Origin of the sequence: Intrasporangium sp. DVR, assembly GCF_040365325.1 — a bacterium.
In the GTDB taxonomy this organism is placed as follows: domain Bacteria; phylum Actinomycetota; class Actinomycetes; order Actinomycetales; family Dermatophilaceae; genus Intrasporangium.
Window position 1 is genome coordinate 1 of the sequence record NZ_BAABZW010000004.1, and the last position, 55753, is coordinate 55753.

Sequence of the window (55753 nt, forward strand, 5' to 3'; positions counted from 1 at the left end):
CCGGTGACGCCCTGGATCGCTGCCGGCGCCGGGTCCAGCCGGACATCCACGGTCACCGCGGCCGTTCGGGCGACCCGCTCTACACGGCACGCAGGACCTTGCACACCGGCGCCGACCTGCTCACCGACAAGCAGACCAGCCGCCTGCAGAACCTGTTCGACCGCGAGGAGCACGTCGAGGTCGAGGCGACCTAGGGCATCTACCAGCGGATGATCGCCGCCTACCGCGAACCCGACCGGACCCGCGGGCGCGAGCTGATGGCCGCGGTCATCGAGTCGGTCAGTTCCGGTGTCCCCGCCGCGTTGACCGAGCTGATCACCCTTGGACGCACCTTGAAGAAGAGGGCCGCCGACGTGCTGGCCTACTGATCTCGACGGTGACCACGCGCGGTGGACGGGCCACGGTGGCTGGGTTCTGGCTCAGGTGGTGGCGCCGCACCGCCTCGCCCAGCGCTGAGCGAAGCACCCGGTGGACGGCGTGGACCACGTGGGGTGAACGACCTTCCTTCAAGAGCTGTCCGTAAAGGAGCTCGAGCGCCTCCGGTCGGACGTCCGCGAGCCGCGCTGCACCCATCTTCGGGATGACGTGCACCTTCATCAGGCTCTGGTAGGTCGAGAGGGTCTTCCATCGCACAGAAAGAGGCAAGATTGCGGTCACCCAGTGATCGAGCCACCCGCCAAGCGTCTGCTCGCCCTGAGGCCAGGTCCGTTTCCCGGTGTCCCGGTCCCGCTCCGGAGCGCGCACCGCCTCATCGAGCTCCCGCTTGGTCTTGCGCTGCAGATGGCGCCGATCGAGCTGGCCGTCGATCCGGCGGCCGACCGTGACCGTGCGTGCCACCGGCCATCCTTGCCGCGGTACTTGGTCGTGTGGGTCTCGGAGTCCTTCTGACGCCTACCGGCCATCAGAGTCCCGCGACGACGCAATGAAACGGTCCAGCTCCTCGCGCTCCACCCGCACGGCCCGCCCGATCCGGACAACCCGGAGTCGGCGCCGCTCGATCTGTCGTTCGACGCTTCGGCGGGTGCATCTGAGGTGGGTGGCGACCTCGTTGAGGTTCAGCAGAAGGGTCGGTGCCTGTGCAGTGGTCTCCGTGCTGAACCTAAGGAGCCCGACCGGCCGCACAGGGTCACGCGTGACAGGAAATGTCTGGAGCACACCGGAAGTGTCACTCACCCGACCGATCCTCGCCGCAGAGCATCTTAGGGCCCATCTCAGGGCCCAAGAACCGGCCGCGACGCTCCCGGGACCCGCACAAAGAAGCGGCCCGACCCGCGTTTCCGCTGGTCAGGCCGCCTTTTACTGTCTCAACACAGTGCGCACCCGAAGGGATTCGAACCCCTAACCTTCTGATCCGTAGGCTCGTCGTCGCACCCCGCCACGCTCAGGCAGGGCGGAAGCGACCGCCAAACATCGCGCTTGTACCGTCCGGTCCCGGCGAGGGTCGTTCGCGCGGGTTGCTGTCACGGTTGCTGTCACATCTCGAACCGAATGACACCCGGCTTAGGATCGGGTTTGGTCACAGAGTTGTGAAGTCACAGACGGCCCAGGATCTCGGCCTTCTTGGCAGCAAACTCCTCATCCGACAGGATGCCGGCGTCGCGCAGCTCTCCGAGCTGCTTCAGCTGCGAGAGATGGTCAGGGGCCGCCGGCGCCGGTGCCGAGGGTCGGTGGCGCGCGGCCATAGCCTCCTCCACCTGGCTGCGCAGCGTCTCAAACTCAGGCATCTGCTTCTTGACGAAGATGACGCTGTTCTCGTCCTTGACGGCATCAGAGGTCTGCGATCCGAAGCGGGACCTCGTCTCGTTGCCACCGCCCACCGTGAAGGAGATGAAGCCGTTCATCACCGGCCCCGCGGGCTTCCACTGGACTGCTGTGATGGAGCTCAAAGGGATGCGCTTCTCGCCCTTCCCGACGGACGCCCGCGCGAGGAAGCCCGTGCGTTTGATCGTCACGAAGTCACCGTCGAACTCCACAGTCCCGTTGTGACCCTTGACCTCCATGAAGCATCCCCACCTCTTGTCGCGTCATCGCATACTTCGTTGAGTATTGAACACCTTGTTGGGTGGGTTGTCAGTGTTTCGCCTAATCCGGGTCGGTATCGCGAGGCGGCCTTGGGCTCAGCCTGTGCCAGGGAGAGCCACCGAACCGATAGCGGAGCAGGACAGCGCGCCGGAGTCGCCGGGTCAAGGGTGGCCGTAGGCCATCGCGTCAGCGACGCCGAAGGCGCCCTTGACGCGGTCCGTAGGCGTGCGGACAGTGAAGCGTCGGGGCGGCGGCTCGGAGTCAACGTTGTCCGCTCAGAGGGTCTCGAAGAAGTCCTCGTCCAGGCGGAGCAGGGTCGTTACGTATCCGGGCTGCACCCCTACGCGGTGCTTGAGCATGAGTTCCGCGAGGCGGATCCCGTCGATCGGGATGATGCGAACTCCGACCCGGTCCGCGTAGGTCAGTGCGTCCCTGGTGAAGGCGCAAGTTGCGATGAACACCCCGCGGTCGGCCTGCTGGCCCTGGAGGGCTCCGACGAACGCCTGCATGGCCGGCCTACCGATGGTGCGGTCACGCGAGTAGCGCTTCGCCTGCACATAGATCCTGTCGAGCCCGAGTGGGTCTTGGCTGATGACGCCGTCGATGCCGGCGTCACCGGACTCCGCCGTCGACTCGATCTGGCCGGATGCGCCGTAGCCCATAGCGCCGAGCAGTCGGAGGACAAGCTGCTCGAAGGCAATGGGTGTGAGGTCCATGACTCGCTCGAGAAGCTCACCAGCCAGTGCCCCGTGCACGGTGGCGACCATTTGCGAGATAACTTCTTGGGGCGTATCGCCGTCAGTCCCCTCTTCATCGATGTCGTGCAGCGTGGCGGGGTCGTCACCTGGCGCTGGCTTGGGCTTGCGTCTGCTGCGCTGCCTGAAGTCGCGGAACTCCTCGAACTGCGCGAGGTCCGCGTTCGAGATCGGGCCCTGGACGGTGGCCAGGAGTTGACGTCCCCGTTCGGTGACCTCCGCGTACGCCCTCTTGGGTCGTTTGATCACCCCGGCCTGGACCAGGTAGGTAACCGCCCAGCCGACGCGGTTCACCACCACGGACTGACCGCTGTCGATCGTGGCGGCCATGTCGTCCTCGGTGATCTGCATGCGTTCGGCGACCAGGTCGACGAGGGAGCGAAAGGCGAGGGGGCCCATGTCGGCGAGCACCTCGAGCGTCGGGCGCATCATCTGTTCGTAGCTCGGGACGGCCACGGCCGAGGACCTCCTTGTCTGTCGGTGACTCTCGCGAGCCTATCGACGTACGTAGGTGCGCGGGGTGCGGTGGGGTGCGCGTAGGCGCGCTAGCGCCGGAGCGCGGGGTCCCCATCGCGGGGCCCCGCGCTGCTTTCGCGCCCGAGGCGCGCTTGAGCCAGTACAGAAACTCCTCACGGCTTCGCGCCCTGCAGAGCGGTCGGGCACGGTTACCGCTAGATTCGCGTTGTACGGTTGGACAGGTCGGCTTCGAGGGAGGTGCAAGGTCCATGGATGCGACACGCCGCGATTACATGGCGGAACTGGGCCTGACTGTCCCTGATCCGCAGCACTACAGCAACGCGCCCATCCAAGAAGCGATTCTCGAGATCCGAGTGGTCGGTGTGGATCCAGCCCTCGTAGATCAGCTCGAGAAAGTCGTGAGCTGCGAGGGGTATTCGAACGTTGCGAAAGAATACGACGTAAGCGGACAAATCGCGTTTGAAGGGGATCAATTCGTCAGTTCCGCCGAGCAGAGGCTGGTCGGGTACCGCGCGCTGCGGCATGATGGCAGGCGCGCGGTGCGGGCGCGGGTGGACTTGTTGTCCTTCTCGTGGCTTCGCCCCTATGACCGGTGGGAATCGTTCATTGCCGAAGCCCTTCAGCATCTGGAGCGCTATCAGAAGACTGTTTCCGCTGGCGCGGTGTCGCGGGTCGGGGTCCGGATGATCAACCGCATTGATATCGAAAAGCAGTCGGTCGAGATCAAGGACTACGTACGGACTGCTGTTGACATTTCACCGTACCTGCCGCAAATGATGACGGGCTACTTCTTTCAGGTGGATGTCCCTCTACTTGGACATGATGCGCAGGCTAGGATCATTTCTACGCTGGTTCAGCCTGAAAAGCCGGCGACTACGTCGCTGGTGCTCGATCTCGATGTCTGGCGGGACGTTGATTTCGGCCTGACTGGCGGTGATTCAGATTCGCAGTTGGCGCCGCATCTGGCGGACCTCCGGACTTTGAAGAACTATGTGTTTGAAGCATGCATAACTGACGCGACTAGGGGGTTGATTCGCTGATGCCAGTCATGATGCAGCGTGCCGAGGTGCGTCGTCCAGATTCCGACTTTGACGAACCACTTCTAGCAGTTTATGTGTCTTCTGAGTCGGTGCGGGGCGGCCTGCAGGGAAGCGAATTCTGGCGCGAAGAGATCCGGCTCGAGGTGGCGAAAGATGCGTTCCATCGAGGGACTGGTCTCGTTCCTTGGCGTCGGGTCGAATTCGACCTTCAGGATCGGGGGATTGAATATCTCGAGTTTCGCGAGCACGAAGAGTCTGACGACGATTTGTCATGGTGACAGGGGCCGCCAACCTGCCGCCGCTCCTCGTGCCTCCTGACGATTGGTTCGCTCAGGGCGACGTCTTCTACTCTGTGCCTCTGCCTGCTAATGGCGAATTTGAGGGTGACAATGAGTCGCCCGCGTTGCTCATCACCCACGGCTGCGCACTGGACAAGAAGTCTCGCCTGGGTCATCTCAGGATTGAGCGACTCAACTTTCTTCCGCTGCAAAACGTAGCGGCCCAGGAGCGCGAGAAGCAGTTGGCGCTGCGCTCGTATGCGCGAGACCTGAATCCATCCGAAGTCCTGTACTTGGGACATCTGCCCGAGCACGACTTCGAGGCGTTCGTCGTCCTTTCGCAGCCATTCACGCTGCCAGCAGCGATCTTTGATCCAACCCTGATAGATGTTAGGGACGAGTCCGGCAATGTGATTGATACTCGGCTATCAGGGAGAAGTTCGCATAGGAGGATTGCCAGACTTAGTGATTGTCATGTGGAACTCTTCAAGGATAAGATGAATGCGTTTTGGACTCGCAGAGCTCCGATGGCAAGGGAAAACGCTTAATCGGAACTCGCTGTCCACAAGGGCGCTTCGTCCATGGTTGTCCACTGATACATGTGCTGGTCTCGGTTCATGCGGATGAGCGAGACCTCGGCGAATCGCGTGGCGGCTTCCACGGGCCCCGCGTTAATCAGCGCTTGCTGCATGGCTGCTGCTTTCGCCCGCCCGTTGCTGTAGGCGACCGAGACGTGAGCACGGAAGCCCGTGGCGCTTTCGGGGCACCAGCCCCATGCGTCGGTGATGCCGGCGCGGATCTCGTTGCGGAGGGGTGTGTACGCGTCGGGGTTGCTGGGAGGCAGGGCGATGGCTTCGCGGAAGATGACGGCACGCTGGAAGGTCGACTCGATGGGGTCGAGCTTGGCGAGACGTTCTGCGACGGCTTGGACGGCGTCGTGGCGTTGTTGGTCGCTGACGTCCTTGACGTGGCCGAGGCCTTGCAGTGTGATGTGCCGCCACTCCTTGGGGATGGGGTCGAGCGTCGGGAATGGTCTCAGTGCCTCTTGGTATTGGTCGATCAGTTGGTGCAGCTCGTCCTGGCCGTCGAGGGTGATGTGCCAGGCGAAGAAGCGGGTGCCCACCTTCCACCCGGGCCGCCACCACCAGTGGTTGGCCATCTCGTCGTGGTCCGCGTACGGGTCCACTGGGGGCGTCGCGTCCTCGGTGGTCACAGGTCCGAGCCCGACTCACCGGTGGCCTGGGAGGGGATCGGGTAGCGGTCGACGAACACGACTTGGTCTGCGGGCCAGATCGACTCGGAAACCTCGAGCACGTCGCCGTCCTCGTCAGTGGCCGTGTGTACGAGGTGCAGGACGTATGCGCCGAGCGAGGACCCGAACGCGTCGGCTTCGGCATCCGTCGCGCGACGGGCGGTCACCTGGTCAAGCGCGTCAGCGTAGCGGCGTCCGGTCAGGTCCTCGACGCAGCGGAATAGCGCCTTCGGGACGACAGCCGGCTCTTGGAGGTAGGTGCCTTCGGCGACCGAGCGGGGGAGGTAGCTCGCGCCGATCTCGGCCAGTCGGCCCGCCTCGTCGTAGAGACGTCGGCGACGGACGACGACCTGGGTGCCGGGTTCCACGCTCATGCAGTCGGCGACGTAGTCAGGGGCTGGCTCGATGCCGGCGAAGGTGATGTCGTGGCGAAACGTATTGTTGAGCAGGCCCTCTCGGCCGCGGGCCTCGCCGTACCGGTTGCGGGAGCGGCGCTGCCTGCGGTGGGTGTCGCGGACGAAGGTGCCGATGCCGTGCCGTGACTCGACGAGCCCTTCGGCGCGAAGGACGCTCATCGCCTGGCGGACCGTGGGAACGCTGGTGCCGTGGGTCGTCGCGATAGCGGTCTCGGCGGGGAGCCGGTCGCCTGGCTTGAGGGACCCGGCGCGGATCTCGTCTCGGATCGCGTCTGCGATGCGGTGGTACTTGGGCAGTCGTGCCCCGGTGTCGCTCATGTGCGTCGTCCTCAGGTCGTTTCAATCTCAATCGAGATTAGTCCTTAAGAGGACTTGACATCAATCGGGCCGACTGTGATCTAATCGCGGAAGCGCTCCTAAAGAGGAGTGCATGACCTGAGGAGTTGGGCATGGCGATGCAGAAGCGGTTCAAGGTCGGGTTCGGGGACGTGTTCCCGAAAGGCGCCTACCTGAAGGCGGGGCAGAACGGTCCGGTCGAGCCGGTGCTCGACTTCAACGCGGACAAGCGCCCGGACGGGTCGCGTGCGCAGCAGGTGGACCCGGAGACGGGCCTGCTGGTGTGGCAGGTCGTGGTCCTGGACGCGGACGAGCTCGCGGGCAAGAAGGACACCGCGGTGACGGTAAAGCTGCTGGCGAAGCAGCAGCCGGTCCCGCCCGAGAACAAGACGCCGTTCCCGTGGACGCCGGTGGAGTTCGTCGGCCTGACCGCGCTGGCGTACGTCGAGGAGACCTCGACGGGTCGGGCCCGGGTGGCGTGGTCGTTCCGCGCGGAGTCGATGGTCGCCACCGGCACCGGCCAGGGTCAGGCGAAGGGTGCCGCGTGATGCGCCCCGAGTCTGTCACGGACCCGCCGCTCGACCTGGCCGAGGTCACCCGTGCAGTGCTGCTCCTCGAAGGGCTGCTCGGGCCGGTGCCGGTCCTGTCGCTGTCGGTGGAGCGCGACCTGGTCACCGTCCCACCCCCACGCGGCTCCTCGATGGCGCCAGAGCTGCAGCAGTGCGTCACGGTGCGTCTGCACTGCCAGGACGATCAGGTCGCCGCGGAGGTCGGCAACCGGCTCGGCCTCGGGGCAGGCCTGTCGCGGACCTTCCCGGCCCGGTACAACGCTTCGTTGTTTGTCGAGTCCCGGTGGACCGGCTGGCTCACCGAACCCGTCGCGGCCTCCCTCGAGGTGCCGGTGTCGCTGACGCTGCTCGGCTCACACCTCGAACCCGCCCCGCTCGACGAGGGTGAGGACGTGCTTGCTGAGGCGGTGGCCTGATGAGCACCGCGACGGCCACCGTCGGACCCGCCGCCCGGGCCGGCCTGCGCCACAGTCTCGTCTTCGTGTGGAGGGTGTGGCTCGGGGTGGCACGGTGGACGGACCGGCACCTGCGCTACGTCGTCGGGGTCACTGCGCTGGGCTTCCTCGTGCGGTTGCTCCCGGGCGGTCAGCCTGCTGCTGTCCGGGTGCTGCTCCTCGCCTGGCTCGTCCCGGCGCTCCTGTCGGCGGTGTGGTCCCACGTGTCGCCCGGCTCGTATCAGCGGGTGGTCACGGGACCGTCGTCCCGGCTCGGGTGGCTGCTGTGGGCCCGCAGGCGGTGGGCCTTCCTGGCGCGTGAGTGCGGACTGTCGGTCCAGCGCGAACAGCGCCGCACGATGACCGGCCGGGTTGTTGACACGTTCACGTCAAAGCCGGCCCCGGCGTTGCCGAAGGTGTGGGTCCACCCTCGGCTCTGCTCCACGACCGCGAAGGGCGTCACCCTGACCCTGACGGTGCGGGCGAGGACGGGGCAGACGGTCGAGGACCTGGAGAACGCCGCACCAGCCCTCGCCGCAGCGGCCCGGGCCCGGTCGTTCCGGTGCCGCGCCCTGTCGCCGTCGACGGTCGAGTACGTCCTGGTCATGGCCGATCGGCTCAAAGCCACCAGGGAAGCCGCCGCACCCGTCGACGTCACGGTCGAGGCCGTTCCGGTGGGAAGACGGCAGGACGGGACGCCGTGGGTGCTCCCGCTCGTGGGGCGGCACACCCTCGTGGTCGGCTGCTCCGGCTCGGGGAAGGGCTCGGTCTTCTGGGGAGTCTGCGGAGGCCTCGCCCCCGCTGTCCGCGCCAGGATGGTTCGCCTGTGGGGGGTCGACCTGAAACGCGGGGTAGAGGTCGGCATGGGCCGGCACCTGTTCACCGAGGTCGCGACCACCCCGGGGCAGGCGGTCGAGGTGCTGTCCCGACTGCTGGCGGTGATCGACGAACGCGGACGGTGGATGGCCGGACAGACCCGCCTCCACGAACCGACCCCCTCCGAGCCGTTGCACGTGCTGGCCATCGACGAGCTCGCGATCCTGACCGCCTACGCCGACCCGGAGGTGAGGAAGGAGGCGGGCCGGCTGCTCGCCGAGGTCCTGACCCAAGGCCGCGCCCTTGGCGTCGTTGTCCTGGCGTGCGTGCAGGACCCGCGCAAGGAGGTCATCGGGCTTCGGAACCTGTTCACCCAGACCATCGCGCTCCGGCTCCGGTCCGCCGAGGAGACGCGGATGGTTCTCGGCGACGGCGCCGCGACCACCGCGCCCGCGCACCGGATCTCGCCTTCGGCCCCGGGCACGGCGTGGGTGATCGAGGAGGACGGGTCCGCCGACAAGGTGCGGGCGGACTTCTGGCCGGATCAGCTGGTGCGCGACGTGGCCACCTGGCACCCCGCTCCGTTCGTCGAGGTGCCCGTGTCGCTCGTCGAGGCGGAGCCGGTCGAGGGGGCTCCGCTGCGGACCGTCCACGCGCCGTCGAGTGGGCCTTCGTCGACTGCGCGGCCGCGGAAGCCGCGCGCACCTCGGAAGCCGCGCCAACCCAAGACGGCTGACTCGTCCGGGTTTGGCGGTGAGGCAGCGTGAGCACCTACGACCGGTCGAATCGGCGCGGCTACGGCACCCCGCAGCGGTGGGTCGACCGCACCGGTGGCCCGACCCTGGCCGAACTCGACCCGACGCGCTGGCACGAGAAGGCTGCGTGCCGGGACCTTCCCTCCGCCTTGTGGCTCGACGACTACGCCCAGACGTCGACGAGCCGGGGTGCCGCGATCTGCCAGGTATGCCCGGTGCAGCGGACGTGCCTCGCCTCGGCGCTGGTGTTCGGCGACGAGTACGGCATCTACGGCGGCACGACCTCCACCGAACGCGCCTCGCTGGCTCGTCGGCTGCGGAGAGGTGACACCCTCGGTGCGGTCCTCGACGAGACCCTGGCTTCACGTCGTTCCTCGCGTCCGGTGGCTGGGGCCGCCTGATGGGCGTGAGGACGGACCGGCCCAGCCCGACAACCCTCGCTGAGCCTCGGGGCGCGTTCCCGGGGTTCGGGGAGGATGCCGGGCTGGACCTGCCTGCCCTCACCCCCGACCTCGAGCGGCAAGTCGTCGCCCGCCTCGTCTCCCGGGACTTCACCGCCTGGGCTGAGGCCGCCGCTGGTGTCGGCCACTGCGCCCGCCCGATCCGGTTGCGCGGCTCCTCGACCACCTTCGACACGACCACCGGGGCGGCGGTGTCCACGTTCGCCAGCGACGACCTGCCGCTCGGGGTGCTGCACGTGCGCTGCGGCAACCGCCGCGCCTCCGAATGCCCCTCCTGCTCCCGCGTCTACGCCGCCGATACCTTCCACCTCATCCGGGCCGGGGTCACCGGAGGCAAGGGCGTCCCCGCGCACGTCAGCGACAACCCGCTGGTGTTCGCGACGCTCACCGCGCCCTCGTTCGGGCTCGTGCACGGCACCCGCAACGGGCGGAAGTGCCGGCCCTACACCGCGAAGAGTCAGGACCGGTTGTGTGAGCACGCCAGACCGACCATGTGTCACGCGACGCACGCCGAGGGGGACGAGGTCCTCGGTCAACCGTTCTGCAGCGACTGCTACGACTACCGCGGGCACCTGGTCTGGCAGTGGTGGGCGCCTGAGCTGTGGCGCCGGTTCACCATCACCGTTAGGCGCATCCTCGCCAAGCACCTCGGCGTCCCCGCCTCCCGCCTCGGTGAGGTCGTCACACTGCAGTACGCGAAGGTCGCCGAGTACCAACAGCGCGGCCTCATCCACTTCCACGCCCTGATCCGCCTCGACGGGCCCAAGACCGATGACGGGTTTGCGCCCGCCCCCGACGCCGCGACTGCCGCCTTCCTCGCCAAGGTGGTCGAGCAGGCCGTCGAAGCCGTCCACTTCGACGCCCCACCCCTCTTTGAGGGGGACGTGACCAGGCGGCTGCGGTTCGGACGCCAAGTCGACGCCCGCCCCATCAAGACCAGGCACCGCACCGACGACCCCGACAATGAGCTCGCCCCCGAGCAGGTCGCCGGCTACCTCGCCAAGTACGCCACCAAAGCAGCCGGCGACACCGTCCACGCGGACAACCCGCATTGGCGACGCCTGCGCGTCACCCTCGACGAGGTCTGCGACCGCATCCTCCACGACGCCAACAGCGACGGCACCCCGCTACGGGACCAGCCGTACGGGCTCCTGGCGAAGTGGCGGCGCATGCTCGGCTTCCGCGGCCACTTCTCGACCAAGTCCCGCCGCTACAGCGTCACCCTCGGACGGCTCCGCCGAGCCCGCACCACCTTCCAACGCCGCCTCGCCGACGCCAACCGGAAAGGCGTCCCGCTCGACGTCCGCGACCTCGACGACCTCCTCACCGACCAGGACGAGGAGACCACCCTCGTGATCGGCCAATGGTCCTACGCCGGCTCCGGCTGGGACACCGACGGCGACGCCGAACTCGCCAAAGCCGCCGCCGCCCGCGCCCGCGAGTACGCCCAATGGCGCGCCGAGACCAGAGCCCACCAAACCAACTGAGAAGCACGGGGATTCGATGTGGAAGAGAAGCTGCTGTTGAGAGTCGAGGAGGCCGCGGACCTGCTCAACATCGGACGGTCCGCGGTCTACGACCTGGTTCGTCTGCGCGCGCTGCCGAGCGTCAAGATCGGTCGGTGTCGACGCATCCCGCTCGCTGCTTTGCGGGACTACGTCGAGCGGCTGACAGAGGCAGAGGGCGGTGATGCAGCGTGAGCCGTCGCGCCAACGGGGAGGGATCGATCTACCAGCGCCAGGACGGTCGCTGGACTGGGGCGGTCTACGTCTACAACCGGGACGGCGGTCGGCAGCGACGACAGGTGTACGGCAAGACGCGCGCGGAGGCCTCGGCGAAGGTCACCGAACTGCTGGGCCTGAACCAGAAGCACATCCCCGCTGCTCCTATCGCGGTGACGGTGCAGGATTTCGGCACCGGTTGGGTGTCCCGCCTGGGCACCTCGGGCCTCAAGCCGGCCACGGTCAGCAACTACGCGTGGGTGCTCAATCGCTACGTGTACCCGCGGCTAGGTCGCGTTCGCCTCGTCACGCTGTCTCCTCAGCATGTGCGCGACCTGCTGACTTCGGTGGCCGACATGGGCGTGTCCGCTCGCACCGTGCAGCTGACTCGGGCGGTCCTGCGGTCCATGCTGGCCGATGCCGAGCGGGATCAGCTCGTGCACCGCAATGTGGCTGCTCTGGTCAAGGGGCCTCGCGTCGAGCGGCAGGAGGTCGTGCCGTGGACACCGGAGGAGGCCCACCGGTTCCTGGCCTCGCTCGAGGACCATCGGCTGCACGCGCTCTTCGCGGTCGGGGTGGCACTGGGCCTGCGCAAGGGTGAGCTGCTGGCCCTGCGCTGGGAGGACGTCGATCTCGACGCACGCGCCCTTCGCGTGCGAGGCACGGTCCAGCGGCTGGGCAAGGGCATCGGCCTCGTCACCGGCTCGCCCAAGACGGGTCGGAGTCGTCGCACGCTGCCACTCCCCCGCGTGCTCGTCGCTACCCTCAAGGCCCACCGGGCAGCGCAAGCGGCGGAGCGCGAGGAGGCAGGGTCACGGTGGCAGGACCCGGGCATCGTCTTCGCCACCAGACGCGGGACGGTCATCGAGCCTCGCAACCTCAACCGGCTCCTCGATCAGTCCATAGAGCGCGCCGGCGTCCGGCGCATCCGCTTCCACGACCTGAGGCACACGTGCGCGTCGCTGCTGCTCGCGCAAGGGGTCTCGCCTCGGGTCGTCATGGAGCTGCTGGGTCACACGCAGTTGAGCATGACGACTGACCTCTACGGGCACGTCATGCCCTCTTCGCTACGGTCGGCCGCGGACGCCCTGGACGGGGTGTTCGGACCGTGATCCGGCATGCTTGTGCGGCCCGGTTGCTGTCAGCGTTGCTGTCAGTGGCCCCCCTCTTCCTGGACCGGAGGGCGCAAAGCACAAGGCCCCGACCGGCGTTTCCGCTGGTCAGGGCCTTGTTCTCTGTCTCAACACAGAGCGCACCCGAAGGGATTCGAACCCCTAACCTTCTGATCCGTAGTCAGATGCTCTATCCGTTGAGCTACGGGTGCAGTGCCCGCCACTCGGGCGGACGAAAAGTCACCTTAGCGCCTCGGTGGCGCAACCACGAAATCGAGCGAACCGACGCGGCCGTATGCCGCTGGGCTCGCTCACGCTCGGATCCCCCCCTCGGATCCGGCTGGGTTCGTCAAGCCGGATGCGTCGCGTCGAGGGGACGCATCGACCTCGAAGGCGCCCCACGGCCGCCGGCGCCACGGCAAACGATGCAAGAAATCGACAAAGGGCTGTCAATTTCCTTGCACTATCACGCAGTTGTGACTGGTCTCACCGTTTGGCCCCCAAACCGTGGTCAGTCCCGCTCGTCAGCGCTGGGTACCGTGATTCCATCACGTCATTTGTTCACCATGCGGACACTCGGCCCGTGCGCGAGCGCCGGGGTCGACGGACTGCAGGGTGGACGCCGCCGGCAGGACGCGGTGCTCCGGACACCGCGTGAAGGGATGGGCCAAGTTGACCACGACACCGAAGACTCGACAGACGACCCATGCGGGCCTCCAGGCCTGGGTGGACGAGGTCGCCGAGCTGACGCAGCCGCGCGACATCCAATGGATCACGGGCACTCCGCAGGAGTGGACCGAGCTGACCGACCAGCTCGTCGAGGCAGGCACCCTGGTGCGGCTCAACGAGGACAAGAAGCCGAACTCCTTCTGGTGCGCCTCCGACCCCTCTGACGTCGCACGCGTCGAGGACCGCACCTTCATCTGTTCCGTCGAGGAGCGCGACGCCGGCCCGACCAACAACTGGATGGCGCCGGACGCGATGAAGGCGATCATGACCGACCTGTACCGCGGGTCGATGCAGGGACGGACGATGTACGTCATCCCGTTCGTCATGGGCCATCTGGACGCCAAGATCCCGATGTTCGGCGTCGAGATCACCGACTCGGCATACGTTGCGGTGTCGATGCTCGTGATGGCCCGCTGCGGCGAGAAGGTGCTGCGCAAGCTCGAGGAGACCAACGCCGAGTTCGTGCCGGCGTTGCACTCCGTGGGCGCGCCGCTCGCGGAGGGCCAGCAGGACGTCACGTGGCCGTGCAGTGACACGAAGTACATCGTCCACTTCCCGGAGGAGCGCACCATCTGGAGCTATGGCTCCGGCTACGGCGGCAACGCCCTCCTCGGCAAGAAGTGCTACTCGCTCCGCATCGCCAGTGCGATGGCCCGCGACGAGGGCTGGATGGCCGAGCACATGCTCATCCTCAAGCTGACCAACCCGCAGGGGAAGGTCCACTACATCGCGGCAGCGTTCCCGAGCGCGTGTGGCAAGACGAACCTCGCCATGATCGACCCGACCATCCCCGGCTGGAAGGCGGAGATGGTCGGCGACGACATCGCGTGGATGCGGTTCGGCGAGGACGGCCGGCTCTACGCGGTCAACCCCGAGGCCGGCCTCTTCGGTGTCGCCCCGGGCACCGGCGAGTCGACCAACCCGAACGCCATGGCGACGATCGAGAAGGGCAACTCGGTCTTCACCAACGTCGCCCTGACTGACGACGGCGACGTCTGGTGGGAGGGGATGACCGACGAGACGCCGGCGCACCTCACGTCGTGGCTCGGCGAGTCCTGGACGCCTGAGGACGGCAAGAACGGCAAGCCGGCCGCCCACCCGAACAGCCGTTTCTGCACGCCGATCGCCCAGTGCCCGATCGCGGCCCCCGAGTACGACAACCCGGACGGTGTGCCGATCTCGGCCATCCTCTTCGGCGGTCGTCGCAAGACGACGGTCCCCCTCGTCTACGAGTCGCGCGACTGGACCCACGGGACCTTCGTCGGCGCCACGCTGTCCTCCGAGACGACCGCTGCGGCGACCGGTGCCGTCGGCGTCGTCCGCCGTGACCCGATGGCGATGCTGCCCTTCCTCGGCTACAACGCCACCGACTACTTCGGTCACTGGCTGGAGATCGGCAAGCAGGCCGACGCGTCCAAGCTGCCGCGGATCTACGGTGTCAACTGGTTCCGCCGCGACGAGGACGGTTCCTTCCTGTGGCCGGGCTACGGCGAGAACAGCCGCGTCCTCAAGTGGATCGTCGACCGGCTCGAGGGGCAGGCCGAGGCGGTGGAGACGCCGATCGGTCTCGTGCCGGCGCCCGGTGCCCTCGACATCGACGGCCTCGACGTGACGGAGGAGCACCTCGCCAAGGCGGGCGCCGTCCGTCCGGAGGAGTGGGCCGACGAGCTGCCGCTCATCGAGGAGTGGTTCACCAAGTTCGGCGACGAGCTCCCGGCGGAGCTCTGGGCCGAGTTCGACGGTCTCAAGGCGCGCCTCAACACCGCGCAGTGAGCCGTGGTCCGACCCGCCGGTGGGATCGGACGACGTGATGCGGGGCCCGGTGCCGTGAGGCGCCGGGCCCTCCACCGTTCCCAGGAGCCTGCGGCCGTGTCGCGCCCCTCCTGTGCCCGGCGAGATGCCCAGCCTGCGAGGATTCGGGGATGAACGAGCACGCTCAGTACGACCGCGAGGAGACCCGCGGCGAACGACTCGACCGTAACTTCGACGAGCAGCTGCAGGAGGCTCGCATCGCCCAGGCCGGCGTGCAGATCCTCTTCGGCTTCCTCCTCACCCTGCCCTTCCAGCAGCGGTTCGAGACGCTCACCGACGTGCAGCGGAAGATCTACCTGGGCACGCTCCTCGCGTCGGCGGTGGCGGTGGTGCTGTTCACGGCACCGGTGGCGGTCCACCGCGTGCTCTTCCGGCAGGGGCTCAAGGACTTCATCGTCGCGTACACGTCCAGGCTCGCCTCGGTGGGCCTCGTCGCCCTCGCCCTGTCCGTGGTCGGTGGGCTCGTGCTCGTGCTCGACGTGCTGATCGACCACACGCTCGCCATGTGGGTCGGCGGGGCGGTCGCGGCGCTCACCCTCGTCCTCTGGTACGTCGTGCCCGCCGCTCGCGAGCGGCGCGTCCCACCGCACGAGAGGGCCGAAGAGTAGGTCGTATGCCGCTGAGCTGGCTCCCGCTCGGACGCCACCCGACCCGACGCTCCCATCTCCAACGAAGAAGGACCCCGACGAGACGTGTCGGGGTCCTTCTTCGATCGGCGGAGGCGGCGGGATTTGAACCCGCGAGAGGTTTTATCCTCAACCCGCTTAGCAGGCGGGCGCACTAGGCCACTATGCGACGCCTCCACGCCTGCCGTCCCACAGGGACACGCAAGCCTGCACAGGCTACCGGGGGACCGTGCGCACACCAAAACCGGGTCCGGGAGGACAACCTTCTTCGGCTTCGGGGCGTCCTCACAGATGAACGGTGCAGAATGATCCCGCGCGCTCATCGCGCCCGCATGCCCGAAAGGACCCCATGAGCGACCAGCCGGAACGGCATCCCGCCACGAGCGGGGGCCGCAGGTCGCTGCGTCGTGAGCTGTCCGCGGGCTTCCGCCGGGCCATCGGGCTCACCGCTCTCGGGACGATCCTTCCGGGGGCCGGGCTGACGCGCACCCGCAGCCGCGCCTGGGGCTGGTTCCTGCTCCTGACGTTCCTCGGAAGCATCGCCACGGTCGTCCTGCTCGCCGCGACTCGAGGGGTGAGCAAGGTCGGGCTGGTCATCGCGAGCAACACCCGCTACCTGCTCATCCTGACGCTGGTGCTGGCGGTCGGCGGTTTCGTCTGGTGCGCGTCGATCATCGCGACCGCCGTCCAGGCCAGGCCCCGACGCCTCGACCGGGCCCGGACGAGGTCGCTCGCGGTCTTCACGACGCTGATGGTCGCACTGGTCGGTGGCACCGCCTACAAGGGCGCCGAGTTCGCCCTGATCGGCCGCGACACCGTGAACGTCATCTTCAAGGCCTCGGGGCTCAAGCCGGGCCAGGGCGCCAAGGTCGTCAACGAGCCGGACGTCGACCCGTGGCGCGACACGCCCCGCGTCAACATCCTGCTCCTCGGCTCGGACGCGGGCGTCGGCCGCACCGGCACGCGGACGGACTCGATGATCGTCGCCAGCACGGACACGAAGACCGGCCGCACCGTCCTCATCTCCCTGCCCCGCAACCTGCAGCAGGTGCCGCTGCCGGAGACGAGCAAGCTGCGCGCCTGGTGGCCGAGCGGCGTCTACGGCGTGCCCAACTGTCCGCGGCAGCAGAAGGACGCCACGGACGCGTGCATGCTCAACGCGATCTGGATGGAGGTCGACGCCTACCGGGCACAGAACCCCGGCGCCTACCCCGCCGATGACGAGGCACCGGGTCGCTCGGAGATCAGGGACGTCATCGGCGAGGTGCTCGGGCTCAAGATCGACCACACCGTCGTCGTCGACCTCGAGGGGTTCCGGCAGCTCATCAACGCCATGGGGGGCGTGACGATCAACGTCAAGCTCGGCGGCTACGACGGCAAGACCCCCATCCCGTACGGGCCCCTCACCGCCAACGGCACCTATGCCCACGCCTTCGACAAGCCCGGCCCGATGAAGATGAACGGCTACCAGGCGCTGTGGTACGCCAGGTCCCGAGCCGCCGACGACGACTACAACCGCATGTCTCGCCAGCGCTGCGTCGTGCAGGCCGTCGTGAACCAGGTGAGCCCCACGGCCATGCTGGGCCAGTACGCCGAGATCGCGCGGATCGCCCGGGAGAACATCTACACCGACATCCCCGCCGAGAACCTCCCGGCCTTCGTCGAGCTCGTCGAGCGCATCCAGAAGGCCGGCAAGTACGTCAGCGTCGGCATCGACCCCACGCACGGGATCAACACCGGCAACCCGGACTACGACGAGATCCGCAAGCTCGTGGAGAAGGCCATCACCCCACCCAAGCCCAAGCCGACGACCAGCAGCTCCAAGAGCCCCTCGACGTCCACGCCGGAGCCGACCAGCACGACCACCGCCCCGACGGCCGATCCGGCTGACGTGGACCCCTGCGCCTGACCCACCGACGGGTTCGCGCGACGGGTTGGCGGGACCCGCCTGGGGTCCCCCGGTGGACAGGGCACAATGTCGAGGGCACCATGTTGGGGCTGCCTCCACCAGCCATCTCGAGGGGAAACGTATGACCGTGCACCACGACGGGCGCATCACCGCGCCCGTGGGTCGGCGTTCCGCTCGTCACCAGCTCAGCTGCCGCTACCGCCGCTGCCTTCGGCTCGTCGCGCTCGGCGCCGCGGTTCCCGGCGCCGGCCTCATCCGGACCCCCGCCCGCAAGCTCGGATGGGCTGTGCTCGGCGGCTTCCTGCTCGCCCTGGTCCTCCTCGGGAGCCTCGTCGCGGCTCGGGGAGCGAAGCAGGTCGGGCTCTACGTCATCAGCCACCCGGACCTCCTGCAGGGCGGCGCCGTGCTGCTTGCCGTCGGCGGGCTCATCTGGTGCGCATCCATCGTCGCCACCGCCGTCGCCGCCCGGCCGGCCTGGCTCGACCGGTCCCGCACGCGGGCCCTCGCCGGCTTCACCACGTTTCTCGTGGCCCTGGTGGCGACGGGCACCTACAAGGGAGCCGAGGCGGCCCTCATCACGACCGACACGATCCGCGGGGTCTTCAGCTCCCAGGCACTCAAGCCCGGTGAGGGCGCCAAGGTCGTCAACGACGTCGACCCGTGGCGGGACACTCCCCGGGTCAACCTCCTGCTGATGGGCTCCGACGCCGGCATCGGACGCGCCGGCACCCGTCCGGACTCGATGATCGTCGCGAGCATCGACACGAGGACCGGCCGCACGGTCCTCATCTCGATTCCCCGCAACTTCGAGTGGGCTCCGCTCCCCGAGGACAGTCCCCTGCGGGAGCGGTGGCCGGGCGGTTTCTACGGGGGCACGCACGACGCGCCTGACTGTCCCCGCAAGGAGGTCAGCGCCGCGGACCCCTGTCAGATCAACGCGATCTGGAGGGAGGTCGACGAGTTCCGGACCACGCACCCCGAGGCCTACCCCGACGACCCGGTGCCGGGCCGCAGCGAGACGCGCGACGTCGTCGGTGAGGTGCTCGGGCTCAAGATCGACCACCTCGTCGTCATCGACCTCAAGGGTTTCAGCGAGCTCGTCAACGCCATGGGCGGCGTCGAGGTCAACGTCAAGCTCGGCGGCTTCGACGGCAGGACACCGCTGCCCTACGGCCAGAAGTACGCCAACGGCACCTACGCCCACTACTTCGCCAACGTCGGGCCGCAACGGCTCAACGGCTACCAGGCCCTCTGGTATGCCCGCACGCGCGCCGCCGACAGCGACGACCACCGGCAGCAACGGCAGCGGTGCGTCGTCCAGGCGGTTGTCAACGACGTGGACCCAGCCTTCATGCTGACCAAGTACGCGAGCATCGCCCGGATCCTCAAGGAGAACGTCTACACCGACATTCCCGGGCAGAACCTGCCGGCCTTCGCCGAGCTCGTCGAGCGGGTCCAGAACTCGACGATCACCAGTCTCGGGTTCTCGGACAAGAACGGTTTCCCGTACAGCAGCAACCCCGACTACGAGCTCGTCCGCAGGCTCGTCCAGAAGGCGATCGACCCGCCGAAGCGCAAGAGCACGCCGAAGCCCGCCGCGACCCCGCGGACGGAGACGACGAGGCCCACGCCGACGCCCTCCTCCACGGAGGAGGCGGAGGTCGACGAGTGCGCGTGACCCGGACACGAACAGAGCCCCCCGGCCAAGCCGGGGGGCTCTGTCACAAACGACCAAAAGGTGTCGCTCGTTGCGTGTGACCTCGGGTCAGAGCGGACGCACTGCGTCAGCCTGAGGGCCCTTCGGACCCTGCGTGACCTCGAACTCGACGCGCTGCGCCTCATCCAGCGAGCGGTAGCCGTTCGTCTGGATTGCCGAGTAGTGGACGAAAACGTCGGGGCCGCCGCCGTCCTGGGCGATGAAACCAAAGCCCTTCTCAGCGTTGAACCACTTGACGGTTCCCTGTGCCATACGGGTAACTCTTTCCTTCTTAGCCAGTGGGTCCACGCACCTCGCGAGGCCCCAGGCTGCCGCTTCTGCCACTCGGCGGGCGAACCCGTCGTCGTCGATACTGAAAACCCGCCACCTTGTGGGTGACGGGCACCTACTCGACTGCGCGGAACTGCAACTGCAACCACGTCGAACTTAGCACGCTACCGACGGGTCGTCCTGCTGGAATCCGCGCATTTTGCAGGGTTCACCCGGAGTTCGCCGGCGGCGACAGAGCTGCGCCGGTCAGGCTCCGCGCCGCGCGTGGACCGGGGGTCGATCGCCCCGGATCGTCGCCACCATGTCGACCACCCGTCGGGTCTCCCGGACGTCGTGGGCGCGGAACACCGTCGCCCCGAGCCAGGCGGCGACCGCGGTCGCCGCGAGCGACCCCTCGAGGCGCTCCTCGGGGGCGAGGTCGAGGCTCTCGCCGACGAAGTCCTTGCGCGACAGGGCCTGGAGCACCGGGTAGCCGAGGGCCGCGACGTCCGCCGTGTGCCGCAGCACCTCGAGGGAGTGCCGCGTCGTCTTCCCGAAGTCCAGCGTCGGGTCGATGAGGATCCGCTCCGGGGGTATGCCGCTCTGCTCGGCCGCGTGGGCACCCCGGGCCAGCGTGGTCACGACGTCCCGCACGACGTCGAGCGGGTCGTCGCCGTAGGTGACCGCCACGGGGTCGGTGCGCGGGGGCAGTCCTCCGGTGTGGGAGATGACGTAGCCCGCGCCCAGCTGCGCGGCGATGTGGACGAGGTCGGGGTCGGCGCCGGCCCACGTGTCGTTGACGACGTCCACGCCCGCGTCCGCCGCGGCGAGCGCGACACCGGACCGCCACGTGTCGAGGCTGAGGATGACGTCCGGGTGCGACTCGCGGGCCCACTCGAGGAAGGGCACGACACGACGGACCTCCTCCGCCTCGTCCACCGGCTCCCCCTCCTGCCCGGCGCGGACCCCGCCGACGTCGATGAGGTCGGCCCCGAGCTCGAGCGCCTGCTCGAGCGCGCGCTTGGCGGAGTCGAGCTGCGCGTGTCGGTTGCCTCCGAAGAACGAGTCGGGGGTCCGGTTGATGATCGCCATGACGGCCGGACGCCCCGCGTCGAAGGCACGCCCCCGCAGCACGAGCGGCGGGGTGGTGGGCAGGGTCAGCGGCGTCAGCCCCGCGAGCACGGATCCGAGCATGGACCCGAGCACGGATCCGGGCACGGCAGCGCGTGGGCTGTCGAGGTCCGTCGCGTCGCTCGGCTCTTCAGGGGTGGTCACAAGGTCGTACCCTACGGGGGCCAACCGGACGACGGTGCACGCCGCGACGTCCTCGACTGCGCACGTCGGGCCACGGCCTCGGTCGTCGAGTGCGCACGTCGTGCCGGGGATCGATTCGGGCCCAGCCATGTGCCTTGGCTAGACTCGGCGCACTTGGAGGGCTCGCATAGTGGCCTAGTGCGGCGGTCTTGAAAACCGCTATGGGTTCATCGCCCATCGTGGGTTCGAATCCCACGCCCTCCGCCAGTCCCTCGGCGCAGCCGCCCTCAGGTGGAGGGCCGGCGATTCGAGGAGGAGCGAGGAACGAGCGACGGAGTCCCACGCCCTCCGCCACCCGCGCGAAGCGCTCCGCCGTCGCATCGGCGGAGCGCTTCGTACGTGCATCGGGGGTGCATCAGACGATGTTGCCGCCGAGCCCGTTGATGATCCCGAGGATCTGGTTGAGGAGCCCTGCGATGGCGTCGAGAACGCCGATGTCGCCCACTCCGTCGAGTAGCCCGGCCACCGCGCAGAGCAGGTTGCCGAGAAGGTTGCCGGCACCACTCTCCGCCACGATGTCGAGCACGACCTGGTCGAGGTGGACGGTGAGGCCGAGGACGTTGAGGTCCAGCGGCCCGAGGTCCAGGTTGAGGATGTCACACGACGCGGCCAGGAGCTGCGTCGATGTGGCGGCCCCGCCGGTGTCCAGGCTCTGGATCTCGAGGTTCATCATCTTGCTGTGGGGCTGGGAGCCTCGGGCGCCATCAAGCGTGGTGGTGACGAGCGTGCGCATCATCAAGCTGTCGCCGCTCGTGAAGAACTCCTGTGGCTGCAGCTTCACGACGGCATGTCCACTTCGGCCCTGCTTGTCCTCCCAGGTCCCGTGGTAGGTCCACGCCGCCCCGTCGACGTGCCGTGACTGACTGACGTGTGCAGCCGCCGGTGCTGGCGCGGCGTTCGCGCTGAGGGCGGGGACAGCGGCCAACGTTCCCAATGCCACCAGCGCCCCAGCGAGGGTCTTCTTTGAGGCAGTGAACTTCATCGTTCCTCCAGGTGTGATCCGGTCGAGGACGCCAGGCCAACTACTCGAATGCTGCGCCTCGGCTCATCTCACGTCAGTACCCCTCGCTTCTCCGTGCCAAACGGTGACGGACGAGGGGGCGCCCGTGTGACGGCGGCCCGAGACTGCCTCCCGGCGCGCGCCGCGGCGCGGCAGGACCTGCGCCGTCGACGACGGGTCCGGGCAGAGGAGAGCCCCGCTGCGCCGGGGGGAGCGCAGCGGGGCCGCTCGGAGGCAGAACGCCTCGGTCAGGGTGTACCCACCCTCGGTCGGGATGAACCCGATCTCATCAACCTGATCAGATGAACATGGCCGGGTCGAGCCACTGGTTGGTCGCGTTGCGCTTGGGAAAGCGCAGCTCTGCGGGCACGCCCACGGCCACGGCCCCGGCGGGCACGTCCTTGACGACCACGGCGTTGGCGCCGATCTGGGTGTCGTCGCCGATGAGGACCGGTCCGAGCACCCGCGCCCCAGCACCGATGGTGACCCTGTTGCCGACCGTCGGGTGGCGCTTGACGTGCGCCATGGAGCGGCCACCGAGGGTCACGCCGTGGTAGAGCATGACGTCGTCGCCGACCTCGGCCGTCTCACCGATGACGACGCCCATGCCGTGGTCGATGAAGAACCGCCGGCCGATCCGCGCGGCAGGGTGGATCTCGACGCCGGTGACCGAGCGCGTCACGGTGCCCAGCACCCGGGCGGGCAGGCGCCCGCCGGGCAGCTTCCACAGCTCGTGGAGGCCGCGGTGGGCCCAGATCGCGTGCAGTCCCGGGGACGTGAGGACGACCTCGAGCCGCGAGCCCGCGGCGGGATCGCGCTCGATGGCGCCCTCGACGTCCTCGCGGAAGCGGGCGGCGGCCTTCCGGACGAGACCGAGCCCAGCGGCATACGACCTCTTCCGGGCCGTATGCCGCTGAGCCGGCTCGGCCGCGGACGTGCGGACCAGCTTCAGCGGGGTGGCGTGCGCGGGCGTCGGCGTGACGTCATCGCGCTTCGCGGCGGTGCTCATGGTGGCCCCTCGGCTCAGTCGACGAGACCCTCGAAGAGGATCGTGGAGAGGTAGCGCTCACCGAAGGACGGGATGATCACGACGATGGTCTTGCCCTGGTTCTCGGGGCGGGCCGCGACCTGGGCGGCGGCGGCGATGGCGGCACCGGAGCTGATGCCGACGAGCAGGCCCTCCTCGGTGGCGGCGCGGCGGGCGAACTGGACGGCCGTGGCCGCGTTGACGTCGATGACCTCGTCGTAGACGTCGGTGTCGAGGATCTCGGGGACGAAGTTGGCGCCGATGCCCTGGATCTTGTGCGGGCCGGGCTGGCCGCCGTTGAGGATCGCGGACTCCTCGGGCTCGACGGCGATGATCTTCACGTCGGGCTTGCGCGCCTTGAGGACCTGGCCGACGCCGGTGATGGTGCCGCCGGTGCCGATGCCGGCGACGACGATGTCGACCTGGCCGTCGGTGTCCTTCCAGATCTCCTCGGCCGTCGTCCGGCGGTGGATCTCGGGGTTGGCCTCGTTGGCGAACTGGCGGGCCAGGACGCCGCCCCGCTCGGAGGCGATCTGCTCGGCGCGCTCGACGGCGCCCTTCATCCCGGTGGCGGGGTCGGTGAGGACGAGCTCGGCGCCGAAGGCGCGCAGCAGCGCACGCCGCTCCTTCGACATGGACTCCGGCATGGTGAGCACGACGTCGTAGCCGCGGGCCGCGCCGACCATGGCCAGGGCGATCCCGGTGTTACCGGAGGTGGCCTCGACGATCGTGCCGCCCGGCTTCAGCTCGCCGCTCGCCTCAGCGGCGTCGACGATGGCGACACCGATGCGGTCCTTGACCGAGGACGCCGGGTTGTAGAACTCGAGCTTGGCCGCGACGGTCGCGTCCGCTCCGTCCATGACCTTGTTGAGTCGGACGAGCGGCGTGTTGCCGATCAGCTTGGTCACGTCGTCGTAGATGGGCATTGCGTGGGCTCCCTCTGGCATGCGGTTGGCGGCGCTGGGCCTGATTATCTCTGACAATCTCAGACTTGTTATGCATATTCCAACATCTGGTTATTCCCCCTCAGTCCTACCGGACATCCGGGCGCGACGACCATGAGGGCACCTACCCACCCGGAGCCGGCGACCCGCCTCTCGTGGGACCGCCATCACACTCCACTAAGCGGTTGCTCACTGGTCAGTAGACTGCCGCGCATGACTGCGCTCCAGATCGTCGCGATCGTGATCAGCCTCGCCATCACGGTGGTGGCCGTAGCGTTGCTCGCCAAGACCGTCAACCACTACGTGGCGACCTTCCGCCTCGGCCAGCCCGAGTACCGGGGCGACGACAAGGGGGCGCGCACGGCGACCCTCCTCCGGGAGTTCCTCGGCCACACGCGGATGTCGCGGCTGCCGGTGGTAGCCATCGCGCACTGGTTCACGATGATCAGCTTCGGCATCCTCTTCTTCACGCTGATCAACGCGTTCGGGCAGCTGTTCGAACCCTCCTGGACGCTGCCGCTCATCGGCCACTTCCCGCCCTACGAGTGGATCACGGAGTTCTTCGCGTGGACGGGGCTCGTCGGCATCCTCCTGCTGATGGCGATCCGCCAGAAGAACCACCCCCGCTCAGCTCCGGGCGAGCACGGTCGCCGGAGCCGGTTCTTCGGCTCGACGTGGTGGCAGGCGTACTACGTCGAGTTCACGATCCTCGGCGTCACCCTCTGCATCCTGGCCCTCCGCGGGCTGGAGTACGCCCTGGCCGACGCCGAGGGTCTCGACACGGCGTCCACCCTGCACTTCCCGATGACGAGCTGGCTCGGCGGCCTCTTCTCCGGGATGTCGGTCGCCGCGCTCGAGAGCGCCATCGTCATCGTCGCCACGATCAAGATCCTCATCTCCATGGCGTGGATGATCACCATCGCCCTGACCCCCACGATGGGCGTCGCCTGGCACCGCTTCCTCGCGTTCTTCAACATCTTCTGGAAGCGCCACGCCGACGGCCGCACCTCGCTCGGCGAGCTCCAGCCGATCCGGATCAACGGCGAGGTGCTCGACTTCGAGAACGTCGACGACCTCGACGAGGACGCCCCGCTGGGCGTCGGCAAGGTCGAGGACTTCACGTGGAAGGGCCTGCTCGACTTCACGACGTGCACCGAGTGCGGTCGCTGCCAGTCCCAGTGCCCCGCGTGGAACACCGACAAGCCGCTCTCCCCCAAGCTGCTCGTCATGACGCTGCGCGACCACGCGCACGCCAAGGCCCCCTGGCTGCGGGCCAGCGAGGAGGCCCGTGCCTCCGGTGACGGCCTGTCCGAGCACACGAAGGCGGCCGCCGCCGTCGAGCAGCTCGTCGGCCAGACCGGCTACGACATCCACCATCCGCTGACGGCCTACAACCCGCACGGGCCCGACGCCGTCATCGACGAGGACGTCCTCTGGTCGTGCACGACGTGCGGCGCCTGCGTCGAGCAGTGCCCCGTCGACATCGAGCACGTCGACGCGATCGTCGACATGCGCCGCTACAAGAACCTCATCGAGTCGGCCTTCCCGTCCGAGCTCGGCGGCCTGTTCAAGAACCTCGAGAAGAACGCCAACCCGTGGGGCCTGGCGCCTCGGCTGCGGATGGACTGGGCCAAGGACCTGCCCTTCGACGTGCCGCAGGTCGGCGCCGACGTCGAGTCCCTCGACGAGGTCGACTACCTCTTCTGGGTCGGCTGCGCCGGCGCCTACGAGGACCGGGCCAAGAAGACCACCCGCGCCGTGGCCGAGCTGCTCCACCTGGCCGACGTGAAGTTCGCCGTCCTCGGTGACGGCGAGGCCTGCACCGGCGACTCCGCCCGAAGGGCCGGCAACGAGTTCCTCTACCAGATGCTCGCCCAGCAGAACGTCGAGGTGCTCAACGAGGTCGGCGCCACCAAGATCGTCGTCACCTGCGCCCACTGCTTCAACACCATCAAGAACGAGTACCCCCAGCTCGGCGGCACCTACGAGGTGCTGCACCACACCCAGCTGCTCAACCGCCTCGTGCGCGAGAAGCGCCTCACCCCCGTGGCCCGCCCCGGTGAGGGCGACGGCCTCGGCCAGTCCAGGGCCGGCTCGACCGGCGCCAAGGTCACCTACCACGACCCGTGCTACCTCGGCCGGCACAACCAGGTCTACGCCCCGCCGCGCGAGCTGCTCCAGGTCCTGCCCGGCGTCGAGTACGCCGAGATGGAGCGCAGCAAGGAGAAGTCCTTCTGCTGCGGCGCCGGTGGCGCCCGCATGTGGATGGAGGAGCAGCTCGGCACCCGGATCAACACCAACCGCACCGAGGAGGCCCTCGCGACCGGAGCCGACCGCATCGCCGTCGGGTGCCCGTTCTGCAAGGTCATGCTCACCGACGGCGTCAACGCCGCCGTCCAGGAAGGCAAGAAGGCCGAGGGCGAGGTCGAGGTCGTCGACGTCGCCCAGATGCTCCTCGCCGCGGTCCGTCGCGGCGACGGCGGAGTGGCGACCGAGGAGGCCCGGGCCGTCCCCGACGCGCCGACCCCGGAGCCGGCCATCTGACCCCACCGCCCACCGAGCGAGCCTGAGCGCCGGGCGAGCCCAGCGGCATACGACCTCGAAGGGGCCCCACCACGACGGTGGGGCCCTTTCGCTGCGACGTATCACCGCACCCGCCGCCCCCCTCTGAGGTGGCAGTCGGCCCTGAGCCGACCGTCACATCACATTGGGGGAAAACATGAGTCTCACCGAGAGCTCAGAGGTCTTCGTCTCAGCGCACGAGACCGCGATCAACGACCTCGTCACGGCGATCTGCACGACCAGACCACACCTGCTGTCCTACGGATCACCGGCCTTCGTGCCGGCCTCGGACGTCAACGACACGCAGATGCCGCCGATCCTGTTCCCGGGCACCGGCGGGATCCAGTGGCACGTCCGCTTCACCATCCCGCACCTCGACCTGTTCGACGAGGACAGCCCACTGCCGCCCGAGCTCTCCCTCGGGCCGGGCCAGTTCAGCCTGTCGACCACGGTCGAGCTCTGCGTCGACTGCCGCAGGCGCCGTGGACGGGACGACAGCGACGAAGGAGGTGACACGGGGCACGACGGCCACGACCACCCGGACGAGCCGGACCAGCCCAAGCCGGACCGGCCCTGGGACGACAAGCCCGGCAAGGTGGAGAACCCGCTCTGCACCAAGCTCGAGATCGACGCCATCGGGCACCTCGTCGGGACGTCCACCGGCGGGCAGCCCGCCATCGGGTTCGCCCTCGACGCCGTGGAGATCGTCGACATCCATCCCGATGACCTCGAGTCGGTCCTCGAGTGCCTCCTCGAGCAGATGCTCCGGGCCGCGCTCGCCCAGGTCCGCCTCCCCGTCTCCGCGGTCCGGGCCGGCGCCTTCACCCTGACACCGACCGTCGGGCCGCTCATCGACACCGACCTCGTCCTCGCCCGCGGAAACCTCTAGGAGCCAGCCATGTCAGAGATCATCGCCGCCATCGACGAGAACGCCGCCAACGACTTCCTCGACATCGTCGTCGCCGGAGTCGGCCCGCAGTCGACCTCCGGCTCCTCGAGCCTCGGTCCGTTCGCCGCCTCGTACTCGGTCACCGGCACCCTGTCCAACGGCACCGTCGACCTCATCCCTCCGGACACGATCCGGATCGCCGACCTGCGACTCGACTGGAGCGCCACGCTCACCCTGAGCATCGACCTCGGCGACTTCCTGCCGGAGATCCACATCCCCCAGGTCTGCGTCACCATCCCGTGCGTCGGCAAGGTGTGCACACCCGCCATCGACATCACCTGGCCGACCGTCTCGGTCCCCCTCTCCTTCGGCGACTTCGTCAAGGCGACCGTCGACCTCGGCATCGTCGTCGGGCTCGTCGGCGGGTTCTGGAAGGTCGAGGGCGTCGTCCAGGGCGTGCCCAGCCTCTCGTTCGGGCCCGCGACCGCCGCCGTCGTCACCGCCATCGGCCTCGCCGTCGCAGCGGCCGTGGCGTGGGTGCCGCTCATCGGGCCCTTCCTCGCCGGACTCGCCATCGCCGTCGCGGCCGCCATCGGCGTCGCCGGGCTGACCGGCTGGCTCGGGCCGATCATCTCCCCGTTCATCTCGGGGACGCGCTTCCCGATCTACCACCGGTCCGAGTGGTTCGAGGTGCTCCCCGCGAGCGGCGCCTCGGACCCCGCGGTCCTCGTCCACCTCGACGCGATCGGGGCCGAGGTCCAGCACAACGCACCCGAGGACGAGCTCGTCCTGACCGCCGACATCAGCGCCTGAGGAGGGCGGAACCATGACAGACCACCTTGACAGCCGGGCCCTGCGCAACACCGACAGCTACGGCCAGCGGTTCATGCGCCCCGGAACGTACCGCTACGCCCTGGGGCCAGCGGGCACCGGCGGCTTCCTGCAGGAGTACCCCTACGTCATCTCCGTCGGCGAGGGAGAGCCGAAGCGCGGCGAGATGGCCCAGACCACCGTCCTCGTCCGCCGAGAAGGGCGCACCTACGTGCCCGACCAGCCGAAGATCAGCATCAACGCCGGCGACATGGTCATGTGGCACTCCCCGGAGGCGGCCGCGCGCCCCTTCGTCGTCGCTGGTGAGAAGGACTTCTTCTCCAGCGAGAGGCTCGTCAACGAGTCCGGCTACACCCATGCCTTCACGAGCGAAGGCGTCTACGAGTGGGAGGACGCGCACGGCTCCGGCACGCGGGGCCTGATCCGGGTCGGCAACCCGGACGTCTCGTCCGCCAAGGGGCAGCGGGCCTGGGCGCGGGCCCAACGCAAGGGCACCGTCGTCATGGTCACCGACGGGCAGGCCGAGCCCGCCGAGGTCGACGTCGTCGTCGGCCAGACCGTCTTCTTCGCCGTCGTCAACGGGCCCGGCATCTCCATCACCGACCGCTCACTCCTGGCGCACGATGGCCACCGCAAGGGAGCGGCTTTCCACCGCAACGCGACTCGGACGACGTGACTCAGCCGCAGGAGGACTGAGCCGGTCAGCCCGAGCCGGCTCAGCGGCATACGGCCACAGCCCCCCGCCAGCCCGGCGGGGGGCTGCTCCCCGTGTCCCGCCGCGCGAGGTGCCCCCCTCAGGAGTACGGTCCCAACCACTGCTACAGTTCCACTGCTTTTCACTGGTATTGACCGTAGAAAAACATCCAGGAGCAGCGAATGGTCGCTACGCCAACCCAGAGGGACACCTCGCAACGACAGATGCTGGTAGGAAAGGGCTGGGTCCAGGGCGTAGCCCTCGTCATGCTCTTCGGATTCTTCGTCATGGGCATCCTCACCTACCGCACATACACGGCCTCGATGCCGCAGCCGGACAAGGTGGTGAGCAAGTCCGGCGAGACCGTCTTCACGACCGAGGACGTCACCGCAGGCCAGGTTCTCTTCACGGCTCGCGGGCTCATGCAGTACGGCTCGATCATGGGCCACGGCGGCTACCTCGGCCCCGACTTCACCGCCGAGTACCTCCGCCACGCCACCGAGTTCACCGAGCACCAGATCCGGGACAGCGGGGCGCAGGACCCCCGCGGCCTCAACGTCGAGGAGTGGCGCACCAACCGCTACGACGAGTCGACGGGCACGCTCACCTTCACCGACAACCAGGTCGCAGCGTTCCAGGACGCGAAGACCTACTACGCCAACTTCTTCGGCGAGGACTCGACCCGCTACGGGCTCAAGCCGCGCCTCATCACGGACCCGCAGGAGATCCACCAGATCACCGCGTTTTTCGCCTGGACCGCATGGGCCTCCGCGGCCGAGCGGCCCGGCTTCGACTACTCCTACACCAACAACTGGCCGATGGAGCCCCGCGTCGAGAACGGCCCCACCCCGGACCTGCTCGTGTGGTCCGGCCTGTCCCTCATCGCCCTCATCGGCGGCACGGGCCTGCTGTTCGCCATCTACGGCCGGTGGAGCCGCAAGATCGGGTGGCACTCCGAGGAGGCCCCCGCGATCGCGTTCCGGCAGCCGGGCACCGTCGGACTGACCCTGGCGCAGCGCGCGACGGCCTGGTTCTTCTTCGTCATCGCCCTGCTGTTCCTCATCCAGGTGATCGTCGGGGCAGCGGCCGAGCACTACCGGGCCGACATCCTGTCCTTCTTCGGCTTCGACCTGGCCCAGTGGCTGCCCTACAACCTCGCCCGCACCTGGCACGTCCAGCTGTCCCTCTTCTGGACCGCCGCCGGGTTCCTCGCCGCCGGGATCTTCCTCACGCCGCTCATCTCCGGCCGCGAGCCGAAGAACCAGCACAAGATCGCCTACGCCCTCCTCGGCGCGCTCGCCATCGTCGTCTTCGGCTCCCTCACGGCCGAGGCCCTGTCGATCCACGGCGTCGAGTGGGCCAAGGGCCCGCTCTTCGCGCAGCAGTGGGAGTACCTCGACCTGCCGCGGGTCTTCCAGATCCTCCTCACGGTCGGCATGGTGCTCTGGATCGTCATGATCTTCAGAGGGATCCGTGGTCGCCTCAAGGGCGAGTCGAAGGGCAACATGCCGTGGCTGTTCTTCTTCTCGGCGCTGGCCATCCCGGCGTTCTACGCCGTCGGGCTGCTCGCCACGACGGAGACCCACCTCACCGTTGCCGAGTTCTGGCGCTTCTGGGTCGTCCACCTGTGGGTCGAGGACTTCCTCGAGCTGTTCACCACGGTCATGGTCGCCTACATCTTCGTCATGCTCGGCGTGGTGCGGGAGAAGATCGCCCTCGGCATCATCTTCCTCGACATCATCCTGTACTCCATGGGTGGCGTCATCGGCACGATGCACCACCTGTACTTCTCGGGCACGCCCGTCGAGCACATGGCGCTCGGTGCGTTCTTCTCCGCCGCCGAGGTCATCCCGTTGACCTTCCTCACCGTCGAGGCCTGGGCGTTCATGCAGCTCGGCGCCCGGCAGGAGGCGAAGACCTCGGCACCGTTCCCGCACCGGTGGGCCGTCATGTTCCTGGTCGCCGTCGGCTTCTGGAACTTCCTCGGCGCCGGGGTGTTCGGGTTCCTGATCAACCTGCCGATCGTCAGCTACTACGAGATCGGCACGGCCCTGACGGCCAACCACGGGCACGCGGCGATGATGGGCGTCTACGGCATGCTCGCGGTCGGTCTGGCGATGTTCGCCCTGCGTTACCTCATCCCGCCGGACAAGTGGCCGGAGAAGTGGGCCAAGGTGTCGTTCTGGAGCCTCAACATCGGCCTGGCGTGGATGGTCTTCGCGACTCTCCTGCCCCTGGGCGTGCTGCAGCTCTACCACTCCGTGGGACAGGGCTACTACGAGGCGAGGGAGCTCGCCTTCATCACGAACAACACCAACGCCCTCCTCGAGTGGGGCCGGATGCCCGGCGACCTCATCTTCATCATCGGCGGCGTGCTGCCGTTCCTCTGGATGACGTGGCTCGGCCTGCGCAACTACCGGAAGGGCAAGGTCGTCGACGAGATGCCGCAGGACGTGCTCTTCGTCGAGCTCGACCCTGCCGGAAAGAAGTAGGAGGCAACGATGCGTGCCCCGTCCGTCACCGTACTGCTCGTCAGCGGATACTCCGCCGTGCTCCTGGTCGTCGCCTGGCTCTTCGACCGCATGGGCGCGCGCTCCGCAGAGCGGTCGGCACGGTGGCGGACGGGGAACTTCATCTACCACGAGGACCAGGACGCGTGGAAGTGCCACCAGGACCAGTGGCTCTGGCCGGCCTCGTTCGACCCCGACAAACGGGTGATCCGGTACGAGGGGCAGCACGCGATCTGCGGGCGCTGCCCGGTCAAGGACGACTGTTCCCCGACCCCGGGTCCGCGTGAGCTGACTCGTCAGCTGGACCCGTGGCCGCACTCCGAGGCGGGACGTTTCCACCGCGGCCTCTCCCTCGTGGTCGCCGCCGTCGCAGTCTTCATGCCGACGGCCATGCTGCTCGGCGCCCACGGCCCCGGTGACGTGATCGTCCTGGTCACCACCGTGCTCGTGGGACTCATCGCCGGGGCGCCTCTCGCGCAACACCTGTGGCGCACCCCGAGCAACTTCCCCGAACACCTGCGTCAGGACGCGTCCAGCGACGCCCCCGGCCTGCCGGAGCTCGCCCCCGAGACGGCCGGCGCAGCGAAGATCGACCAGATCCTCGACCGCTACCAGACCCGATGGGCGAGCGACCGCCGCCGCGTCGACCTGCCTGACCCGAAAACACGGAAGTGAACTGATGCCCGGCTGGATCGCCCCTGTCCTCGCAGTCCTGATCATCGCGGCCGCCGTCGTGGCGTCCTCGATCAGGATCATCCCGCAGTACGAACGCGGCGTCGTCTTCCGACTCGGCAAGCTGCGCCCGCTCTACCCGCCAGGTCTGCACCTGCTCGTGCCGGGCGTCTACCAGCTCCAGCGCGTGGACCTGCGCGTCGTCACCTTGACCATCCCCCCGCAGGAAGTCATCACCAAGGACAACGTTCCGGCCCGCGTCAACGCCGTCGTCCTCTTCAACGTGGTCGACCCCGAGGCCGCGGTCATGCAGGTCGAGAACTATGCGGTCGCCACCTCACAGATCGCCCAGACGACGTTGCGTTCCGTCCTCGGCCGCGCCGACCTCGACACGCTGCTCGCTCACCGGGACGGCCTCAACCGGGACCTGCGCGAGATCATCGAGCTGCAGACCAAGCCCTGGGGCGTCGACGTCTCGGTCGTCGAGATCAAGGACGTCGAGATCCCCGAGCAGATGCAGCGCGCCATGGCCCGCGAGGCCGAGGCAGAGCGTGAGCGGCGGGCCAAGGTGATCAACGCCCGGGGCGAGCTGCAGGCGTCCGGCGAGCTCAAGCAGGCGGCCGACATCCTCTCCCAGAGCCCCGCCTCGCTCCAGCTGCGCTACCTCCAGACGCTCCTCGAGCTCGGCGCGGACCAGAACTCGACGGTGGTCTTCCCCCTCCCGATGGACATCGTGGGGCCGCTGCTCAACCGGCTCGCCCCACCCCCGGCCAGCCCACCCACCCAGCCTTAACGTTGGGGGGCTGGCCGGGGGTGCCGGTCACCCAGCAGGGAGCTGCAGCGTCGGCACGATGCCGAGCGCGTGGAGCTCGGTCTCGGTGAACAGGCGTGAACGGATCAGGAAGCGGACGCCCTCGGGTGCCTCGACGGAGAAGCCGCTCCCCCGGCCCGGGACGACATCCACCGTGAGGTGAGTGTGCTTCCAGTACTCGTACTGCGCCCGCGACATCCAGAACGGCACCGCGTCCGGCACGTCGGGGACGACGAGGGCCCCGAGGAGGACGTCGGCGTCGCTCGTGACGAACTCGTTCGCCGGGTAGCACATGGGGGCGCTCCCGTCGCAGCAGCCACCGGACTGGTGGAACATCAACGGGCCGTGCTGCGCAGTGAGGCGGCGGAGCAGGTCCGCCGCCTCACCGGTCAGCTCGACCCGACTCGGTCGGGTCCCGTCCATCGGCTCAGAAGAAGCCGAGGGCGTCGGGAGAGTACGACACGAGCAGGTTCTTCGTCTGCTGGTAGTGGTCGAGCATCATCTTGTGGTTCTCCCGGCCGATGCCGGACTGCTTGTAGCCCCCGAAGGCCGCGTGGGCCGGGTACTGGTGGTAGCAGTTCGTCCAGACGCGGCCGGCCTTGATGCCCCGGCCCATCCGGTAGGCGCGAGAACCGTCCCGGGTCCACACCCCGGCCCCGAGCCCGTACAGGGTGTCGTTGGCGATCGCGAGCGCGTCCGCCTCGTCGTCGAACCCGGTCAGGGAGACCACGGGACCGAAGATCTCCTCCTGGAAGATCCGCATCGAGTTGCTGCCCTCGAAGACCGTCGGGGTCACGTAGTAGCCGCCGGCCAGGTCACCCTCGAGGACGTTGCGCTCGCCGCCGGTGAGGACCTTCGCACCCTCCTGCCGGCCGATGTCGATGTAGGACAGGATCTTCTCGAGCTGGTCGTTCGAGGCCTGGGCGCCCATGGTCGTCGCGGTGTCGAGCGGGTTGCCCTGGACGATCTTCTCGACGCGGGCGATGGCGTCCGGCACGAAGTCGGCGTAGATGGAGCGCTGGACGAGGGCCCGTGAGGGGCACGTGCAGACCTCGCCCTGGTTGAGCGCGAACATCGTGAAGCCCTCGAGGGCCTTGTCGTAGAAGGCGTCCCGCTCCTGCGCGACGTCCTCGAAGAAGACGTTGGGTGACTTGCCGCCGAGCTCCAGCGTCACGGGGATGATGTTCTGCGAGGCGTACTGCATGATGAGCCGGCCGGTCGTCGTCTCGCCGGTGAACGCGATCTTCGCGATCCGCGGGCTGCTCGCGAGCGGCTTGCCGGCCTCGACGCCGAAGCCGTTGACGACGTTGAGGACGCCGGCCGGGAGCAGGTCGCCGATCAGCTCGACGACCTTGAGGATCGACCACGGCGTCTGCTCGGCCGGCTTCAGCACGACGCAGTTGCCGGCTGCGAGTGCCGGGGCGAGCTTCCAGACCGCCATCAGGATCGGGAAGTTCCAGGGGATGATCTGGCCGACGACGCCGAGTGGCTCGTGGAAGTGGTAGGCGACGGTGTTCTCGTCGATCTCCGAGCTCGAGCCTTCTTGTCCACGAAGGACGCCCGCGAAGTAGCGGAAGTGGTCGACGGCCAGCGGCAGGTCGGCGGCCAGCGTCTCGCGCACGGCCTTGCCGTTCTCCCACGTCTCGGCCACGGCGAGCATCTCGAGGTTCTGCTCGAGACGGTCGGCGATGCGGTTGAGGATGAGCGAGCGTTCGCCGAGGGCGGTCCGGCCCCAGGCGGGGGCCGCCGCGTGCGCGGCGTCGAGGGCTGCCTCGATGTCCTCCTCGGTGCCGCGCCCCACCTCACAGAACGCGCGTCCCGTCACGGGTGAGATGTTCTCGAAGTACTCGCCCTTCTTCGGCTCGACCCAGTTGCCGCCGATGAAGTGGCCATAGCGGGGCTCGACCGTGACGAGCGACTCCGGCGATCCGGGCGGGGCATAGATGGTCATGAGGTTCTCCCAACGTCCTTGGTGGTTCCCGGACAGGGTCATCACTGACCGGTGCCGGGCATTGGCGAGACGCTAGGCACGCCGACGTTGCATCCACGTTGCATCGAGTTTCGGCCGTTTCCTTGCCCCCAGCGGTCGCGTGGGGTCCAATCGACCTCATGGCAGTGCGGCCGCACCGTGACGCCGGGGTCCGGGCCCAGGTGGCTGACTCCTGGGTGCGGTCCGCTGCGGCCGGCGTGCACGCCGACACCGTCGACGCCCCGATCACCCTGCCCGCCGACGCCCTGCACGACCACCGCGAGGCGCACCCGCTCGCGAGCGTGTTCCCGGTCCTCGATGACGTGCTGGGCCAAGCGGCCCGCGACTGCGACGCCATCATGGCCGTCTCCGACGCCGCCGGCCAGCTGCTCTGGGTCTGCGGCACCCCCAGCGTCCTGCGCCGGGCCGAGGCCATCGGCTTCGTCGAGGGGTCCAACTGGGACGAGCGCGTCGCCGGCACCAACGCTCCGGGCATGGCGCTGCGGCTCGACGCGCCGGTCAACATCATCGGCGCCGAGCACTTCCGACGCTCCGTGCAGCGCTGGAGCTGCGCGGCCACACCGATCCACGACCCGAGCGACCAGTCCCTCCTGGGCGTCCTCGACATCACCTGCGCAGACGCGCTCGTCGTCCCCCAGACGATGGCGATGGTGCGGGCGGCCGCCCGGATGGCCGAGGCGGAGCTCGCCCGCGAGCTGCTCGTCCGCTCACGAGCCGGCGCGGCAGGCACCGAGCCGCGCCGTGGGGGTCTCGGTGCCACGCTCGAGGGGCTGGGCCGGGACGAGGCGCTGCTGCGGATCGACGACGGCCGGGGGCGTCGCACCACGCTGCGCCTGAGCCGCCGGCACAGCGAGATCCTCCTGCTCCTCGCCGCCGCCCCCCGTGGCCTGTCCGGCGACGAGCTCGCCGTCCTGCTCTACGAGGAGGACATCAGCCCGTCGACGCTTCGGGTGGAGCTGGGCCGCCTGCGTGCCCTGCTCGGCGACGACCTGCTCGCCTCCCGGCCCTACCGGCTCGTCGCGGACGTGTCCGCGGACTGGCTCGCCGTCGAGTCCCACCTCGCGGCCGGTTCCGTGGGACTCGCGCTGCGCGCCTACCGCGGCCCGCTGCTGCCCAGGTCGGCTGCTCCCGGCATCGCCCGGCTCCGCGACGCGCTCGCCGCCTCACTCCGTCGAGCGGTCCTGGCCAGCCGTGAAGCCGACCTCATGTCCACCTGGACCCGGTCGTCCTGGGGGGCCGACGACTACGAGATGTGGCAGGCGCAGCTGGGCGCTCTGGGGGCGAGATCCCCGCTGCGTCCCCTCGTCACTGCACAGCTCGCCCGGCTCGACAGCGAGCTGGGGACGGGCACCCAGCCCAGCGGCATACGCGCGGTTCTCTGAGCTCTCGTCCGCCGCAGCGCCGCTCCTCCGAATCCGCCAAAGGGCTGGTCAGGCACGCATCTGTGCGCGCATGCTGGGTAGAGGTCAGCGCACCGCACACCAGGGAGTCAACATGTTCGGTCGATCAGCAGCCATGCCCCAGCCGCTCGACACCGTCCCGGACGGAATGCCGGTCCTCTCCCGCGGACGTCACCGCAACCCCCGCAAGGGCGCCTGCTTCATGGAGATGGCCTCCTACCTCGCCGGGGAGCGCTGGAGCGACCATCCCAGGTGCACCCACCCTGTCCTCGCGTCGATGGCCCGGTGCGTCAACGACGCCCTCGGCGATGTGCGGCGCCAGGAGCTCGCCGTGATGATCCCCGAGGTCGTCGGGCTGAACCCCAGTGACCGGAGGGTCGCGCCCACGCTGATGCGTCGCGCCGCCCTGGTGGCGCTGCCCATCGCGTCGGCGGAGCGCCAGAACGTCATGGCCCTCGCCGTCATGGGCGCCGAGCGTCACCTCAACGACATCGCCGGCCGCAGCCCCGAGGAGCTGACGCCGGAGGCCGCGGCCGCCCTCGCATACGTGCCGGGCGCGGAGCGGTGGGCTCGTGACTTCGTCCGCCGAGTCGGCACCCGTGACCTGCGCGCCGACGCCGCCGCCAAGGTCGTCTCGCTGGCCGTCAACGGCATCGCCCGCGCGTGCGCCGACGACCCGTCGGCCGAGCTCGTCAGGCTGCTCCGTCAGAGCATCGACGAGACCAAGGCGATCGCCGCCGAGACCTCGAGGCCGGCCACCGCACGGACCCCTGCGGCCGCACCGGTCGCCGCTGCTCGTCAGACGAGGCCCGCGCAGGTCGAGCGCAGCGCCTGACCCGGCCTGATCACTGCCGACTCCTCTGGCGTGAGGTCGCGCCCTGCGACGCGGCAGCCGGCGCGCACCCAGTCGTCGGGGTGCACGTCGATCTCCGTGCGGGTGCCGTTCTCGAAGAGCACACGCAGGGTGCCGCTGTCTGCTGAGAAGGAGATCAGGCCCCACATCGTCATCCCCGTGACGGGCCTGCCGTAGGGGCGCAGCGTCGCGGCATCCCACAGCATGACGTCACCGTCGGAGCCCAGACTCGCGATGAGCTGCCCGTTCGGGCTGGTCTCCAGGTCGATGACGAAGCCCCCGACGACGAGCCGGGCGGGAGCTCGGTCTGCCAGCGTCACCGCATCGAGGAAGTGGATGCGGCCGCCACGCGTGCCGACGGCCAAGGTCCGACCATCGACGGTCCAGGCGAACGACGTTGCCGGGTCACCGAGCTGTCGCGTCGTCCCCACCCGTCCGTCTCGCATGTCGACGAGGTGCAGGCCGTCGTCCCGGCTCACCACGCCCCAGCGACCGTCGCGCGAGATCGTCACGAGGGTCAACCCGTCGAACCACTGCAGCTCCGGCTGGCGAGCCGACTCCCAGAGCAGCGCTCCACTCGCGAGGTCCATCACGGCCCAGCCCCACCGGCCGTTGAGGAGTGCCGTGGCGCCGAAAGGAGCCACGGCGATGCTGTAGACCGGCCACGGGGTGGGCCAGGTCGAGGTGCGCTGGCCCGTGGCCACGTCCCAGGCGAGCAGCACGCCGCGGTCGCCCGGCCCCATGTCGACGATGAACTCGACGGAGCCGTAGGCGGTCCGGCCGTCCGGGCTGATCGCCGTTGCGGCGACCTGGCAGTCGCCGGGACACTCGCTGAGCGGCAGCTCCCCGAACAGGTCCTTCCCCGTGGTGACGTCGACGAGGTGGGCTGGGTTCCACCGGTCCGCGTGGCTCCCGATCCCGACCGCGACGTCCCCCACGGCCTGACCGACGTTGAAGTTCTTCGGTGCCGGGACGGGACGTGGGCGGATCGTGCCCCGAGTCCCCGAGAGGTCGAACACGACCGTCGTCCCATCCCGCCCCGCTGTCCAGATCAGGTCGTGCGACGCCCCGGCCACCCTCGCCTGCATGACCGAGCCCTTGTGCCCGACGAACGTGCGCCGCACTGCACCGGTGCGCGCATCCCGAGTCTCCACCCGGTTCTCCACGCTGACGACGAGCTGCGTGCCATCAGCAGTGAAGCTGACCCAGGGAGCGAAGCCGTCCACGGTCACCGACCCACCCGCTGGTCGCAGGTCCCGGGTGGACCTCAGCGGCGTCAGCGCCATGGTGTTGTCTGCCTTGTTCTCGACGAGGACCACAGCCCGGCCGGTGCCGGGGTGCCCGAAGACGAAGCCATCGATGCGCTGTCCCCCATCGGTGGGCCGGGTCCGGTCGATGACGAGCGTCTGGTCACCCTCGACGTCAACCGCGAACCGGCCACCACCGAGCTCCCGGGCCTCGCTGATGAACGGCAGCCGGTCAGGGAACACGTGCGCCTTGAGTATGGCGCCGCTGTCCGCGTCGAGCTCGAGCCACTGGGTGGCGCCCACCACCGCCAGCGTCGACGCGTCGAGCCAGACGACGCCGTCGGCCATGTCCTCCAAGGCCCCCTCGGGACTCTCTGCACCGAGGTCCTCGAGGCTCTTGCTCCACCGCAACGCGCCGTCGACGGCCGAGCGCAGCTCGAGGACCTGGCCGGGCCCGAAGTGCTGGACGGCCACCCGCTCGCCCCCCGGCGAGACGGTGGGCATGTGGAACTGGGGGCCACCGGAGTCCACCTGCCACCGCAGCTCGCCACTGTCGGCGTCGTACGCATAGAGCGTGGAGCCGTTGTCGGTGAGCAGGACGAGCCGTCCGTCGTCGGAGACGCCCTGCCGGAGGAAGCGGCCCTCGATCCGCTTGCGGAGCACAATCTCGGGCGACCGGGACAGCAGCGTGAGGAGCGCGCCGTAGGTCTCGGGGCTGCGCTCGATGCGCACGGACTCGAGCGCGGCGAGCATGGCCACGTCGGGGTACTCCTCGTTGAGGGCCGTGGCCGCGAGCCGCTTCGCGTCGGCCGAGATGCTCGCCGCCGTCGCGCGCGCGCTCGAGTCCCGCGCCTCGGCGCTCGACCGCCAGGCCAGCAGGCCCGCGACGAGGGCGACGACCAGCAGGATCGCCGCGCCGGCGAGGAGCGCCCGCAGCCGACGGTTCTGCCGCGCCGTCCGCGCTGCCCGCTCAGCGACGTCGCGCGCCTCGGCCTCCTCCCGAGCGCGTCCGGCTTCGAGGAAGTCGCGCTCGACCGAGGTCACCTCGGTGGGACGTGCCTCGGCGACCTCCAACGCCGAGGACAGTCGCGCCCCCCGCCAGAGGGCTCCCTCCTCGCGCCCCTCGGCGTCCCACTCGTTCGCGGCCAGGGCCAGTCGCCGCTGCACGGCCCGACCCGCCGCGTCCTCGACGAGCCAGCCGCGCAGCCGCGGCCACTCGCGGAAGAGCGCCTCGTGCGCCACCTCCACCGACCCGTCCGAGACGGTGAGCAGGCGTGCATCGGCGAGGTGGTCGACCACCTGACGCTGCTCGCGCGTGGGCAGCGCCTCCAGCTCGGCCAGGGCGACGCGTCGCCGGGTCACCGACGTGCCGTCGCCGGGACCGGTGAGGCGCAGCAGCAGGGTGCGTGCCGCGTCCTGCTGGCGTGCGGTCAGGCCGGCGAAGGACTGCTCGGCAAGGTGGGCGATCGCACCGTTGAGGCCGCCGGACGCGACATACGAGCCGAACGTGAGCACCCGCCCTGACCGCTCGGCCCAGAGCTGGCTCAGGGCGGTGGACAGCAGCGGGAGCAGGCCGGGCTCCGCACCCGCATCGGCGACGATCGCGTCGGCCAGGCCGTCCTCGAGCTCCAGTCCCGCCCGTCTCGCGGGGCGCTCGACGGCGCGGCGGATCTCGTCGCGGGTGGGTGCGCTGACGAGGACGGTCGAGTCGGACAGACGGCTCGCCAGCTCGGGGTGGTCGGTCACGGCGCCCACGTAGTCGGCGCGGACGACGGCCACGACGGTGAGGGTGGAGCGCGGGTCGTCGACGGCGTGGAGCAGGGTCTGGACGAACTCCTCCCGGGCGCCCTCGTCCTCGCTGGCCGTCCACAGCTCCTCGAACTGGTCGATGACGAGGATCGTCCGGGGAAGAGCCTCGGTCGGGACTCCCGAAGCCTCCGAGCGCACGACGCGCTCGAGCAGGTCGCCCAGCGTCATCGACGGCCTGCCGAGGGCGACGGACGCCAGCTCGCGCATCGGCGACGTCCCCGGACGCATGACGAGCATCTCCCAGGTCCCGCTCGAGGGCAGCACGTCCTTGCCGAGCGCGGGCAGCAGGCCCGCCCGCACGGCAGACGACTTGCCCGAACCGGACGCCCCCACGACCGCGAGGAGGCGCGACCCGGCCACGTGTGCGACGAGCTCCGCAACGAGTCGTTCCCGCCCGGCGAACCAGCGCGCGTCCTCCTCGCGGTACGGCTCGAGACCCGGCCACGGGCACGTGTCGGCCTCTGCGTCCCCGTCCAGGGACGTCTCGGCGAGCACCTCGATCCCGTCGCTGAGCGAGGCCCGTGCCGACACGAGGTTCTCCCGCGAGGCCGTCGCGAGGGCCATCGCGGACTCCACCTGATGGGTGGCCGCACGGCGCGCGAAGTCGACGACCGCGTCATGGGCAGCGCCCGGCCACGCAGCTCCCCCGGCGACGGTGGCCTCCACAGCGGAGTCGACCTGGGCCGCGGACACGTACTGACCCGCCAAGGCACGAATCGCGCCCTCGGACAGAGGGTGCAGATCGAGGACCAGGTCCGCGCCGGCTGCGGGCTCGGAGGGCCCCGCCAACCGCACGAGCAGCCCGTGCGCCGGAGGCTCAGCCACGCTGTGGTCGGCCACCACCAGCGCGAGCGAGCCCAGCGGCATACGGCCCTCGTCCGCCGAGGAACCCCCCACGAAGCGCACGGGTGCGCCCGACCGGGCCACCTCCCGAGCCAGCTCGGCGGCGAGCCGCGACGCCCCGGCCCCGACGGGTCCGCGGACGAGGACCGTCCGCGCCCCGCCGGGAACGACCTGGGCCCAGGCAGCCCGCAGCCGCTCGAGCTCGGGCTCGCGGCCGACGAAGGGACTGCCCGCCACCACCCGCAGCTCGGCCGGCAGGGCCGCAGCGGCCGAGCGGCCGCGCAGCTGGGGATCGTGCGCGAGGACCTTGGCGTGGAGCTCCCGCAGCTCCGGGCCGGGATCGACGCCCAGCTCGTCCGCCAACGTCTCGCGGGCACGCTCGAACGCCGCCAGCGCGTCGCCCTGCCGACCACCGCGGTAGAGCGCGAGGACGAGCAGGCACCACAGGCGCTCACGCAACGGATCCTCACCGAGACGTCGTTCCGCCTCGGCGACGACCTCCGCGCCCCGACCCAGGTCCAGCCGTGCGGCGAGCAGGTCGTCGGCGGCGTCGAGGCGCAGCTCCTCGAGCCGACGCGCCTCGGCCCTCGCCCAGGACGCTCCCTCGAACCCGGCATAGGCCGGCCCGCGCCACAGGGCGAGGGCCTCCTCGAGGATCTCCGCCGCCACGGCGTCGCGGCCCTCCCGCATCGCCGTCCGGGCCACCGTGAGCAGGTTGACGAAGCGCTCGGCGTCCACCGCAGTCGAGTCCACGGCCAGCCGGTAGCCGGAGCCCTCGGTCAGGATCGGGCCGGTTCCGTTGGACCGGACGGGATCGAGGGTGTTGCGCAGTCGCGCCACGAACGTCTGCAACGACTTCGCCGCGGACCGCGGCGGGTCCTCGCCCCACAGCGCGTCGATGAGCTCACTGCTCGGGACCATCGAGCCGCGTCGGGCCACGAGGTGGGCGAGCAGCGCCCGCTCCTTGGCGCCCGGCACCTCGACCGGGCCGGCGCCGTTCTCCACGCGCAGCGCCCCGAGCACGCCGAAGTCCATGGGGAAAGAATGAGGCCCCGCATTGTCCGGTGTGAGGGTTTTGCGGTGACCCGACCAAACTGGCACGTCAGGCGAGCCCGGCGGCTGGCGCGAGCCCGGGCCGCCGGACCCCGGGTTCATGCCTCGAGACCGAACAGTCCGCAGTGGAAGGCGGCGTCCTCGGGGGTGGCCGGCCCGGCCTTCCAAAGAACCTCACCGGTCCACAGGTTGCTGACGGTGCGGCCCGCATTCTTGATGACCCAGCCCTCGCCGGGCACGGTCCGGGTGCGCGAGTTGCCGGTCTCGGTGAGGACGCCCGTGACGAAGTCGATGTGCAGGCGCGCCGTGCCGTGGGCGTACTGGACCTCACCCGTGGTGCTCAGGGTCGAGCTGAGCGTGTAGACGATGTTGAAGACGGCGCCGACAACGTCCCCAGTCTCCCGGTCGATCAGCTCGCGCTCGTTGCTCACGTAGCCCTCGACGCCGGCGATGATCTCCGCGCCGCCGGCACACGTGACGAGGACGAAGGGGTCGTGTCCGGTGATGGGCTCGCGCCCCGTTCCCGCCGCGGTGGCGCCCCCGGCCGTGGCAATGGCCGCGCCGGCAAGGAGTGCCGCGGTGGCCACGGTACTGGTGACTCGTCGAGAGTTCATGTCGCTGCCTTCCCTGGTGACCCCGCCTGCCGGGATCTCCCGCTCAGCGTGGCCGGCGGCGGTCGCGGCCCGGTTGCGACGCGGTCGCGGCCGGACGGCAGGAGTGGACGGCAGGCATATCGCAACCGGATCGCAACCCCGTGCCGCCACCGTCGTCGTGGGGCAGCGCGGTGGCACCGTCACCGACCCAAGTGAGCAAGGAGCACGAGATGTTGAAGCGAACCATCGCCTCCGCCGCCGCGGCCGTCGCGCTCGGTGGGGCCGGCCTGCTGGTCGCACCGACGGCCTCCGCCGCTGGTGTCGAGCAGACCAGGGAGACCCTCGACTTCACGATCGAGAACCACCCGTACTTCTCCGGCGTGTGCGGCTTCCCGATCACCGTCCACGTGTGGGGCGAGTTCCTCGTCAACACCTGGTACGACGAGTCCGGCGCCCCGACCCGCGAGATGCGGCTGTTCAACTTCCGCAGCACGTCCGAGGCCAACGGCGTCGTCATCAACGGCAGCACCATGGGTCCGGACATCGCGACGTACCACCCCGATGGCTCCGCCACGATCAAGATCCTCGGCACGGTGCACCGCCGCGTGCCGGGCGCGGGCACCGTCCGCATCCAGTACGGCTTCGGGCTCCTCCTCCGCTCGGCCGACGGGGAGACGGAGGTCTCGATCGTCGAGAACGGGTCCGAGGACCTCGCCCCGCTCTGCGACGCCCTCGCCGGCTGACCCGATCGGTCGCGCCCCCATCCGCCGAACGCCACGTGCTCAGCGTGGCGTTCGGCGCGCCCTGCCGCGTCGGGGACGATGGCCGTATGCCGCTGGGCTCGCTTCCCGGTGCCCGCCGGCGCTCGCTCCGGGCTGGGTGGCGCTCAGCGGCTCCAGCGGATCGGCAGACGCTTCACGCCGCGCTGGAAGTTGGACCGCAGGAGGGCCGGCTCACCGGCGCTCTCGATCCAGGATGTGCGCGTCAGGACCTGGGTGAGGAGGGCCGTCATCTGGACGCGGGCGAGGTGCGCGCCCAGGCAGAAGTGCGGTCCGTGGCCGAAGGCGAGGTGCGCCTTGGCGTTGCGGTCGAGGTCGAGACGGTCCGGGTCGGCGAACACCGTCTCGTCGCGGTTGGCCGAGGCGAAGGAGACGACCACCTTCTCGCCGGCCCTGATCGGCTGGCCGGCCAGCTCGACATCCGTGGTCGCCGTCCGACGGAACGTCATGACGGGGGTCCACCAGCGCAGCAGCTCGTCGACGACGCCGGCGACTCGGGACGGGTCGGTGCGCAGCACGCGTTGCGCGTCGGGGTTCTCGATGAGCGCGATCATGGCGCCCGGCAGGCCGTTGCGGAGCGTCTCGTTGCCGGCGACGGCGAAGAGCCAGAAGAGGTTCTCGAACTCCTCGACCGAGACGTGTCCGTCGCCGCCCGGCGAGTCGTCACGCTGGGCCATGAGGATCGACATGACGTCGTGTCCCGGGTGCGAGCGTTTGCGCTCACCCAGCCCAGCGGCATACGTGTAGAGGTCCGGCATCCCGGCGCGGCTGCGTGGGTCGGGCATCCGCCCGTCCGGACCCGGCGACGGGCGGACCGCCAGGGCTGCTGCCGCCAGGTCTGACCCGCCCGCCCCGGTGAAGGCGGCGCTCGAGGCGTAGTCGGGGTCCTGCCAGCCGATGACGCGGTTCGACCAGTCGAACATGAGCCAGCGGTCCTCCACCTGCACCCCGAGGATGTCGGCGAGCGCCAAGAGCGGCAGGTCGGCTGCGACGTCCTTGGCGAAGTCGCACTCCGCCGGCCCGGCGAGCATCCGGTCCACGACGTGGCTGGCGTGACCGGCGATCTGGTCCTCGAGCAGGCTGATCGCCTTGGGCGTGAAGGACTTTGCGAGCATGCGGCGCAGCCTCGAGTGCTCGGGCGGGTCCATGTTGAGCATCATCCGCCGAACGAACGCCAGGTCCTCCGGCGTGGCCGGGTCGCGGATCTGGGTGCCACCGAGCCAGGACGAGAACGTCCTCGGGTCACGGAGCACGCGCACCACGTCCGGGTGTCGCAGGACGAACCAGTATCCGGGCCCCTCGGGCCAGCCGACCTGCTCAGGCTCCGCCACCCGCACGATGCCGTGCGAGTGGCGCAGCTGCGCGAGCACGGGGTAGGGCACCCCGTTGACGTACGTCGACGGGTCGTGCAGGAGCCGAGTCGCCTCGGCCGTCCCGGACACGTCAGGCCGTGTCAGGCCCGGTCTGCTTGAGGAAGGCGTCGATCCGCGTCGCGAGGTTCACCGGCGCCTCGAACATCGGGTAGTGACCGGCGTTGGCGACCACCTCGAGCCGAGCGTTCGGGAACAGCTGCAGCCAGGTCTGCTCGCACGTCTCCTTCCCGAGCGCGGGATCGTGCTCCCCGACCAGGACGAGGACGGGCACCTCGTTGCCGCGCACGTCCTGGGCGAAGTCCGGGGTGGCCCATGCCTCCAGGACGTTCGCGAACGCCTCCTTCGTGGAGTGCTCGAGCGACCAGTCGGTGACGGCGTTGACGAACACCGGGGTGTTGCGGTTGCCGGTCGTGAAGTCGATGATCCCGTAGCGCTTGTCACGGTCCTCGGCTGCGCCCCAGAAGAGCTCCCGGCCCGCGTCGTCGAACGGCGTGGGCGTGGAGCTCACGGGGGACACCCCGATGAGGGACTCCACCCGCTCGGGGGCGAGGGCGAGCACCTTCTGGATGACGGCGCCGCCCATGGAGTGACCGACGACCGAGAACCGGTCGACGCCGAGCTCGTCGGCCAGGGCGAGCAGGTCGCCGGCCGTCTCGTCGAGCGACTGGTCCCCCGACTCGTTCATCCGCTGCCCGTAGCCGCGGACGTCGGTGAACACCCACGTGAAGGCGTCCCCGTCGAGATAGTCGGGGAAGCTGCCCCACCCATCAGCTGATCCGAACCAGCCGTGGGTGAGCAGGACGGTGCGCGGGCCGGACCCGACGACGCGATGAGCGATCGGCATGACTCTCCTTCGAGCTCCGACAACAGATTCCGTATGCCGCTGAGCCTAGTCCGCGCGTCCGTGCCGTGCCGCTCCTCCCGCCCTCCACGTCGAGTCTGCAGTTCGTGCCGACTCGGTCAGATGAGGCCGGCCGAGGTCAGCCACTCCTTCGCCACGACACTCGCGTCCTTCTTGTCCACGACGACCTGCTTGACCATGTCGGCCAGGGCGGTCGTGTCGAGCTTGGTCGACACGTCGTCGAGCGGGGCCTGGACCGACCCGGCGACGTCGTCGCGGACGAGCGGCACGACGTTGTCGGAGCCGAAGAGCAGCTTCGGGTCCTCGAGGACGACGAAACCATTGGCAGCGATGGACGGGTCGGTGCTGAAGATGTTGGCGGCCTTGACCTGGCCGTTCTTGAGCGCCTCCACGGTGGCCTGGCTGGCGAGCGGGCGGAATTCCTTGGGCTCGAGGTTGTAGACCTTCTTGAGTCCGACCAGGCCCTGCTGACGGGTGCGGAACTCCGGGGGAGCGGCGATGGACAGCTCGTCCTGGTGCGCGACGAGATCCGGGATGGCCTTGAGGGACCACTCGTCGGCGGTCTGCTTGGTGACGACCATGGAGTTCTTGTCCTCCGCCGCGGACTTCGCGAGCACGGTGAGCCCGTCCGGCAGCTTGGTCTTCAGTGTCTCGTAGACCTCGTCCGGGTTGGTGGCGGTGACAGAGGGGTCGTAGTAGTTGGTCAGCGACCCGGTGTACTCGGGCAGGATGTCGACCTCGCCGCCCTCCAACGCCTTGAGGTAGGTCTCGCGGTTGCCGATGTTGAACTGCCGCTGCACGGTGACGCCCTCGGCCTCGAGCGCCTGTGCGTAGATCTCGCCCAGGAGGGCCGACTCGGGGAAGTCGGCGGAGCCGATGGTCACGGATGCCGAGGCACCGGTGCCCGCGCCGGTGCCCGCGCCGGTGCCGGCGGGCTCCTGCGGAGCGAGGGGGTCCTCGGTGCTGCCGCAGGCAGCGAGCGGGAGGATCGCGGCGGCAAGGAGTCCGGCCAGGAGGGTTCGGGTGCGAGGCATCTTGAGTCACTTTCCGTTCGGTGGACCACGGGGCGGGCGCCGCGTGAGGTCAAGCGGTTCGAGTGGCGATGTCGGTAGGTCCAACACGGGTGCGTCGCCCGGAGATTCCCGGGGAGACGACGAATCGCTGGACCAGGGCGAGCAGGCCATCGGTCAGGAGTGCGAGCAGGGCCACGAGCACGGCCCCGGCGACCATCTGGGGCAGGTCCCGGGCTGCCAGTCCGTCGATGAGGTAACGCCCCAGGCCGCCGAGGCTGATGGAGGCGGCGATCGTGGCGGTCGCGATGACCTGGAGGGTGGCCGAGCGCAGTCCGGACAGGAGCAGCGGCATGGCGATGGGGATCTCGACGCGGGTGAGAACCTGGCCCCCGCGCATGCCCATGCCGCGCGCCGCGTCGCGGGCGGCAGGGTCCACGCTCTCGATGCCGGCGTACGTCCCCGACAGCAACGGGGGGATGGCGAGGATGACGAGGACGATGATGCTCGGAACGGTGAAGGCGAGGTTGCTCTGGATGAGCGGTCCGACGAGCATCGAGATGGCGAAGAGCAGGCCGAGGCTCGGGACGGCCCGAAGGGCGTTGGCGCCGGTCACGAGCCAGCGCCCGCGACCGGTGTGACCGACCCAGGCGCCGAGAGGCACGGCGAGGGCCACGGCGATGCCGATCGTCACCAGGGTGTAGAGCAGGTGCTCGCCGAGCCGGGCCGGCACGCCGTCAGGACCCGCCCAGTGGTCGGGGTCCTGCAGCCACGTCATGAGGTCGTCGATCACGGCCGGGCCTCCGCACCGGCTCGCGCCCAGGGGGTGAGCAGTCGCGCGACCCCGTTGATGGCGACGTCGAAGACGACGGCGAGCGCGACGCACGCGATGATGCCGACCCAGACCTCGGTGGCGAAGTTGCGCGCATAGCCGTTGGTGAGGAAGTAGCCGAGCTGGTTGACGCCGATGAGCGACGCGACGCTCACGATGCTGACGTTGCTGACTGCGGCCACGCGCAGACCGGCGGCCAGCACCGGGACGGCGAGCGGCAGGTCGACGGCACGGAACCGGGCGAAGCCGCCATAGCCCATCGCCGTGGCCGCCGCTCGCGTCGAGGGGTCGACGCTGGACAGGGCATCGGCGACGGTGCGCGTGAGCAGCGCGACGGTGTAGATCGTCATGGCGACGATGACGTTGACCGGATCGAGGATCCCGCGCCGGAGGATGCTCGGCAGCAGGATGAAGAGGGCGAGCGACGGGATGGTGTAGAGCAGCCCGGTAGCGCTGAGGAGAGGCCCCTTGAGCCAGGCCTGGCGCGCCGCGAGCCACCCGAGCGGGAGGGCGATGAGCAGCCCGAGCACCAGCGGCACCCCCGCGAGCCACGCGTGCTGCCCTGCGCGGGAGAGGATCTCATTGAGGTGATCGAGTGCCCACGTCACGGGGCCGGCACCCCTTTCTCGTCCCGGCGGGCCTCGATGGCGGGGACGACCTCGGACGCGAGGACGGTGCCGAGGAACCGCCCGTCGCGGTCAGCCACGACCCCGCGGCCGCTGGGCGAGCTGAGGGCCGCGTCGAGCAGGGCCCGCAGGGAGCCGTCGGCGCGGGCGACCGTGCCGCCTCGGTGGAGCAGCGTCGGGTCCAGGGTGGTCGTCACCGCCTCCGCGCGGACCCAGCCGATCGGCTCGCCGTCAGCGCCCAAACACAGCACCCAGGACTGGCCGAGCGCCCTCACCTCCTCGCCGGTCGCACCGAGCCGGGTCGTGGGCTCCGTCCCCAGGGTCAGCTCAGGTGCCGCCTCGAACGCGAGCGCCCGATAGCCCCGGTCGCGACCGACGAACTCGGCGACGAAGTCGTCCGCGGGGTCGGCGAGGAGTCTTGCGGGAGAGTCGAGCTGCGCGAGGATGCCGCCGACGCGGAGCACCGCGACCTGGTCGCCGAGCTTGATGGCCTCGTCGATGTCGTGGGTGACGAAGAGGATCGTCTTGCCGAGCTCTGCCTGGAGCCGCAGGAACTCGTTCTGCAGCTGCTCTCGCACGACGGGGTCGACGGCGGAGAACGGCTCGTCCATCAGCATGACGGGCGGGTCGGCGGCGAGGGCCCTCGCGACGCCGACCCGCTGCTGCTGTCCCCCGGAGAGCTGGGCAGGGTAGCGCCGGGCGAGGGAGGGCTCGAGGCCGACGCGCTCGATGAGGTCCATGGCCCGCGACCGGGCGGTGCGCCGGTCGACACCGAGGAGTCGGGGCACGGTGGCGACGTTGTCGACGACGGTGCGGTGCGGGAAGAGGCCGGCGTGCTGGATGACGTAGCCGATGCTGCGCCGCAGCTCGGCGACGTCGAGCGTTGCGGTGTCACGCCCGTCGATCGAGATCGTCCCGGAGGTGGGCGTGATCATCCGGTTGACCATCCGCAGCATGGTCGTCTTGCCGCACCCCGACGGCCCGACGAGCACCGTGATCCGCCCGGTCGGCGCCTCGAGGGTCAGGTCGTCGACGGCGACGGTGCCGCCGTCGTACCGCTTGGTCACGCGATCAAAGCGGATCATGCCCTCAAACTACCCACCACCCCTGACGCACCCCCGGCAATCGGTGGCGCAACTTCCGGGCCCCGTCACGTGCGATGCTGGCGGAGTGCCGGTCACGGTCGACGACGTCCGCCGCGTGGCGAAGGGGCTGCCGCGCAGCTACGAGGTGCTCGTGCACGACCGGGTGAAGTTCCGGGTCGGCAGCATCGTCTGGCTCGCCTTCAACCGCGAGGAGACCGAGATGGGCTTCGCCTTCCCCAAGGAGGAACGGCAGGCTCTCGTCACCAGCGAGCCCGACGTGTTCCACCTGCCACGGCCGTCGGACCTCCGCTTCAACTGGGTCGAGGCCCGGCTCGACGCCCTCGACGAGGACCGCATGCGCGAGCTGGTCCTCGACGCCTGGCGGATGGTCGTCCCGCGGAAGGTCGCCCAGACCGTCATCGACCGCTGAGGGCACGCCCGGGCGCTCACGGCTCGATCGAGAGCAGGTCGCCCGGGCTGCACTTGAGCACGTCGCAGACCGCCGTGAGGGTGCTGAAGCGGATCGCCTTGGCGCGTTGGTTCTTCAGCACACTGAGGTTGACGACCGAGACGCCCACCTGCTCGGCGAGCGCGGCCAGGGTCATGTCCCGGGCCGCCAGGATCTCGTCGAGGTGGCAGACGATCCGATGCCCGTCCTCCGCCGGCATCAGACCAGTCCGTCGGTGTCGGCTCGTAGCGCCACGCCGTGCCGGAAGGCCTCGGCGATCGCCGCGATGACCAGCACGAGGGCCAGGAAGGCGAGCGGCACCGACAGCTCGAAGACTCGTCTCACACCCTCTCCGAGGGCCTCCGGATCGGCGAGGGTGACGTCGCAGATGGCCTCCACCAGCGGAACGACCAGGGCGGTCGACCCCACGACGACGGCGATGCTCCGGAGACGGCGAACGTTCCTCGGCGTGAACGGCTCGTCCCGCAGGTCGCCGAGCAGGCCGAGCAGCAGCCGGACGACGATCACCACCGCCACGGCGACGAGCGCGCCGGGCAGGCTGACGAGCACGCGCTGGGCCACGGTCGGGTCCGCGATCGCGACGAGCACCGAGGCCGGGTTGTCCACCGTGACCCCGGGGGCGAGCCCGGCCATCGTCACCCGGCCGCTGATCTCGGCGTGGATGGGCTCTCCCGCCAGACCTGCGAGCACCGGGGCGACGATGTCGAGGCCGACCACGACAAGCGCCCCAGCCCAGAGCAGGCCCTTGAGCCCCTTGCGGTCCGTGCTGTCGAAGGACAGCGGGTCTCTGCGGTCGGCGCTCATCGGTCCCCTTCCGGCCGCGGATCTCGCGACCTCCATATCGTTTCTCGATAGTATCGAAAAACGATATGAACGCAAGGCCGGGTCAGATGTCGACGACGCCGCCCCCGCCGTGCACGGCCTGCGCGACGACCGCGCCGATCGGTCCGGACCGTGGCTCGGCCCAGCCCCCGAGCTCCTGGGCGAAGGTGGCGCTGACGATGTCGACGACCAGCGCGCTCCAGAGGCCCGCCCGGACGAGCATCGCGTGGTCACCGCGAGCGACGCGGATCAGAGTCGCGTCATGCCCGTCGGCGAGCAGCCCCTCGACCACCCAGCGCGAGGCGGACAGGGGCGTGATCCGGTCGCGGTCGCCGTGGATGAGGACGGTCTTCTGTCCGTCGCGCGGCACCCGGTCCCCCCGCTCGATCCAGGTCGAGAGCCCGACGACGAGCCTGACGTTGTCCTCGTCGGAGACGGACAATGCGGCCCGTCCCCCCATCGAGTGACCGACCAGACCGATCGACGCGTCCGGGTAGTCGGCCCGGATCTGGGCCAGCGCCCAGCGCGCGTCCTCCACCGGCGAGGCCTCGGCGCCGTTCCATCCCCGGTAGCGGAACCGCAGTCGGGCCACCGCGAGGGGGCCCGGAACCTTGCGCAGCGCCCGGGCGAACGGCACGAGCCGGGCCACGTTGTGGGACCACGGATGGTTCGGCTCACGCCCGTCCACGGCACCCCCGTGCATGACGAGCGCCACCGCCCCGGCACGCGCGGGCCGGGCGTCCCACGCCAAGGAGGCGAGCGGCATACGGCTGGGTGGCGGGCCGGCGTTCACACTCGCGTGCGGTGGAAGTTCTGGAAGGAGCGGGACGCCGTCGGCCCCCGCTGGCCCTGGTAGTGGGAACCGTAGATCCCTGAACCATAAGGGTTCTCAGCCGACGAGCTGAGCCGGAAGAACGCCAGCTGTCCGATCTTCATCCCGGGGTAGAGCATGATCGGGAGCGTCGCCACATTGGACAGCTCGAGCGTCACGTGGCCGGAGAAGCCGGGGTCGACGAAACCCGCGGTCGCGTGGGTCATCAGGCCCAGCCGGCCGAGCGAGGACTTGCCCTCGACCCGCGCCGCGAGGTCGTCGGGGAGGGTCACGGTCTCGAGCGTCGACCCGAGCACGAACTCCCCCGGGTGCAGCACGAAGCCGTCCTCGTCGGCCCCGACCTCGACCAGCCGGGTCAGCTCGGGCTGCTCCTGAGCGGGGTCGATGTAGGGGTACTTGTGGTTGTCGAAGAGCCGGAAGTACTTGTCGAGCCGCACGTCGACGCTCGAGGGCTGGATCATCGCCGGGTCCCACGGGTCGAGCACGACCCGCCCACCGTCGACCTCGGCCCGGATGTCCTTGTCAGAGAGCAGCACGTAGGGAGGCTATCGCGCTCCCTCCCACACGCTGCTGAAGTGCTCGTATGCCGCTGAGCTCGCTCCCAGCGGCAGGCCCGGCCCGATCTCGCAGATCGCATGCACAGAGCCGGCCCAGCGGCATCCGGCCATGGTGTGGTGCCGGACGAACGACTCAGTGTTCGTCCGGCACCACACAGCGTGGAACGGGTGGGGCTCAGCTCCACCAGACGCCGACGTAGTGGTGCCCCTCCGGGATGGGCGGCGCGTCGACGAGCCAGTCCAGGCCGGCTGCCGGTCCCCCGCTCGGGTCGACCTCGGCCTCGAGGAGCAGGGCGTCCACCTCGTCGGGCATGAGCGTCGTGACCACCGCCGCACCGCTGGCATAGGGCCACTCGTCGTCCGGATAGGTGTCGAGCTCGAGCTGGTCGAGCTCGATGCGGACGTCGTGCACATCCGGGTGCCGGCGCAGCGCGACGAGCGCCCGACGGACGTCGTCGAGGAGCAGATCCTCGGAGCGGTCCGGGGCGATCGACCACTCACAGTCGTTGCCGTCGAAGAACTGCTCGAGCGTGACCGCGACCTGAGTCTCGCGGCCACCCCGCTCGCGGACATGCTCGATGAGGGCGGCCTGTTTGGCGAGATCCATGCTGTGGAGGGTCCTTCGATGGAGCGGCACGGTGTCGGCTACACTGACGCCGCGTGCCGCCGTCACCCCCGGTGCAGCGGCTTCGCGAGCGTAGCTCAATGGTAGAGCGCCAGCTTCCCAAGCTGGATACGCGGGTTCGATTCCCGTCGCTCGCTCAGACAAGAAGCCGCAGGTCAGGACTCGTGTCCGGGCCTGCGGCTTCGTCGTTCGTGACCCTCGAAGGGGTCCGCGTGCAACGAACGTGCAATTAGGGGTCGCCGTTGCCCGCGGTGTTGGCCTCCTCGCGGTGGGCTGTGACGAGGGCGTCGAGGCGGTCCGCGAGCTCCCTCGACCTGGACTCGGTCGCGTGCTGGTAGATCAGCGCGGCCCGCATCGTGGAGTGGCCCATCCGGTGCATGAGCTCCCGGGTCGAGGCTCCCGACTGCGCCACGAGGTGGTTGCCCGTGTGCCGCAGGTCGTGGAAGTGGAAGCCTTTCGGGAGGCCGGCCGCGACGAGGGCGTCGGTCCAGCCGACGTTGGCCCGCCAGTTGCCGCGGCGAGGGGTCGCGCCGCGCTCCCCCGTGAAGACCAGCGAGTCGGGTCCGGCTGGCACGCGGGTCAGGTGCTGTCGCAGCTCGTCCGCCAGGACGCTGGGGATCGTCACGATGCGCACGCTGTTGTTCTTCGGAGGCGCTGGCTCGAGGATGCCGCCTCGCTCGATGAGGCTGCGTTGGACGAAGATGAGGCCCGAGTCCAGGTCGACGTCTCGACGTCGGAGGGCGACGAGCTCGCCCCAGCGCATGCTCGTCAGCGCCGCAGTGAGGACGAAGGCCCGATACTGCGAGCCGACCGCGTCGGCCAGCGCGAAGACCTGGGCGACAGTCGCGACGGGTCGCTCGGGTGCGCGCTCCTGGTCGGCCCCTTTGAGACGGCAAGGGTTGCGACTGATCCGGCCATCGTCGACTGCGGTGTTCAGGATGGCCCGGAGCAGGCGGTACGCCTTGGCCGCGGTGACCTCGGAGCGGTCGGAGCGGAGCAGTTCGGCTCGCCACGCACGGATGCGTTCGGTGGTGAGCGCACCGAGGGTGACCGAGCCGAGGAAGGGCCGAATGTGCAGCCGATTGAGGCCTTCGTAGAGGTCTCGGGTTCGAGGGCTCAGCCGGTGCTCACGGATCCACTTGGTGGCGTAGGCGTCGAGTGGCACCCGGCCGAGGTCGGGGTCGAGCCACTCCCCGCGGAGCAGCTCGGACTGCCGAACGGTCAGCCAGGCGTTGGCGTCAGCCTTGGTGCGGAAGGTGCTCGGTGCAGTGCGCCGCAGGCCGTCCATCCCGAGGTAGCTCGCCTGCCAGCGGCCGGAGGGCAGTTGACGCACTGCCCCGAAGTCACGACGCTTTCGGGTCTTGGCCATCAGTCCAGTCGCCCGATGACACGCACGACCGGCTCGACGACACCGGCAGCGACGAACTCGACCAAGGCGGACTCGGGGATGCGGACGTGCCGGCCCACCTTGACGAAGCGGATCCGCCGCTGGGCGATCAGGCGGCGAGGGAATCGGGGCGAGGTGCCGAGCAGTTCGGCTGCCTCGTCGAGCTTCAACAGGCGTTCCATGCTTCCTCCTGGCCGAGTTGTGCCGCCCCGAGAGCGACCGGTTTTGGGTTTGCCGAATTGCTGTCCACAGGTGGTGAGCCGCGTTCTGCCGCGAGGGCTTTCGCTTGCTCGTACTGCACGCGCCACCGCTGGGCTTGCCGGAGCGATTGCGCGATGACGGTGATGTAGTCGCGCTCCGGGACCGGCACGTCCTCCCACACGAAACGGGGCTGCCCGTCCGTGTCGAGGACATCGGCCGCCATCCGGTCCGCGTCCGGGGCGTCGATGCCGGCCTCGGTGAGGACTTCGCGGACGACGGCGGCGCGGTCGGCGCGGTGCTGGCTGAGGGTCTTGCCGGACCACTGCCGAGAGACCAGGACGCGGCGGCCGCCGAGGCCGAGGTGTTCCCGGTCGTGCGCCTTCGACGGGCACTGTCCGGGGATGAGGCCCGGGCCGGCGTCCTTGGGCTGGATCCCATAGCGGAGCCAGTTCGCGCAGGCCGGGGAGCAGGGCAGCCAGCGGACCTCACGGTGGAGCCGGGCGATGTGCCGCTCATACGCGACCGCGGCCGGGTCGACGCCGTCCGGGTCCTCGTCTTCCCGCGGGGTGGCGTAGGTGTCGGCGACGGACTTGGTCAGGTACTTGCACAGGTACCGCACGGCCCGGTCGGAGTCGGGGGTGCCGCCGAGCAGGCCCTTGATGTCTACTTGTGACCCGAGCCGCAGGACGTGCATCGGCTCGGCCTCGTCGTCGAGCTCGTCGAGGGCCTCGTCCCAGGTCGGCAGCGCGGCTCCGGTGTCGGGGTCAAGGTAGCCGCCGAGGTCCTCGTGCCAGCCGGGCAGGTAGTCGTTCTCGTAGAGGACCTGGTCGATGGGTGGCCACCAGATCGCGGCGTAGGTGGCTTTGGCGACGGCCTTGATCGTCGCGCGGGGGATGGCGCCGCGGACGGCGGCGTGCAGGTGCGGGGCGAGGCGGCGTTGGGGTTCGACGGCGGCGAAGTACTGCACCTTGTACCCGGCCGCGCGGCGCAGGTTCTGCCAGAACCGGTCGACCAGGCGCGGGAAGAGCAGCGCGTCGAGCGCGGCACGCCGGTAGTCGTAGCTCTTGGGGTTGCGGGGGACGCCGGTGCCGGGGATGACCTTCCCGTACGAGGGCAGGGTGATCGTCAGGAACATCGAGGGCCGGTAGGTCTTGCCGGTCTTCTCGTCGGTGAACGCCGTGCCGATGGTGCGGTCCTCGACCGGCAGGACGGGCAGGTCCGGGAAGCCGGGAAGGTGCCGGGTCGAGCGCACCCGCCGCGCCTTCTCAACCGGCTCCTTTTCTTCTTCGTCCTGGTCGTCCTCGAGGTCGACGTCCGGATCTTCGTCCTGGTCGGCCGGGTTTTGTCGGGGTGGGTCCTCGGTGAGATGCCAGCCCTCGCGGCACTGCTGCATCCGGACCTGGCGGGCCTTCTCCGCGCAGGAGGGGCAGACCTTCTCCCGCGTCGAGCCGCACGGCAGCGGGATCGTGGTGACGGCACCAGTGAGCCGGTCGGTGACCTTCCGCAGTAGCGGCCGGATGCACACCCCTGCGCTGGAGGCGGCGGCTACGGCCATGTCCGTGGTGACTCCCAGGTCGACGCTCACGCCGCACCCCCAAGCTCCGAAGCAGTCCGTGCAGGCCGGTGGTAGATATGCACGACCCGCGGCGCGGACGGGTCGCGGTACCGGCCCGCCCAGAAGCCGGCTGTCACGCGCAGCCGCTCGGCCTGCTCGGCGCACTGGCGACTGACCGGGCAGGCGTGGCAGGTGCGGGTCATCGCGGCG

The 55753-nt window shown here is 69.5% G+C and carries 54 protein-coding genes, 4 tRNA genes and 1 pseudogene (1 of these 59 cut by a window edge); 28 read left to right on the top strand and 31 right to left on the bottom strand.

The window, feature by feature from the left end:
* A pseudogene (locus tag ABWV20_RS04075) lies at positions 1-365 on the top strand (transposase); the annotation flags it as partial.
* Positions 366-891: 526 nt separating this feature from the next.
* On the opposite strand, the gene ABWV20_RS04080 reads toward ABWV20_RS04075, so the two are convergent.
* The 3 genes from ABWV20_RS04080 to ABWV20_RS04090 form a co-directional block, all read right to left on the bottom strand.
* Positions 892-1173, bottom strand: coding sequence for a helix-turn-helix domain-containing protein (locus ABWV20_RS04080; RefSeq protein WP_353353550.1), 282 nt, complete (start codon positions 1171-1173; stop codon positions 892-894).
* Positions 1174-1532: 359 nt separating this feature from the next.
* Positions 1533-1973, bottom strand: a complete 441-nt coding sequence (locus ABWV20_RS04085; protein ID WP_353353551.1) for a DUF4429 domain-containing protein — start codon at positions 1971-1973, stop codon at positions 1533-1535.
* Positions 1974-2297: 324 nt separating this feature from the next.
* Entirely contained in the window at positions 2298-3233 is a 936-nt protein-coding gene (locus ABWV20_RS04090; protein WP_353353552.1) for a restriction endonuclease, read from the bottom strand.
* A 269-nt stretch (positions 3234-3502) separates the two neighbouring features.
* Between ABWV20_RS04090 and ABWV20_RS04095 the strand changes: the two genes are divergently transcribed.
* From ABWV20_RS04095 to ABWV20_RS04105, 3 genes are read left to right on the top strand one after another with little or no spacing between them, the layout of a single operon-like run.
* Positions 3503-4294, top strand: coding sequence for a TIGR04255 family protein (locus ABWV20_RS04095; protein WP_353353553.1), 792 nt, complete (start codon positions 3503-3505; stop codon positions 4292-4294).
* Positions 4294-4572 (top strand): hypothetical protein, encoded by a 279-nt coding sequence (locus tag ABWV20_RS04100; protein ID WP_353353554.1) that lies wholly within the window; start codon positions 4294-4296, stop codon positions 4570-4572. The genes ABWV20_RS04095 and ABWV20_RS04100 overlap by 1 nt, the downstream gene beginning before the upstream one ends.
* Positions 4566-5120, top strand: a complete 555-nt coding sequence (locus ABWV20_RS04105; protein WP_353353555.1) for a hypothetical protein — start codon at positions 4566-4568, stop codon at positions 5118-5120. The genes ABWV20_RS04100 and ABWV20_RS04105 overlap by 7 nt, the downstream gene beginning before the upstream one ends.
* On the opposite strand, the gene ABWV20_RS04110 is transcribed toward ABWV20_RS04105, so the two are convergent.
* Both ABWV20_RS04110 and ABWV20_RS04115 read right to left on the bottom strand, forming a co-directional pair.
* The gene (locus ABWV20_RS04110; protein ID WP_353353556.1) at positions 5117-5785 is read right to left on the bottom strand and encodes a 2'-5' RNA ligase family protein; all 669 of its coding nucleotides are present in this window, start codon (positions 5783-5785) and stop codon (positions 5117-5119) included. The genes ABWV20_RS04105 and ABWV20_RS04110 overlap by 4 nt on opposite strands.
* The gene (locus ABWV20_RS04115; RefSeq protein WP_353353557.1) at positions 5782-6558 is read right to left on the bottom strand and encodes a GntR family transcriptional regulator; all 777 of its coding nucleotides are present in this window, start codon (positions 6556-6558) and stop codon (positions 5782-5784) included. The genes ABWV20_RS04110 and ABWV20_RS04115 overlap by 4 nt, the downstream gene beginning before the upstream one ends.
* Before the next feature lie 131 nt (positions 6559-6689).
* On the opposite strand from ABWV20_RS04115, the gene ABWV20_RS04120 reads away from it, so the two are divergent.
* The 7 genes from ABWV20_RS04120 to ABWV20_RS04150 are packed head-to-tail and all read left to right on the top strand — an operon-like array spanning position 6690 to position 12444.
* Complete coding sequence (locus tag ABWV20_RS04120) at positions 6690-7124, top strand: plasmid replication, integration and excision activator (RefSeq protein ID WP_353353558.1); 435 nt, start codon at positions 6690-6692, stop codon at positions 7122-7124.
* Positions 7124-7561 carry a hypothetical protein gene (locus ABWV20_RS04125; RefSeq protein ID WP_353353559.1) on the top strand — a complete coding sequence of 146 codons (438 nt, stop codon included), beginning with the start codon at positions 7124-7126 and terminating at the stop codon, positions 7559-7561. The genes ABWV20_RS04120 and ABWV20_RS04125 overlap by 1 nt, the downstream gene beginning before the upstream one ends.
* A complete protein-coding gene (locus ABWV20_RS04130; protein WP_353353560.1) occupies positions 7561-9162 on the top strand; it encodes an FtsK/SpoIIIE domain-containing protein in 1602 nt (533 codons plus the stop codon). The genes ABWV20_RS04125 and ABWV20_RS04130 overlap by 1 nt, the downstream gene beginning before the upstream one ends.
* Complete coding sequence (locus ABWV20_RS04135; protein WP_353353561.1) at positions 9159-9551, top strand: WhiB family transcriptional regulator; 393 nt, start codon at positions 9159-9161, stop codon at positions 9549-9551. Before ABWV20_RS04130 ends, ABWV20_RS04135 begins: the two co-directional genes overlap by 4 nt.
* A gap of 5 nt (positions 9552-9556) precedes the next feature.
* Positions 9557-11098: a replication initiator gene (locus ABWV20_RS04140; protein ID WP_353353562.1), complete on the top strand. Its 1542-nt coding sequence runs from the start codon at positions 9557-9559 to the stop codon at positions 11096-11098.
* 36 nt (positions 11099-11134) lie between these two features.
* Positions 11135-11311: a helix-turn-helix domain-containing protein gene (locus tag ABWV20_RS04145; protein ID WP_353353563.1), complete on the top strand. Its 177-nt coding sequence runs from the start codon at positions 11135-11137 to the stop codon at positions 11309-11311.
* A complete protein-coding gene (locus ABWV20_RS04150) occupies positions 11308-12444 on the top strand; it encodes a tyrosine-type recombinase/integrase (protein WP_353353564.1) in 1137 nt (378 codons plus the stop codon). The genes ABWV20_RS04145 and ABWV20_RS04150 overlap by 4 nt, the downstream gene beginning before the upstream one ends.
* Before the next feature lie 139 nt (positions 12445-12583).
* On the opposite strand, the gene ABWV20_RS04155 is transcribed toward ABWV20_RS04150, so the two are convergent.
* Positions 12584-12656, bottom strand: a tRNA-Arg gene (locus ABWV20_RS04155).
* Between the two features lie 460 nt (positions 12657-13116).
* On the opposite strand from ABWV20_RS04155, the gene ABWV20_RS04160 reads away from it, so the two are divergent.
* The gene (locus ABWV20_RS04160) at positions 13117-14946 is read left to right on the top strand and encodes a phosphoenolpyruvate carboxykinase (GTP) (protein ID WP_353353565.1); all 1830 of its coding nucleotides are present in this window, start codon (positions 13117-13119) and stop codon (positions 14944-14946) included.
* A gap of 149 nt (positions 14947-15095) precedes the next feature.
* Positions 15096-15593, top strand: a complete 498-nt coding sequence (locus ABWV20_RS04165; protein ID WP_353353566.1) for a DUF6328 family protein — start codon at positions 15096-15098, stop codon at positions 15591-15593.
* Positions 15594-15701: 108 nt separating this feature from the next.
* On the opposite strand, the gene ABWV20_RS04170 is transcribed toward ABWV20_RS04165, so the two are convergent.
* Positions 15702-15788 (bottom strand) — tRNA-Ser (locus ABWV20_RS04170).
* Positions 15789-15960: 172 nt separating this feature from the next.
* Between ABWV20_RS04170 and ABWV20_RS04175 the strand changes: the two genes are divergently transcribed.
* Both ABWV20_RS04175 and ABWV20_RS04180 read left to right on the top strand, forming a co-directional pair.
* Entirely contained in the window at positions 15961-17520 is a 1560-nt protein-coding gene (locus ABWV20_RS04175; RefSeq protein ID WP_353353567.1) for an LCP family protein, read from the top strand.
* Between the two features lie 121 nt (positions 17521-17641).
* Positions 17642-19198: an LCP family protein gene (locus ABWV20_RS04180; protein WP_353353568.1), complete on the top strand. Its 1557-nt coding sequence runs from the start codon at positions 17642-17644 to the stop codon at positions 19196-19198.
* A gap of 87 nt (positions 19199-19285) precedes the next feature.
* Here the strand turns inward: ABWV20_RS04180 and ABWV20_RS04185 are convergent, their stop codons facing one another.
* Positions 19286-19489 (bottom strand): cold-shock protein, encoded by a 204-nt coding sequence (locus ABWV20_RS04185; RefSeq protein WP_034805904.1) that lies wholly within the window; start codon positions 19487-19489, stop codon positions 19286-19288.
* A 264-nt stretch (positions 19490-19753) separates the two neighbouring features.
* Positions 19754-20680 carry a dihydropteroate synthase gene (folP, locus tag ABWV20_RS04190; protein ID WP_353353642.1) on the bottom strand — a complete coding sequence of 309 codons (927 nt, stop codon included), beginning with the start codon at positions 20678-20680 and terminating at the stop codon, positions 19754-19756.
* Positions 20681-20916: 236 nt separating this feature from the next.
* Here folP and ABWV20_RS04195 point away from each other — a divergent pair.
* Positions 20917-21007, top strand: a tRNA-Ser gene (locus ABWV20_RS04195).
* A 148-nt stretch (positions 21008-21155) separates the two neighbouring features.
* On the opposite strand, the gene ABWV20_RS04200 is transcribed toward ABWV20_RS04195, so the two are convergent.
* The 3 genes from ABWV20_RS04200 to cysK all read right to left on the bottom strand — a co-directional run bounded on the left by ABWV20_RS04200 (position 21156) and on the right by cysK (position 23753).
* On the bottom strand, positions 21156-21782 hold the full coding sequence (locus ABWV20_RS04200) for an ABC transporter substrate-binding protein (RefSeq protein WP_353353569.1): 627 nt from the start codon (positions 21780-21782) through the stop codon (positions 21156-21158).
* Between the two features lie 316 nt (positions 21783-22098).
* Positions 22099-22809, bottom strand: a complete 711-nt coding sequence (epsC, locus tag ABWV20_RS04205; protein WP_353353570.1) for a serine O-acetyltransferase EpsC — start codon at positions 22807-22809, stop codon at positions 22099-22101.
* A gap of 14 nt (positions 22810-22823) precedes the next feature.
* Positions 22824-23753 (bottom strand): cysteine synthase A, encoded by a 930-nt coding sequence (gene cysK / locus ABWV20_RS04210; protein ID WP_353353571.1) that lies wholly within the window; start codon positions 23751-23753, stop codon positions 22824-22826.
* A 231-nt stretch (positions 23754-23984) separates the two neighbouring features.
* On the opposite strand from cysK, the gene ABWV20_RS04215 reads away from it, so the two are divergent.
* From ABWV20_RS04215 to ABWV20_RS04245, 7 genes are all read left to right on the top strand, one after another.
* On the top strand, positions 23985-26315 hold the full coding sequence (locus tag ABWV20_RS04215) for a heterodisulfide reductase-related iron-sulfur binding cluster (protein ID WP_353353572.1): 2331 nt from the start codon (positions 23985-23987) through the stop codon (positions 26313-26315).
* Between the two features lie 175 nt (positions 26316-26490).
* Positions 26491-27222 (top strand): hypothetical protein, encoded by a 732-nt coding sequence (locus ABWV20_RS04220; RefSeq protein WP_353353573.1) that lies wholly within the window; start codon positions 26491-26493, stop codon positions 27220-27222.
* A gap of 9 nt (positions 27223-27231) precedes the next feature.
* Entirely contained in the window at positions 27232-28035 is an 804-nt protein-coding gene (locus ABWV20_RS04225; RefSeq protein WP_353353574.1) for a patatin-like phospholipase domain-containing protein, read from the top strand.
* 13 nt (positions 28036-28048) lie between these two features.
* Complete coding sequence (locus tag ABWV20_RS04230; protein WP_353353575.1) at positions 28049-28729, top strand: cupredoxin domain-containing protein; 681 nt, start codon at positions 28049-28051, stop codon at positions 28727-28729.
* Positions 28730-28929: 200 nt separating this feature from the next.
* Complete coding sequence (locus tag ABWV20_RS04235; protein WP_502901754.1) at positions 28930-31239, top strand: nitric-oxide reductase large subunit; 2310 nt, start codon at positions 28930-28932, stop codon at positions 31237-31239.
* A 9-nt stretch (positions 31240-31248) separates the two neighbouring features.
* Positions 31249-31932, top strand: a complete 684-nt coding sequence (locus tag ABWV20_RS04240) for a hypothetical protein (RefSeq protein WP_353353577.1) — start codon at positions 31249-31251, stop codon at positions 31930-31932.
* 4 nt (positions 31933-31936) lie between these two features.
* Positions 31937-32722, top strand: coding sequence for a slipin family protein (locus ABWV20_RS04245; RefSeq protein ID WP_353353578.1), 786 nt, complete (start codon positions 31937-31939; stop codon positions 32720-32722).
* A 27-nt stretch (positions 32723-32749) separates the two neighbouring features.
* Here the strand turns inward: ABWV20_RS04245 and ABWV20_RS04250 are convergent, their stop codons facing one another.
* Positions 32750-33163, bottom strand: coding sequence for a DUF779 domain-containing protein (locus ABWV20_RS04250; RefSeq protein ID WP_353353579.1), 414 nt, complete (start codon positions 33161-33163; stop codon positions 32750-32752).
* 4 nt (positions 33164-33167) lie between these two features.
* Positions 33168-34691: an acetaldehyde dehydrogenase ExaC gene (gene exaC, locus ABWV20_RS04255; RefSeq protein ID WP_353353580.1), complete on the bottom strand. Its 1524-nt coding sequence runs from the start codon at positions 34689-34691 to the stop codon at positions 33168-33170.
* A 158-nt stretch (positions 34692-34849) separates the two neighbouring features.
* Between exaC and ABWV20_RS04260 the strand changes: the two genes are divergently transcribed.
* Both ABWV20_RS04260 and ABWV20_RS04265 read left to right on the top strand, forming a co-directional pair.
* Complete coding sequence (locus tag ABWV20_RS04260; RefSeq protein ID WP_353353581.1) at positions 34850-36112, top strand: GAF domain-containing protein; 1263 nt, start codon at positions 34850-34852, stop codon at positions 36110-36112.
* A 112-nt stretch (positions 36113-36224) separates the two neighbouring features.
* Entirely contained in the window at positions 36225-36965 is a 741-nt protein-coding gene (locus ABWV20_RS04265; protein WP_353353582.1) for a hypothetical protein, read from the top strand.
* Here the strand turns inward: ABWV20_RS04265 and ABWV20_RS04270 are convergent.
* Positions 36929-41917 carry an nSTAND1 domain-containing NTPase gene (locus tag ABWV20_RS04270; RefSeq protein WP_353353583.1) on the bottom strand — a complete coding sequence of 1663 codons (4989 nt, stop codon included), beginning with the start codon at positions 41915-41917 and terminating at the stop codon, positions 36929-36931. The two genes, ABWV20_RS04265 and ABWV20_RS04270, sit on opposite strands and share 37 nt — an antisense overlap.
* A gap of 116 nt (positions 41918-42033) precedes the next feature.
* A complete protein-coding gene (locus ABWV20_RS04275; protein ID WP_353353584.1) occupies positions 42034-42549 on the bottom strand; it encodes a hypothetical protein in 516 nt (171 codons plus the stop codon).
* Between the two features lie 209 nt (positions 42550-42758).
* Here ABWV20_RS04275 and ABWV20_RS04280 point away from each other — a divergent pair, with 209 nt between their 5' ends.
* Positions 42759-43271: a hypothetical protein gene (locus ABWV20_RS04280; RefSeq protein ID WP_353353585.1), complete on the top strand. Its 513-nt coding sequence runs from the start codon at positions 42759-42761 to the stop codon at positions 43269-43271.
* A 143-nt stretch (positions 43272-43414) separates the two neighbouring features.
* Here ABWV20_RS04280 and ABWV20_RS04285 read toward each other — a convergent pair whose 3' ends face one another.
* The 6 genes from ABWV20_RS04285 to ABWV20_RS04310 all read right to left on the bottom strand — a co-directional run bounded on the left by ABWV20_RS04285 (position 43415) and on the right by ABWV20_RS04310 (position 49095).
* On the bottom strand, positions 43415-44749 hold the full coding sequence (locus tag ABWV20_RS04285; protein WP_353353586.1) for a cytochrome P450: 1335 nt from the start codon (positions 44747-44749) through the stop codon (positions 43415-43417).
* 1 nt (position 44750) lies between these two features.
* Positions 44751-45524: an alpha/beta fold hydrolase gene (locus ABWV20_RS04290; protein ID WP_353353587.1), complete on the bottom strand. Its 774-nt coding sequence runs from the start codon at positions 45522-45524 to the stop codon at positions 44751-44753.
* A gap of 116 nt (positions 45525-45640) precedes the next feature.
* Complete coding sequence (locus tag ABWV20_RS04295) at positions 45641-46576, bottom strand: ABC transporter substrate-binding protein (protein WP_353353588.1); 936 nt, start codon at positions 46574-46576, stop codon at positions 45641-45643.
* 49 nt (positions 46577-46625) lie between these two features.
* Complete coding sequence (locus tag ABWV20_RS04300) at positions 46626-47345, bottom strand: ABC transporter permease (RefSeq protein WP_353353589.1); 720 nt, start codon at positions 47343-47345, stop codon at positions 46626-46628.
* Positions 47342-47992, bottom strand: coding sequence for an ABC transporter permease (locus ABWV20_RS04305; protein ID WP_353353590.1), 651 nt, complete (start codon positions 47990-47992; stop codon positions 47342-47344). Before ABWV20_RS04305 ends, ABWV20_RS04300 begins: the two co-directional genes overlap by 4 nt.
* Positions 47989-49095, bottom strand: coding sequence for an ABC transporter ATP-binding protein (locus tag ABWV20_RS04310; RefSeq protein ID WP_353353591.1), 1107 nt, complete (start codon positions 49093-49095; stop codon positions 47989-47991). The genes ABWV20_RS04305 and ABWV20_RS04310 overlap by 4 nt, the downstream gene beginning before the upstream one ends.
* 85 nt (positions 49096-49180) lie before the next feature.
* On the opposite strand from ABWV20_RS04310, the gene ABWV20_RS04315 reads away from it, so the two are divergent.
* Positions 49181-49525, top strand: a complete 345-nt coding sequence (locus tag ABWV20_RS04315; RefSeq protein ID WP_353353592.1) for an MmcQ/YjbR family DNA-binding protein — start codon at positions 49181-49183, stop codon at positions 49523-49525.
* 16 nt (positions 49526-49541) lie between these two features.
* Here ABWV20_RS04315 and ABWV20_RS04320 read toward each other — a convergent pair whose 3' ends face one another.
* The 5 genes from ABWV20_RS04320 to ABWV20_RS04340 form a co-directional block, all read right to left on the bottom strand.
* Positions 49542-49763 (bottom strand): helix-turn-helix domain-containing protein, encoded by a 222-nt coding sequence (locus ABWV20_RS04320; RefSeq protein ID WP_353353593.1) that lies wholly within the window; start codon positions 49761-49763, stop codon positions 49542-49544.
* Positions 49763-50368 carry a DUF2975 domain-containing protein gene (locus ABWV20_RS04325; protein ID WP_353353594.1) on the bottom strand — a complete coding sequence of 202 codons (606 nt, stop codon included), beginning with the start codon at positions 50366-50368 and terminating at the stop codon, positions 49763-49765. Before ABWV20_RS04325 ends, ABWV20_RS04320 begins: the two co-directional genes overlap by 1 nt.
* 82 nt (positions 50369-50450) lie before the next feature.
* Positions 50451-51152 carry an alpha/beta hydrolase gene (locus tag ABWV20_RS04330; RefSeq protein WP_353353595.1) on the bottom strand — a complete coding sequence of 234 codons (702 nt, stop codon included), beginning with the start codon at positions 51150-51152 and terminating at the stop codon, positions 50451-50453.
* Positions 51153-51175: 23 nt separating this feature from the next.
* Positions 51176-51754, bottom strand: coding sequence for a dCTP deaminase (gene dcd, locus ABWV20_RS04335; RefSeq protein ID WP_353353596.1), 579 nt, complete (start codon positions 51752-51754; stop codon positions 51176-51178).
* Between the two features lie 196 nt (positions 51755-51950).
* Entirely contained in the window at positions 51951-52382 is a 432-nt protein-coding gene (locus ABWV20_RS04340; RefSeq protein ID WP_353353597.1) for a YfbO family protein, read from the bottom strand.
* 84 nt (positions 52383-52466) lie between these two features.
* On the opposite strand from ABWV20_RS04340, the gene ABWV20_RS04345 reads away from it, so the two are divergent.
* A tRNA-Gly gene (locus tag ABWV20_RS04345) sits at positions 52467-52537 on the top strand.
* A gap of 92 nt (positions 52538-52629) precedes the next feature.
* Here the strand turns inward: ABWV20_RS04345 and ABWV20_RS04350 are convergent.
* The 4 genes in view from ABWV20_RS04350 to ABWV20_RS04365 are tightly spaced (each overlapping or abutting the next) and all read right to left on the bottom strand, a layout consistent with a single transcriptional unit that may run on beyond the window.
* Complete coding sequence (locus ABWV20_RS04350; RefSeq protein WP_353353598.1) at positions 52630-53769, bottom strand: tyrosine-type recombinase/integrase; 1140 nt, start codon at positions 53767-53769, stop codon at positions 52630-52632.
* Positions 53769-53969: an excisionase family DNA-binding protein gene (locus ABWV20_RS04355; protein WP_114609094.1), complete on the bottom strand. Its 201-nt coding sequence runs from the start codon at positions 53967-53969 to the stop codon at positions 53769-53771. Before ABWV20_RS04355 ends, ABWV20_RS04350 begins: the two co-directional genes overlap by 1 nt.
* Complete coding sequence (locus ABWV20_RS04360) at positions 53954-55573, bottom strand: replication initiator (protein WP_353353599.1); 1620 nt, start codon at positions 55571-55573, stop codon at positions 53954-53956. The genes ABWV20_RS04355 and ABWV20_RS04360 overlap by 16 nt, the downstream gene beginning before the upstream one ends.
* On the bottom strand, positions 55570-55753 hold the 3' portion of the coding sequence (locus tag ABWV20_RS04365) for a WhiB family transcriptional regulator (RefSeq protein WP_353353600.1). The gene runs 101 nt beyond the window's last position; 184 of the gene's 285 nt are visible here — the last part of the coding sequence; the start codon falls outside the window, past its right edge — the gene reads right to left on this strand; its stop codon occupies positions 55570-55572. The genes ABWV20_RS04360 and ABWV20_RS04365 overlap by 4 nt, the downstream gene beginning before the upstream one ends.

What these genes read in the sequence shown, in the direction of transcription:
- ABWV20_RS04095 (WP_353353553.1), top strand. Translation starts at nt 3,503, where the DNA reads ATGGATGCGACACGCCGCGATTACATGGCGGAACTGGGCCTGACTGTC.
- ABWV20_RS04100 (WP_353353554.1), top strand. Translation starts at nt 4,294, where the DNA reads ATGCCAGTCATGATGCAGCGTGCCGAGGTGCGTCGTCCAGATTCCGAC.
- ABWV20_RS04105 (WP_353353555.1), top strand. Translation starts at nt 4,566, where the DNA reads ATGGTGACAGGGGCCGCCAACCTGCCGCCGCTCCTCGTGCCTCCTGAC.
- ABWV20_RS04115 (WP_353353557.1), bottom strand. Translation starts at nt 6,558, where the DNA reads ATGAGCGACACCGGGGCACGACTGCCCAAGTACCACCGCATCGCAGAC.
- ABWV20_RS04120 (WP_353353558.1), top strand. Translation starts at nt 6,690, where the DNA reads ATGGCGATGCAGAAGCGGTTCAAGGTCGGGTTCGGGGACGTGTTCCCG.
- ABWV20_RS04125 (WP_353353559.1), top strand. Translation starts at nt 7,124, where the DNA reads ATGCGCCCCGAGTCTGTCACGGACCCGCCGCTCGACCTGGCCGAGGTC.
- ABWV20_RS04130 (WP_353353560.1), top strand. Translation starts at nt 7,561, where the DNA reads ATGAGCACCGCGACGGCCACCGTCGGACCCGCCGCCCGGGCCGGCCTG.
- ABWV20_RS04165 (WP_353353566.1), top strand. Translation starts at nt 15,096, where the DNA reads ATGAACGAGCACGCTCAGTACGACCGCGAGGAGACCCGCGGCGAACGA.
- ABWV20_RS04175 (WP_353353567.1), top strand. Translation starts at nt 15,961, where the DNA reads ATGAGCGACCAGCCGGAACGGCATCCCGCCACGAGCGGGGGCCGCAGG.
- ABWV20_RS04180 (WP_353353568.1), top strand. Translation starts at nt 17,642, where the DNA reads ATGACCGTGCACCACGACGGGCGCATCACCGCGCCCGTGGGTCGGCGT.
- ABWV20_RS04185 (WP_034805904.1), bottom strand. Translation starts at nt 19,489, where the DNA reads ATGGCACAGGGAACCGTCAAGTGGTTCAACGCTGAGAAGGGCTTTGGT.
- folP (WP_353353642.1), bottom strand. Translation starts at nt 20,680, where the DNA reads ATGCTCGGATCCGTGCTCGCGGGGCTGACGCCGCTGACCCTGCCCACC.
- ABWV20_RS04200 (WP_353353569.1), bottom strand. Translation starts at nt 21,782, where the DNA reads ATGAAGTTCACTGCCTCAAAGAAGACCCTCGCTGGGGCGCTGGTGGCA.
- epsC (WP_353353570.1), bottom strand. Translation starts at nt 22,809, where the DNA reads ATGAGCACCGCCGCGAAGCGCGATGACGTCACGCCGACGCCCGCGCAC.
- cysK (WP_353353571.1), bottom strand. Translation starts at nt 23,753, where the DNA reads ATGCCCATCTACGACGACGTGACCAAGCTGATCGGCAACACGCCGCTC.
- ABWV20_RS04215 (WP_353353572.1), top strand. Translation starts at nt 23,985, where the DNA reads ATGACTGCGCTCCAGATCGTCGCGATCGTGATCAGCCTCGCCATCACG.
- ABWV20_RS04220 (WP_353353573.1), top strand. Translation starts at nt 26,491, where the DNA reads ATGAGTCTCACCGAGAGCTCAGAGGTCTTCGTCTCAGCGCACGAGACC.
- ABWV20_RS04225 (WP_353353574.1), top strand. Translation starts at nt 27,232, where the DNA reads ATGTCAGAGATCATCGCCGCCATCGACGAGAACGCCGCCAACGACTTC.
- ABWV20_RS04230 (WP_353353575.1), top strand. Translation starts at nt 28,049, where the DNA reads ATGACAGACCACCTTGACAGCCGGGCCCTGCGCAACACCGACAGCTAC.
- ABWV20_RS04235 (WP_502901754.1), top strand. Translation starts at nt 28,930, where the DNA reads ATGGTCGCTACGCCAACCCAGAGGGACACCTCGCAACGACAGATGCTG.
- ABWV20_RS04240 (WP_353353577.1), top strand. Translation starts at nt 31,249, where the DNA reads ATGCGTGCCCCGTCCGTCACCGTACTGCTCGTCAGCGGATACTCCGCC.
- ABWV20_RS04245 (WP_353353578.1), top strand. Translation starts at nt 31,937, where the DNA reads ATGCCCGGCTGGATCGCCCCTGTCCTCGCAGTCCTGATCATCGCGGCC.
- ABWV20_RS04250 (WP_353353579.1), bottom strand. Translation starts at nt 33,163, where the DNA reads ATGGACGGGACCCGACCGAGTCGGGTCGAGCTGACCGGTGAGGCGGCG.
- exaC (WP_353353580.1), bottom strand. Translation starts at nt 34,691, where the DNA reads ATGACCATCTATGCCCCGCCCGGATCGCCGGAGTCGCTCGTCACGGTC.
- ABWV20_RS04260 (WP_353353581.1), top strand. Translation starts at nt 34,850, where the DNA reads ATGGCAGTGCGGCCGCACCGTGACGCCGGGGTCCGGGCCCAGGTGGCT.
- ABWV20_RS04265 (WP_353353582.1), top strand. Translation starts at nt 36,225, where the DNA reads ATGTTCGGTCGATCAGCAGCCATGCCCCAGCCGCTCGACACCGTCCCG.
- ABWV20_RS04270 (WP_353353583.1), bottom strand. Translation starts at nt 41,917, where the DNA reads ATGGACTTCGGCGTGCTCGGGGCGCTGCGCGTGGAGAACGGCGCCGGC.
- ABWV20_RS04275 (WP_353353584.1), bottom strand. Translation starts at nt 42,549, where the DNA reads ATGAACTCTCGACGAGTCACCAGTACCGTGGCCACCGCGGCACTCCTT.
- ABWV20_RS04280 (WP_353353585.1), top strand. Translation starts at nt 42,759, where the DNA reads ATGTTGAAGCGAACCATCGCCTCCGCCGCCGCGGCCGTCGCGCTCGGT.
- ABWV20_RS04290 (WP_353353587.1), bottom strand. Translation starts at nt 45,524, where the DNA reads ATGCCGATCGCTCATCGCGTCGTCGGGTCCGGCCCGCGCACCGTCCTG.
- ABWV20_RS04295 (WP_353353588.1), bottom strand. Translation starts at nt 46,576, where the DNA reads ATGCCTCGCACCCGAACCCTCCTGGCCGGACTCCTTGCCGCCGCGATC.
- ABWV20_RS04310 (WP_353353591.1), bottom strand. Translation starts at nt 49,095, where the DNA reads ATGATCCGCTTTGATCGCGTGACCAAGCGGTACGACGGCGGCACCGTC.
- ABWV20_RS04320 (WP_353353593.1), bottom strand. Translation starts at nt 49,763, where the DNA reads ATGCCGGCGGAGGACGGGCATCGGATCGTCTGCCACCTCGACGAGATC.
- ABWV20_RS04325 (WP_353353594.1), bottom strand. Translation starts at nt 50,368, where the DNA reads ATGAGCGCCGACCGCAGAGACCCGCTGTCCTTCGACAGCACGGACCGC.
- ABWV20_RS04330 (WP_353353595.1), bottom strand. Translation starts at nt 51,152, where the DNA reads ATGCCGCTCGCCTCCTTGGCGTGGGACGCCCGGCCCGCGCGTGCCGGG.
- ABWV20_RS04340 (WP_353353597.1), bottom strand. Translation starts at nt 52,382, where the DNA reads ATGGATCTCGCCAAACAGGCCGCCCTCATCGAGCATGTCCGCGAGCGG.
- ABWV20_RS04350 (WP_353353598.1), bottom strand. Translation starts at nt 53,769, where the DNA reads ATGGCCAAGACCCGAAAGCGTCGTGACTTCGGGGCAGTGCGTCAACTG.
- ABWV20_RS04355 (WP_114609094.1), bottom strand. Translation starts at nt 53,969, where the DNA reads ATGGAACGCCTGTTGAAGCTCGACGAGGCAGCCGAACTGCTCGGCACC.